Annotated in this window: 59 protein-coding genes, 1 tRNA gene and 2 pseudogenes; 9 read left to right on the top strand and 53 right to left on the bottom strand. The window is 32.5% G+C overall.

Features of this window, described 5'->3' with window-relative positions; translation table 11 throughout:
* Positions 1-62 precede the first annotated feature (62 nt).
* The 6 genes from eno to KA867_RS01035 all read right to left on the bottom strand — a co-directional run bounded on the left by eno (position 63) and on the right by KA867_RS01035 (position 7300).
* Positions 63-1367 (bottom strand): surface-displayed alpha-enolase, encoded by a 1305-nt coding sequence (gene eno, locus KA867_RS01060; RefSeq protein WP_210136776.1) that lies wholly within the window; start codon positions 1365-1367, stop codon positions 63-65.
* Positions 1368-1559: 192 nt separating this feature from the next.
* Complete coding sequence (gene gpmI, locus KA867_RS01055; RefSeq protein WP_210136775.1) at positions 1560-3077, bottom strand: 2,3-bisphosphoglycerate-independent phosphoglycerate mutase; 1518 nt, start codon at positions 3075-3077, stop codon at positions 1560-1562.
* Between the two features lies 1 nt (position 3078).
* Entirely contained in the window at positions 3079-3840 is a 762-nt protein-coding gene (gene tpiA, locus KA867_RS01050) for a triose-phosphate isomerase (protein WP_210136774.1), read from the bottom strand.
* 64 nt (positions 3841-3904) lie between these two features.
* Positions 3905-5095 carry a phosphoglycerate kinase gene (locus KA867_RS01045; protein ID WP_210136773.1) on the bottom strand — a complete coding sequence of 397 codons (1191 nt, stop codon included), beginning with the start codon at positions 5093-5095 and terminating at the stop codon, positions 3905-3907.
* A 129-nt stretch (positions 5096-5224) separates the two neighbouring features.
* Positions 5225-6232, bottom strand: a complete 1008-nt coding sequence (gene gap, locus KA867_RS01040) for a type I glyceraldehyde-3-phosphate dehydrogenase (protein WP_210136772.1) — start codon at positions 6230-6232, stop codon at positions 5225-5227.
* Between the two features lie 39 nt (positions 6233-6271).
* Positions 6272-7300, bottom strand: a complete 1029-nt coding sequence (locus KA867_RS01035) for a sugar-binding transcriptional regulator (RefSeq protein WP_210136771.1) — start codon at positions 7298-7300, stop codon at positions 6272-6274.
* A 351-nt stretch (positions 7301-7651) separates the two neighbouring features.
* On the opposite strand from KA867_RS01035, the gene KA867_RS01030 reads away from it, so the two are divergent.
* Positions 7652-7879 (top strand): hypothetical protein, encoded by a 228-nt coding sequence (locus tag KA867_RS01030; protein ID WP_210136770.1) that lies wholly within the window; start codon positions 7652-7654, stop codon positions 7877-7879.
* A gap of 154 nt (positions 7880-8033) precedes the next feature.
* Here KA867_RS01030 and KA867_RS01025 read toward each other — a convergent pair whose 3' ends face one another.
* The gene (locus KA867_RS01025) at positions 8034-8681 is read right to left on the bottom strand and encodes a DUF4887 domain-containing protein (RefSeq protein ID WP_040030212.1); all 648 of its coding nucleotides are present in this window, start codon (positions 8679-8681) and stop codon (positions 8034-8036) included.
* 276 nt (positions 8682-8957) lie between these two features.
* On the opposite strand from KA867_RS01025, the gene KA867_RS01020 reads away from it, so the two are divergent.
* The 3 genes from KA867_RS01020 to KA867_RS01010 all read left to right on the top strand — a co-directional run bounded on the left by KA867_RS01020 (position 8958) and on the right by KA867_RS01010 (position 10612).
* Positions 8958-9146 carry a hypothetical protein gene (locus tag KA867_RS01020; protein WP_210136769.1) on the top strand — a complete coding sequence of 63 codons (189 nt, stop codon included), beginning with the start codon at positions 8958-8960 and terminating at the stop codon, positions 9144-9146.
* A 363-nt stretch (positions 9147-9509) separates the two neighbouring features.
* The gene (locus KA867_RS01015) at positions 9510-10406 is read left to right on the top strand and encodes a TIGR01777 family oxidoreductase (RefSeq protein WP_210136768.1); all 897 of its coding nucleotides are present in this window, start codon (positions 9510-9512) and stop codon (positions 10404-10406) included.
* 17 nt (positions 10407-10423) lie between these two features.
* Positions 10424-10612, top strand: coding sequence for a hypothetical protein (locus KA867_RS01010; RefSeq protein ID WP_210136767.1), 189 nt, complete (start codon positions 10424-10426; stop codon positions 10610-10612).
* A 141-nt stretch (positions 10613-10753) separates the two neighbouring features.
* Here the strand turns inward: KA867_RS01010 and clpP are convergent, their stop codons facing one another.
* Positions 10754-11338 (bottom strand): ATP-dependent Clp endopeptidase proteolytic subunit ClpP, encoded by a 585-nt coding sequence (gene clpP, locus KA867_RS01005; protein WP_019469455.1) that lies wholly within the window; start codon positions 11336-11338, stop codon positions 10754-10756.
* A gap of 150 nt (positions 11339-11488) precedes the next feature.
* Here clpP and KA867_RS01000 point away from each other — a divergent pair.
* Positions 11489-11560, top strand: a tRNA-Arg gene (locus KA867_RS01000).
* Between the two features lie 146 nt (positions 11561-11706).
* Here the strand turns inward: KA867_RS01000 and KA867_RS00995 are convergent.
* The 23 genes from KA867_RS00995 to KA867_RS00885 form a co-directional block, all read right to left on the bottom strand.
* The gene (locus KA867_RS00995) at positions 11707-11913 is read right to left on the bottom strand and encodes a hypothetical protein (protein ID WP_210136766.1); all 207 of its coding nucleotides are present in this window, start codon (positions 11911-11913) and stop codon (positions 11707-11709) included.
* A 152-nt stretch (positions 11914-12065) separates the two neighbouring features.
* Positions 12066-12416, bottom strand: coding sequence for a hypothetical protein (locus KA867_RS00990; RefSeq protein WP_107523574.1), 351 nt, complete (start codon positions 12414-12416; stop codon positions 12066-12068).
* Positions 12417-13645: 1229 nt separating this feature from the next.
* Positions 13646-13825 carry a hypothetical protein gene (locus KA867_RS00985; protein WP_071562172.1) on the bottom strand — a complete coding sequence of 60 codons (180 nt, stop codon included), beginning with the start codon at positions 13823-13825 and terminating at the stop codon, positions 13646-13648.
* A gap of 127 nt (positions 13826-13952) precedes the next feature.
* Positions 13953-14285 (bottom strand): DUF1722 domain-containing protein, encoded by a 333-nt coding sequence (locus tag KA867_RS00980; protein WP_081357272.1) that lies wholly within the window; start codon positions 14283-14285, stop codon positions 13953-13955.
* Positions 14286-14366: 81 nt separating this feature from the next.
* Positions 14367-14558, bottom strand: coding sequence for a hypothetical protein (locus tag KA867_RS00975; protein WP_107523577.1), 192 nt, complete (start codon positions 14556-14558; stop codon positions 14367-14369).
* 398 nt (positions 14559-14956) lie between these two features.
* Entirely contained in the window at positions 14957-15304 is a 348-nt protein-coding gene (locus KA867_RS00970) for a hypothetical protein (RefSeq protein ID WP_210136765.1), read from the bottom strand.
* Positions 15297-15491: a hypothetical protein gene (locus KA867_RS13355; protein WP_226953594.1), complete on the bottom strand. Its 195-nt coding sequence runs from the start codon at positions 15489-15491 to the stop codon at positions 15297-15299. Before KA867_RS13355 ends, KA867_RS00970 begins: the two co-directional genes overlap by 8 nt.
* Before the next feature lie 128 nt (positions 15492-15619).
* On the bottom strand, positions 15620-16156 hold the full coding sequence (locus KA867_RS00960) for a spore coat protein (RefSeq protein ID WP_192945720.1): 537 nt from the start codon (positions 16154-16156) through the stop codon (positions 15620-15622).
* Between the two features lie 52 nt (positions 16157-16208).
* Complete coding sequence (locus tag KA867_RS00955; RefSeq protein WP_040030197.1) at positions 16209-16715, bottom strand: phage terminase small subunit P27 family; 507 nt, start codon at positions 16713-16715, stop codon at positions 16209-16211.
* Positions 16716-17048: 333 nt separating this feature from the next.
* Positions 17049-17336, bottom strand: coding sequence for a hypothetical protein (locus KA867_RS00950; RefSeq protein WP_245355883.1), 288 nt, complete (start codon positions 17334-17336; stop codon positions 17049-17051).
* Positions 17337-19037: 1701 nt separating this feature from the next.
* Positions 19038-19493, bottom strand: coding sequence for a hypothetical protein (locus KA867_RS00945; RefSeq protein WP_040030199.1), 456 nt, complete (start codon positions 19491-19493; stop codon positions 19038-19040).
* Positions 19494-19505: 12 nt separating this feature from the next.
* Positions 19506-20144, bottom strand: coding sequence for an HAD family hydrolase (locus KA867_RS00940; protein WP_210136764.1), 639 nt, complete (start codon positions 20142-20144; stop codon positions 19506-19508).
* Positions 20104-20313 (bottom strand): hypothetical protein, encoded by a 210-nt coding sequence (locus KA867_RS00935; protein ID WP_019469467.1) that lies wholly within the window; start codon positions 20311-20313, stop codon positions 20104-20106. Before KA867_RS00935 ends, KA867_RS00940 begins: the two co-directional genes overlap by 41 nt.
* A gap of 12 nt (positions 20314-20325) precedes the next feature.
* Positions 20326-20784 carry a hypothetical protein gene (locus KA867_RS00930; RefSeq protein ID WP_245355892.1) on the bottom strand — a complete coding sequence of 153 codons (459 nt, stop codon included), beginning with the start codon at positions 20782-20784 and terminating at the stop codon, positions 20326-20328.
* A 454-nt stretch (positions 20785-21238) separates the two neighbouring features.
* Positions 21239-22966 carry a DUF927 domain-containing protein gene (locus tag KA867_RS00925; RefSeq protein WP_210136762.1) on the bottom strand — a complete coding sequence of 576 codons (1728 nt, stop codon included), beginning with the start codon at positions 22964-22966 and terminating at the stop codon, positions 21239-21241.
* 13 nt (positions 22967-22979) lie between these two features.
* The gene (locus KA867_RS00920) at positions 22980-23864 is read right to left on the bottom strand and encodes a primase C-terminal domain-containing protein (RefSeq protein ID WP_210136761.1); all 885 of its coding nucleotides are present in this window, start codon (positions 23862-23864) and stop codon (positions 22980-22982) included.
* A gap of 131 nt (positions 23865-23995) precedes the next feature.
* The gene (locus tag KA867_RS00915) at positions 23996-24223 is read right to left on the bottom strand and encodes a hypothetical protein (protein WP_236588533.1); all 228 of its coding nucleotides are present in this window, start codon (positions 24221-24223) and stop codon (positions 23996-23998) included.
* Positions 24223-24432 carry a TscA family type II toxin-antitoxin system antitoxin gene (locus KA867_RS00910; protein WP_129314795.1) on the bottom strand — a complete coding sequence of 70 codons (210 nt, stop codon included), beginning with the start codon at positions 24430-24432 and terminating at the stop codon, positions 24223-24225. Before KA867_RS00910 ends, KA867_RS00915 begins: the two co-directional genes overlap by 1 nt.
* Entirely contained in the window at positions 24432-24665 is a 234-nt protein-coding gene (locus KA867_RS00905) for a hypothetical protein (protein WP_129314796.1), read from the bottom strand. The genes KA867_RS00910 and KA867_RS00905 overlap by 1 nt, the downstream gene beginning before the upstream one ends.
* Position 24666: 1 nt before the next feature.
* Complete coding sequence (locus KA867_RS00900) at positions 24667-24849, bottom strand: hypothetical protein (RefSeq protein ID WP_103211348.1); 183 nt, start codon at positions 24847-24849, stop codon at positions 24667-24669.
* A gap of 9 nt (positions 24850-24858) precedes the next feature.
* Positions 24859-25119, bottom strand: a complete 261-nt coding sequence (locus KA867_RS00895) for a DUF771 domain-containing protein (protein ID WP_103211349.1) — start codon at positions 25117-25119, stop codon at positions 24859-24861.
* 16 nt (positions 25120-25135) lie between these two features.
* Positions 25136-25759, bottom strand: a complete 624-nt coding sequence (locus tag KA867_RS00890; protein WP_129314798.1) for a BRO-N domain-containing protein — start codon at positions 25757-25759, stop codon at positions 25136-25138.
* A 1-nt stretch (position 25760) separates the two neighbouring features.
* Positions 25761-25970, bottom strand: a complete 210-nt coding sequence (locus tag KA867_RS00885) for a helix-turn-helix domain-containing protein (RefSeq protein WP_103211351.1) — start codon at positions 25968-25970, stop codon at positions 25761-25763.
* Between the two features lie 145 nt (positions 25971-26115).
* On the opposite strand from KA867_RS00885, the gene KA867_RS00880 reads away from it, so the two are divergent.
* Both KA867_RS00880 and KA867_RS00875 read left to right on the top strand, forming a co-directional pair.
* A complete protein-coding gene (locus tag KA867_RS00880) occupies positions 26116-26769 on the top strand; it encodes a helix-turn-helix domain-containing protein (protein ID WP_103211352.1) in 654 nt (217 codons plus the stop codon).
* The gene (locus KA867_RS00875) at positions 26756-27805 is read left to right on the top strand and encodes a tyrosine-type recombinase/integrase (protein ID WP_210136760.1); all 1050 of its coding nucleotides are present in this window, start codon (positions 26756-26758) and stop codon (positions 27803-27805) included. Before KA867_RS00880 ends, KA867_RS00875 begins: the two co-directional genes overlap by 14 nt.
* Positions 27806-28197: 392 nt before the next feature.
* Here KA867_RS00875 and KA867_RS00870 read toward each other — a convergent pair whose 3' ends face one another.
* The 20 genes and pseudogenes from KA867_RS00870 to fakB1 form a co-directional block, all read right to left on the bottom strand.
* Positions 28198-29043, bottom strand: coding sequence for a YitT family protein (locus tag KA867_RS00870; protein WP_210136759.1), 846 nt, complete (start codon positions 29041-29043; stop codon positions 28198-28200).
* A 340-nt stretch (positions 29044-29383) separates the two neighbouring features.
* A complete protein-coding gene (whiA, locus tag KA867_RS00865) occupies positions 29384-30328 on the bottom strand; it encodes a DNA-binding protein WhiA (RefSeq protein ID WP_210136758.1) in 945 nt (314 codons plus the stop codon).
* 52 nt (positions 30329-30380) lie between these two features.
* Complete coding sequence (locus tag KA867_RS00860) at positions 30381-31367, bottom strand: gluconeogenesis factor YvcK family protein (protein WP_210136757.1); 987 nt, start codon at positions 31365-31367, stop codon at positions 30381-30383.
* Complete coding sequence (rapZ, locus tag KA867_RS00855) at positions 31354-32280, bottom strand: RNase adapter RapZ (protein WP_210136756.1); 927 nt, start codon at positions 32278-32280, stop codon at positions 31354-31356. The genes KA867_RS00860 and rapZ overlap by 14 nt, the downstream gene beginning before the upstream one ends.
* Positions 32281-32772: 492 nt before the next feature.
* Positions 32773-33717, bottom strand: a complete 945-nt coding sequence (gene trxB / locus KA867_RS00850; RefSeq protein ID WP_210136755.1) for a thioredoxin-disulfide reductase — start codon at positions 33715-33717, stop codon at positions 32773-32775.
* A gap of 65 nt (positions 33718-33782) precedes the next feature.
* Positions 33783-35231 (bottom strand): tetratricopeptide repeat protein, encoded by a 1449-nt coding sequence (locus KA867_RS00845; protein WP_210136754.1) that lies wholly within the window; start codon positions 35229-35231, stop codon positions 33783-33785.
* A gap of 23 nt (positions 35232-35254) precedes the next feature.
* Positions 35255-35731 carry an acyltransferase gene (locus tag KA867_RS00840; RefSeq protein WP_210136753.1) on the bottom strand — a complete coding sequence of 159 codons (477 nt, stop codon included), beginning with the start codon at positions 35729-35731 and terminating at the stop codon, positions 35255-35257.
* Positions 35732-35740: 9 nt separating this feature from the next.
* Positions 35741-36577 carry a prolipoprotein diacylglyceryl transferase gene (lgt, locus tag KA867_RS00835; protein WP_210136752.1) on the bottom strand — a complete coding sequence of 279 codons (837 nt, stop codon included), beginning with the start codon at positions 36575-36577 and terminating at the stop codon, positions 35741-35743.
* Complete coding sequence (gene hprK / locus KA867_RS00830; RefSeq protein ID WP_107383675.1) at positions 36574-37512, bottom strand: HPr(Ser) kinase/phosphatase; 939 nt, start codon at positions 37510-37512, stop codon at positions 36574-36576. Before hprK ends, lgt begins: the two co-directional genes overlap by 4 nt.
* Before the next feature lie 338 nt (positions 37513-37850).
* Positions 37851-40688: an excinuclease ABC subunit UvrA gene (gene uvrA / locus KA867_RS00825; RefSeq protein ID WP_210136751.1), complete on the bottom strand. Its 2838-nt coding sequence runs from the start codon at positions 40686-40688 to the stop codon at positions 37851-37853.
* Between the two features lie 5 nt (positions 40689-40693).
* The gene (gene uvrB / locus KA867_RS00820) at positions 40694-42679 is read right to left on the bottom strand and encodes an excinuclease ABC subunit UvrB (RefSeq protein ID WP_210136869.1); all 1986 of its coding nucleotides are present in this window, start codon (positions 42677-42679) and stop codon (positions 40694-40696) included.
* A 308-nt stretch (positions 42680-42987) separates the two neighbouring features.
* On the bottom strand, positions 42988-43218 hold the full coding sequence (locus KA867_RS00815) for a CsbA family protein (RefSeq protein ID WP_019469490.1): 231 nt from the start codon (positions 43216-43218) through the stop codon (positions 42988-42990).
* A gap of 5 nt (positions 43219-43223) precedes the next feature.
* Complete coding sequence (locus tag KA867_RS00810) at positions 43224-43865, bottom strand: YfbR-like 5'-deoxynucleotidase (RefSeq protein ID WP_019469491.1); 642 nt, start codon at positions 43863-43865, stop codon at positions 43224-43226.
* A 355-nt stretch (positions 43866-44220) separates the two neighbouring features.
* Positions 44221-45177 (bottom strand): COG3942 and LysM peptidoglycan-binding domain-containing protein, encoded by a 957-nt coding sequence (locus KA867_RS00805; RefSeq protein WP_210136750.1) that lies wholly within the window; start codon positions 45175-45177, stop codon positions 44221-44223.
* Between the two features lie 413 nt (positions 45178-45590).
* Positions 45591-46716 (bottom strand): peptide chain release factor 2 gene (gene prfB, locus KA867_RS00800; RefSeq protein ID WP_210136749.1). Its coding sequence is split into 2 segments (ribosomal slippage): positions 45591-46643 and positions 46645-46716, totalling 1125 coding nucleotides; the frame shifts between segments, so codons are not numbered across the junction.
* Positions 46717-46949: 233 nt separating this feature from the next.
* Positions 46950-49481, bottom strand: a complete 2532-nt coding sequence (gene secA / locus KA867_RS00795) for a preprotein translocase subunit SecA (RefSeq protein WP_210136748.1) — start codon at positions 49479-49481, stop codon at positions 46950-46952.
* A gap of 289 nt (positions 49482-49770) precedes the next feature.
* Positions 49771-50337: a ribosome hibernation-promoting factor, HPF/YfiA family gene (gene hpf, locus KA867_RS00790; protein ID WP_210136747.1), complete on the bottom strand. Its 567-nt coding sequence runs from the start codon at positions 50335-50337 to the stop codon at positions 49771-49773.
* 66 nt (positions 50338-50403) lie between these two features.
* The gene (locus tag KA867_RS00785) at positions 50404-50928 is read right to left on the bottom strand and encodes a ComF family protein (RefSeq protein ID WP_245355881.1); all 525 of its coding nucleotides are present in this window, start codon (positions 50926-50928) and stop codon (positions 50404-50406) included.
* 146 nt (positions 50929-51074) lie between these two features.
* Positions 51075-52343: pseudogene (locus KA867_RS00780) on the bottom strand (DEAD/DEAH box helicase family protein).
* Positions 52344-52599: 256 nt separating this feature from the next.
* Positions 52600-53463 carry a fatty acid kinase binding subunit FakB1 gene (gene fakB1, locus KA867_RS00775; RefSeq protein ID WP_040030220.1) on the bottom strand — a complete coding sequence of 288 codons (864 nt, stop codon included), beginning with the start codon at positions 53461-53463 and terminating at the stop codon, positions 52600-52602.
* Between the two features lie 138 nt (positions 53464-53601).
* On the opposite strand from fakB1, the gene KA867_RS00770 reads away from it, so the two are divergent.
* Positions 53602-54243, top strand: a complete 642-nt coding sequence (locus KA867_RS00770; protein WP_210136746.1) for a YigZ family protein — start codon at positions 53602-53604, stop codon at positions 54241-54243.
* A 227-nt stretch (positions 54244-54470) separates the two neighbouring features.
* Here the strand turns inward: KA867_RS00770 and KA867_RS00765 are convergent, their stop codons facing one another.
* Positions 54471-55529, bottom strand: a complete 1059-nt coding sequence (locus KA867_RS00765) for a glycosyltransferase family 4 protein (RefSeq protein ID WP_019469500.1) — start codon at positions 55527-55529, stop codon at positions 54471-54473.
* 400 nt (positions 55530-55929) lie between these two features.
* Here KA867_RS00765 and gdpS point away from each other — a divergent pair, with 400 nt between their 5' ends.
* Complete coding sequence (gdpS, locus tag KA867_RS00760) at positions 55930-57000, top strand: GGDEF domain-containing protein GdpS (RefSeq protein ID WP_210136745.1); 1071 nt, start codon at positions 55930-55932, stop codon at positions 56998-57000.
* A gap of 79 nt (positions 57001-57079) precedes the next feature.
* On the opposite strand, the pseudogene KA867_RS13550 reads toward gdpS, so the two are convergent.
* Positions 57080-57276: pseudogene (locus tag KA867_RS13550) on the bottom strand (IS5/IS1182 family transposase); the annotation flags it as partial.
* Positions 57277-57671: the final 395 nt, after the last annotated feature.

Below are 57671 nucleotides of genomic sequence, written 5' to 3'. Positions count from 1 at the left end.
AAAAAACACGCAAACCCATTGGGCTTACGTGTTAGCGCGTGAACTCTTTTTCTAGATAAATATTATTTATCTAAGTTGTAGAAAGATTTAATACCTTCGAATTTGCCTGTTTCAAACAATTCATCTTCGATACGTAATAATTGATTGTATTTAGCAATACGGTCAGTTCTAGATAATGAACCAGTTTTAATTTGGCCTGCATTTGTAGCAACTGCAATATCAGCGATAGTTGTATCTTCTGTTTCACCAGAACGGTGTGATACTACTGCTGTATATCCAGCTTTTTGAGCCATTTCAATAGCATCAAATGTTTCAGTTAATGTACCAATTTGGTTAACTTTAATTAAGATTGAGTTACCGATACCTTTTTCGATACCTTCTGATAATTTAACAGTGTTTGTAACGAATAAATCGTCACCAACTAATTGAACACGGTCACCGATACGGTCAGTTAATACTTTCCAACCGTCCCAGTCATTTTCATCCATGCCATCTTCAATAGAAATGATTGGATATTTATTTACTAATTCTTCTAAATAGTCAACTTGTTGTTCTGCTGTAAGTTTTGAACCATTTTCACCTTCAAATTTAGCGTAGTTATAAACGCCATCTTCGAAGAATTCAGATGAAGCACAGTCAAAGCCTAAGAATACATCTTTACCAGGTTCTAGACCTACTGCTTTAATCGCTTCTAAAATTGTTTCAACAGCATCTTCTGTACCTTCAAATTTAGGAGCGAAACCACCTTCGTCACCTACTGCTGTTTCTAAACCACGGTTTTTAAGGATTGATTTTAAGTTGTGGAAAATTTCTGCTCCCCAACGTAATGATTCTTTAAATGTTTCTGCACCAACTGGTAGAATCATGAACTCTTGGAATGCGATTGGCGCATCAGAGTGAGAACCACCATTTACAATATTCATCATTGGAACTGGTAATTGTTTACCGTTGAAACCACCTAAATATTTATAAAGTGGTTGACCTAATAAATCAGCTGCTGCACGTGCTACTGCAATAGAAACACCAAGAATAGCATTTGCACCTAATTTACCTTTATTTTCAGTTCCATCTAATTGAATCATCATTTTATCAATTGAAACTTGTTCTAATACTGAAAATTCACCTTCAATTAATTCAGGTGCAATAATTTCATTTACATTTTCAACAGCTTTCGTTACACCTTTACCTAAATAACGTGTTTTGTCTCCGTCACGTAATTCTACTGCTTCGTGCTCACCAGTAGAAGCACCTGATGGTACAAGTGTGCGTCCAAATGCACCACTTTCAGTTAATACTTCTACTTCCACTGTTGGGTTGCCACGTGAGTCAAGGACTTCGCGAGCGTAAACATCTGTAATAATTGGCATGTTTGTAATCTCCTTTATAATAAGTAGTTTAGAAATATTAAATTTCATCTTCATTATAGCTATAAATGCTATAAATACAAATAATTTAATTACTTCAATTTGATTATGCGTGTCATCAGTCTTTTAAGCAAATTTTAAACTGTGACACGCTTTTATGTTGCTGATTTTAGTCCATATATTGTTTCTATCAAATTAATGTTTGATGAGTGATTCACCAGTCATGTCTTCAGGTTGTTTGACTTGTAACAAATCTAACAATGTAGGTGCTAAATCACCTAGTCGACCTGTTTCACGTAAAGTTGCGTCTTCTTTAGTAACAATCACTGGTACAGGATTAGTCGTATGTGTCGTCATCGGTTGCTCATCATCAGTCAATACCATATCTGAGTTACCATGGTCAGCTGTAATAATAGCATGACCACCCATATCAACAATTTTATCTACGACTTCACCTAAACATTCATCAACCGCTTCAATTGCTTTAATCGTAGGTTCAAGCATACCGCTGTGACCTACCATATCAGGGTTGGCAAAGTTTAGTAAGATTAAGTCTAAATCACCTTTATTTAACTCTTCAATGAGTGCGTCTTTGACTTCATAAGCACTCATTTCTGGTTTAAGATCATAAGTCGCAACTTTAGGTGAGTCAATCAATCTACGACGTTCGCCTTCAAATTCATCATTGCGGCCACCACTCATAAAATAAGTGACATGTGGGAATTTTTCAGTTTCCGCTATACGTAACTGTTTCAAGCCATTATCTTGTGCAACTTCACCAATTGTATTAGTTAAGTCAACTTTTTCAAAAACAATTTTTGCATCAACATTATCATTATATTTTGTAAATGTAGCGTAGAATAAATCATTTACTTGATCCACTTTAAAGCCTTCAAATGCTTTATCTGTAAAGATTTCAGACAGTTGACCAGCTCTATCAGGACGGAAGTTATAGAAAATGACTGCATCTCCATCATTTACACCATTATTTTGATCTTTGATGATAAATGGTTCAACAAATTCATCAGTTAAGTCTTTAGCGTAGTTTGCTTCAACACCAGCTTTAGCTGATTCAAATGTTTCTCCACCAAAGTTACGAATTGCGTTATAAGCTTTTTCTTCTCTATCCCAGCGTTTATCACGGTCCATTGCGTAATAACGACCTGAAACAGATGCGAATTGGCCAATGCCTAGTTCTTTAAACTTAGCTTCTGTATCTTCGATATATTTAAGCGCAGATTTTTGATCTACATCACGTCCATCTAAAAACGCATGTACATAAACTTTGTCAACGCCTTGCTTTTTGGCTAATTCTAATAAAGCAAATAGATGTTTGTAATGGCTGTGCACACCACCATCTGATAATAAACCAAAAATATGAAGTGCTGAGTCATTACCTTTTACATGTTGAATGGCTTGATTCAATACATCATTTTCAAAGAAATCGCCGTCTTCAATAGATTTATTGATACGCGTTAAACTTTGATAAACAATGCGTCCAGCACCAATGTTCATATGTCCAACTTCTGAATTACCCATTTGACCTTCAGGAAGTCCAACATCCAAGCCACTTGCTTCGATTTGGGTTGTTGGATACTGATTATAATAACGATCAAAATTAGGTTTATTAGCTAGTTTTACAGCATTACCATGCTCACTTTCTCTATTTGCAAAACCATCTAAAATAATTAATGCAGTTGGTTGTTTAGCCATATTATTTTGCACCTTCTAACAATTGTACAAAATCATCCACTTTAAGTGATGCGCCACCTACTAATGCGCCATCAATGTCTGATTCTGCCATGTATTCTTTTATGTTGTTAGGTTTAACACTACCGCCATATTGAATACGTGTTGCATCGGCAACTGCTTGTCCAGATAAATCTGTGATTGTTTGTCTTACAAATGCACACATTTCATTGGCATCTTTTGCAGTTGATGATTTACCAGTACCGATTGCCCAAATTGGTTCATATGCGATAACAACTTGTTTCAATTGTGCTTCTGATAAGCCTTCTACAGCTTTTTTCACTTGGTTGCCAACAACTTCATTAGCTTTGCCACTTTCACGTTCTTCGTCTGTTTCACCAACACAAATAATTGGTGTCATACCGTGATTGAATACAGCATGTGCTTTTTTGTTGATATCTTCATCTGTTTCATGGAAGATTTCACGACGTTCTGAGTGTCCAATAACAACATATTTCACACCTAAATCAGCTAATGCTACTGGTGATGTTTCACCTGTAAATGCACCGTTATCTTCATAAAAGGCATTTTGTGCGCCAATTTGTAAGCCTTGTGCTTTACCTTCATTAACTGCTGTTACTAAAGCATCTAATTGAATTGTTGGAGCACAAATGACTGATTCTACCTCTTTAGTATCTGGTAATGCTGGTAATTCGTTAATAAAATCTTTAGCCTCTTGAACCGTTTTGTTCATTTTCCAGTTACCCGCAATAATTGGTTTTCTCATTATATACACTCCTATTAGTAAATTATGATTATTGTTTAATCAAGTTTTGCTCGTAAATTAGCGATTATTTATTAGCAATCGCAACTACACCTGGCAGTTCTTTACCTTCAAGATATTCTAATGACGCACCGCCACCAGTTGAAATGTGACTAAAGTCATCTGCATATCCTAATGAAATCGCAGCTGCAGCTGAGTCACCACCACCGATGATTGTGTTTGCATCTTTCATCTCAGCAATTGCTTCACAAACACCAATTGTACCTTTTGCAAAATTACTGAATTCAAATACGCCCATAGGTCCATTCCATACTACAGTATGTGCACCTTGTAATTTTTCTTTGAATAATTCCACAGTTTTTGGACCAACATCCATTGCTTCTTGATCTGCAGGTATATCATCTACAGAAACTTCTGTAATCTTCGCATCATTAGAAAATTCTTTTGCAACTTTACAATCTACAGGTAATACGATTTGATCTCCTGCTTTTTCTAACAATTCTTTTGCAAAGTCTACTTTATCTTCTTCTAATAAAGATAAGCCAATCTCTTTACCTTGAGCTTTGAAGAATGTGTATGACATACCGCCACCAATAAGCACTTTATCTGCAATTTTCAATAAGTTAGTGATTACACCAATTTTATCTGAAACTTTAGCACCACCAAGAATTGCAACAACAGGTTTAGCCGGGTTTTCTACAACGCCACCGATATATCTAATTTCTTTTTCCATTAGATAACCTGCTACAGTTTCTAAGTGTGCTGCAATACCTACGTTTGACGCGTGTTTACGGTGTGCCGTTCCAAATGCATCATTTACGAAGACATCACCTAATGATGCCCAGTATTTACCTAATTCAGGGTCATTTTTAGACTCTTTTTTACCTTCTAAATCTTCAAAACGTGTATTTTCAACTAATAACACATCACCTTCATTTAAGGCTTTGATAGATTGTTCTAATTGTGTTCCACGTGTTTCAGGAACAAATGCCACGTCTTTATTTAATTTTTCAGCTAATGCATTAGCTACAGGTTTTAAAGTTAATTCTGCTTTATCACTTTCTTCTTTAACTTTTCCTAAGTGAGAGAATAAAACGACTTTACCACCTTGCTCTATAATATATTTTATAGTTGGTAAAGCTTGAACGATACGGTTGTCATCCGTAATTTCACCGTCTTTCATAGGTACGTTAAAATCTGCACGTACAAGTACAGTTTTACCTTTTAACTCTATATCAGATACAATTTTTTTTGTCATGTAATCTTCCTCCTTTAGATGGATGAATAAAGTAAAATAAGCGGAGAAGCGTTGAGCTCCCCGCTTACTCCTAAGCTTATTGATTCAATTTCACAACGCTATACTTGTTAAGCTAAAGTGAACATCAAATTATTTAGCGTGACTTGCTAAATATTCTAATGTACGTACTAATTGTGAAGTGTATGACATTTCGTTATCATACCAAGCTGCTACTTTAACTAATTGACGATCTCCAACAGTCATAACACGTGTTTGAGTTGCATCAAATAATGAACCGTATGTCATTCCGATTACGTCAGAAGAAACGATTTCGTCTTCAGTATAACCGAATGATTCGTTAGATGCATTTTTCATTGCGTTATTTACGTCTTCGATACTTACATTTTTATCTAATACTACTGTTAATTCAGTTAATGAACCAGTTGCAACTGGTACACGTTGTGCTCCACCGTCTAATTTACCATCAATTTCAGGAATTACTAGGCCGATAGCTTTAGCAGCACCTGTTGAGTTAGGGATAATGTTTTCAGCAGCTGCACGCGCACGACGTTTGTCACCTTTTCTGTGTGGCGCATCTTGTGTACTTTGGTCACCAGTATATGCGTGAATTGTAGTCATGAAACCTTCGATTAAACCGAATTCATCATTTAAAACTTTAGCAACTGGTGCTAATGAGTTAGTAGTACATGAAGCACCTGAAACAACATCTTCTGAACCATCTAAAGTATCGTGGTTAGTGTTGTATACGATTGTTTTTAAGTCACCTTTAGCTGGTGCTGAAATTAATACTTTTTTAGCGCCTGCATTGATGTGTGCTTCTGCTTTTTCTTTATCTGTGAATAAACCAGTACATTCTAATACGACATCGATATCTAAGTCTCCCCAAGGTAATTTACTTGGATTTGGCTCAGAAAATGATTTTACTTCTAATCCGTTAACGCGGAAACCATTTTCTTCAACTTCAACTTCTCCTGTGAAGCGACCTTGTGTAGTGTCATATTTTAATAAATGAGCTAACATTTCATCATCTGTTAAGTCGTTTACTGCTACTACGTCGATTCCTTCTACATCTTGAATTCTTCTAAATGCTAAACGACCAATTCTACCAAAACCATTAATTGCTACTTTAACTGCCATTATAATGGCCTCCTTTAAAATGATATTTAAAAAGTGGAATCACTTTTTATTACTATTATTTGCGATAATACTTGCTGCGCCTTCATCTGTGATTAATACAGTGTTTTTAGGTGCAATCGAAAGATAAGCTTTAATTGCCTCTCCTTTTGATTTACCCCCAGCAACGGCAAAGATAAACTTTTTCGATACAAGGTCTTCTAATTGAAGTCCAATCGTTTTTACTTTGTGAACGATTTGCCCTTGTTCATCGAAATAATATCCAAATGCTTCTCCCGAGGCATTGTGATGTTGAAGTTTTTCAATAACTTCACTAGGTGATTGACGTCTTCGCGCCATCTTCAGCGCATCACCAATGCCGTGGATTGTAATATTCGCTTCTCTAATCTTCTCTAAGGTGTGTATCACTGACGGTTCTAACATAAGTGTGTTATAGGTTGTTTCACTGACATTATCTGGCACATAAAGTGTTGTATAATCTCCATCTGTTTGCTGCGCCATACTAGCAGCAATCGTATTGGCTTGATATACAACATTTTCACCAAGTCCACCTCGAGCGGGTACAAAAAATACGTCGTAAGGTTGGCGATGCATAGATTCACTTACGTATGCCATCGTCGAGCCACCTGTAACTGCCACTGTTGCGTGATCATATAAAACATCTTCAACTAGCTGTCCCGCTTGTTTAGACAACTCAATTTTAACCGTTTTATCAGTGTCTGAATCACCTGGAATGACATAAACATCTTTAATGTCATATTTTTCTTTGATAATTTGAGCAAGGTGATGATCATCCGAGTAAACGTTAAAATAGCTGTTTAATTGGCGTACTGTCGTTTCACCAGCTTCAGTGATTTCCATACCTGTAGGTTTAACTTTGATAAGCGCTTGCTTCTTTAAAACGTCTGTTTCAGAACGCAATACTCTTTCTGTTAAATCCATATATTCACTTAAACTACGTCTACCGACGGGTTGGTACTGAGCGATAGTAGTGAGTATTGAAAAACGACGATACATCTTTTCAACAATTTCTGGAACTAACTTTTGTTGAATTTTTATCAAGTCTTTCACTACTATCCTCCTCCGTTTCTATATACAAGGGTCAAGTTCTAACCATAGATTGACTTTTTCCGTCCCTACTGGGACAAAAAAATATAACCTCTTATATTTGCAATAATACTACTATACATTTAAAAAAGCAAGAGAAATACTTTTGTCTTAAATAAAATAAATTCTAAACTTTTATAATTCCTTTCTCTATAAAATTACTATACCCGATTCTATATTTTACTAATCATTTACCCATTAATTTTTTAATGATATTTTTTTAATCACTTCATCAACATGCGTTTCATTGAATCAATCATTATTTATGCTTAAAATAAATATACATTTAAAAAGTATTTATCAGGAGGAATATACATGTCTAACAATAAACAACCAGAAGTTATAGACCCAGAAGATCAGAGATATAAAGATGACGATTATTTTAAACAATCAAAAGCAAGTTCTCACAATAACCCATATCAATCTTTTAATTATAACAAACACATTGGCTGTCATTTGGGACCTTTTGGTTGTTTAGGTGGCTGCTTATCCATCATATTGCTATTGTCATTCATTTCATATTTAGTAAGTATGCTATTTTAAGCTTTCTTTTTCTTTATCTTATCTGATTCGTATTTTCGTATTATAAATAATTCACGATATTTTATTTCAGAGTTTAAGTTCCATTAATCATTACAAAAAACACGCACTGTCATATGACAGCACGTGTTCTAAGCATATATTTTTCTAATTCTATTTAATCTTCATCAGATGATTGCGAACTTTTTTCTGAATTTGAATTATTGTTTTGTGTTGAACGTTGTTGGGTATTTTGTTGCGTACTTCGTTGTTGTGTAGAAGGCTCATCGGTCTTCTCTTCTGTCGAAGGCTCAGATGTGCGCTCTTCAGTTGATGGTTCACTCGTCTTTTCTTCGGTTGTTTTTTCCTCTGTGGATGGTTCAGTTGTTTTTTCTTCTGTCGAGCGTTCTTCAGTAGTACGTTCTTCTTTTGTTTTTTCAGGCGAATCTTTTTCTTCCGTAGTTCTTCGTTCTTGTGTTCTAGGCTGCTGTGTTTGTTGTGTTTGTTGTGTCTGTTGCGTTTGTTGCGTTTGAGGAACTTGTTGAGTTTGCTGTGTCTGTTGTGTTTGTTGTGTTTCTTCAGTTGACTTTTCTTTTTTCTTGTCTTTTTGTTCCTTTGTTTTTTCTTTCTTTTTGTCTTTTTCTTCTTGTTTTTGGTCTGCCAAACGTTCATTGGCCTTATTTGAATGATCTACGAATGCAAAAATTGCAAAAACTAATCCACCTATAAGTAGTAGCACAATTAATCCACTGATAAGTTTTGCAAAACCACTCATTTTTTTATTATCTTTATCATCAAAATTATTATTTTGATTATGCTTAGGCATATGCTCCCCTCACTTCAATTTATATCAAATCATCATTTTCAAATGGCATTTAACTTCATGTTAGAACTATATTTTACACTATTTCTTTGATTAAACAACCATATTAACCACATTTTAATGTAGTTGTTACTTTGTCTTCCAAACTATAGTAAAATAATCATATACAACATTTTTATTTTTAACTTCATAGTAATCTAATTTCAATGATTGTTTCAACACTTTCACTTAAATTTTTCTACTATTGTCAGTAATATCATAACAGGATGTGACTAGATTTTGAAAAAGTACGACTTATTTAACGAAACAGATCAATCACAACAAAAACTTAAAGGTTTACGACATATGATGACCGAAAATGACAATGATGAATTAAACGTTCCAATCAAAACACGCCATAAACTTTTTATACTCGTTCTTTTTTTACTTTTACTCGCTTTTGGCATTATTGCCTTATTTATTTTATAATATGTAGTACTTCAATTGCCTTTTTAAAACGACATCAAAATTATTTCTTATTATTCAAAAATATATAATTAAAAGGTATAAAAATTAGGCCTACACGATAATCGTATAGACCTCTACTAAAGGGAGTCAAAATTTTACCTTCGCTAGTATATTATGGGGTATACTCGAAATAATTAAGAGATGATTAATTAATATCGAAGGTACCTTTATTATAACGACATCTGATTTTATTTTAAATACATCTTAGGTCTAGTAAATGACATATTTTTGAACAAAATTCGAATAAATTTTGTCATACTAAGCATGAGATTTTTACTTTTAAAGCCTGCACGATTCAATACTACAATTCTATGAGGTGATACTATGAAACACTATCTAATTACGGGCGGTACTGGTCTAGTAGGTACGCAGCTAATCGAGGCAATACAACAAAGTGATTCAAAAATCACGATATTAACAAGACAAAAACACGCTACATCACATCCTAAAATCACATATGTAAATTGGTCAGAACCAAATTGGGAAAACCAAATTCCAGATATTGATATTGTCATCAATTTGGCCGGTGCTAGCTTAAATAACAGATGGACTTCCTCACATAAACAAAACATTATGCTAAGTCGATTACAATCAACTCAGGCATTATACGACCTTTTCAAAAACAGAAAGCAAAAACCATCTGTATTCTTTAACGCTAGCGCTGTAGGTTATTATAAACCTGATTTAACACGTACATATACTGAGTTGTATCAAACATTACCATTCGACTTTTTATCTGAAGTAATATATCAGTGGGAACGATTAGCACGTCAATTTGAATCCTTTGGAACACGTGTTATTATTGGTAGATTTGGAATGGTATTATCAAATAAAGGTGGTGCATTACCATTAATGAAATTACCTTATGAATTAAATGTCGGCGGTAAAATTGGTAGTGGTAGACAATGGTATTCTTGGATTCATATTGAAGATCTAACAAGAGCGATACTCTATACCATCAATAATGATAAAGCGCACGGCGTATTTAATTTCACATCACCTATCGCAGAACATCAAAATATGTTTGGTTATACCATTGCAAGAGAGGTACATCGTCCACATTATACGTGGGTGCCATCATTTGCGCTCAGACTTGTCTTAGGAGAAATGTCTACAGTAGTACTTGATACTCAAAAAGTTTTACCTAATAAATTACAAGCACTAGATTTTGAATTTAAATATCCTAACCTAAAACTTGCACTAGAAAATTTAGTTCATTAAGAAAGGTACCATTAAAAATGAAACGAGATAGTTTTAGCCATACCTTATTATTCATTGCAGGCTTGCTCCTCATCACCAGTGGTATTTCAGCATTTGAAAAACCTGCAATAATGATCTTTATTTCAATAACTTTATTAATCATTGGTTTGTTAACCTTAGCTATTTCAATTTTATTAATTTATAAAAAAGCAAAATCTATTAAATAAACACAATTTATAGTTTCAATATATATAAAAAACAAGTCACGCATGCCAACTATTTCCTTATGCATCATACATTTGGAAATAGTCATACATTGTCGTGACTTGTTTTATAATCTGTTTATCCTAATTTACTTATGCAAAATATTATGATTCTGGCACCATAACTTCATCGATTAATCCGTATTCTTTAGCTTCTTCTGCTGATAAGAAATTATCACGGTCAGTATCTTTTTCAATTTTTTCAATTGATTGACCAGTACGTTCAGCTAAAATTTTGTTTAATTTAGCACGTGTTTTTAGAATATGGTTAGCGGCAATTTCAATTTCAGTTGCTTGACCTTGTGCACCGCCTAATGGTTGGTGAATCATTACTTCAGCATTAGGTAATGCAAAACGTTTACCTTTTGCACCTGCTGAAAGTAAGAATGACCCCATTGATGCTGCCATACCGATACAAATTGTCTGTACATCTGGTTTAATGTGTTGGATTGTATCGTAAATAGCAAATCCAGCAGTTACACTACCACCCGGTGAGTTAATGTAAAGATAGATATCTTTTTCAGCATCTTGTGCCTGTAAAAATAATAATTGTGATACGATAGAGTTTGCTACATTATCGTCAATTTGTGAACCTAACATAATAATACGGTCTTTTAATAAACGTGAGTAAATATCATAAGCACGTTCCCCACGGTTTGTAGTTTCAATTACTGTAGGTATTAAATTCATTAATATTGCCTCCTTATTTCTAACTGATAAATTTATTTTAACCTAAAAGTCAAATATGGTCAAAAAATAACGCTTAGAATTTCCTTAAACTGTATAAATTATTGTTGACCAACACTTATAAGATTTGTACACTAATATTATTGTTATTTACCCCTCGTAGTGTAATGGATAACACATAAGATTCCGGTTCTTAGAATAGGGGTTCGATTCCCTTCGAGGGGATTAGTAAGTCATTTTCTCATTTTCACTCGATATCGCTAGTTGTCAAAAAGCTTGTGGTGTCGGCATTTTTTATATTTTATAGTGTCATTCGTTTTGATACGTTTTGAATTTCGCGTCCCCATTTAGTCCCCATTTTCATTTTAAGTCTAATATCTATTTCCAAAACCAGTAGCTTCTCCGACTATATCTCTAGTCTTTCCTTTTTTTACCTGTGGACCGAGGTCCACACCTTGTTTTTTTACCGCCATTCTATCTTTAGATTTTTTGGCTTCTATTCTTTCTAGCTGTTGTGCATAATCCATTCGTTCAGAATAAGTGAACTCTTTACGTTCTTCATTTTCACTTATATACAATCAGACTTTTTTGTCCGTTTGCTGTCGTCTTTTTTTTGGATAACAGTACGTGGTCATTTTTGACCGTGTACATTGCTTGCTCTTTTTTTGAGAAACCAAACCTCATACTCATTTTTGAGTAATAGCACATAAACTTTTTGTGTGTGTACTTTTTACACACTCATTTTTGAGTACATACTTTTGGTTAAACATTTTTGTACGACCAATGTTACTGATTTTTTTACTTTCTTAGCTCTTTTTAATGTTGTTTCAGAAACGCCTGCTAATTTAGCCAATTCAGCGTTTTCTTTTACTGGTGTCTTGACTTTTTTACCGATAGGTTCAACTGGGCTTTTCGGTTTGTTTTGTTTCAAATTTGCTAATCTATTTTCTTTTGATTTCTCTTGCAATTCTTCTATTAAATCTTTGGTATTAAGAACAACATTTAACTTTTGATTTTTATTTAAAGTTCTTCTTTTAACAGCAGTGTCTCTTACGAATTTAAGTGCTTCGCTCTTTGTCATATCTTCCTTTATAGCTGATATTTCGTTTTGATTTAATTCCTGTAACGCCCTAACTCTGTAACGCTTTTTTATTACTTTTATCAAACCGTTTTAAAGCTAAACTTTCATCAATTTTCCAAACGTTTTCTACATACTCACGAAAAATGTACCGTCATTTAATTCTATTATAAAAAACAAATCTCATTCATTTACAATTCATCCTATATAAGTATTGTATATATAATTATCCATCTTATAACTTCTTAATACAACACAAATCTTCTCTCAGAACGCAAAATACATCCCTACCTTTTATAAGATAGAGAAGTATGGGATTTACAAACTTATTATTACATTTATTACCATTTTTATATTGCTAAACATATATTCATATATATAGAAACATAAACAATATTAAAACTAGAGTTTTCATTAGTACATGCACTTTTTTGAGCTGTTACTCAATTTTAATTAATAGTGTAATAAAGAACAGGTAAAAAAATCACCGAGTCTACAAATCTGGGGGGGCAAATTGGATTTTGGCCTGCCCTAATGATTCATTCACTCCTTATGGGTTAGCATTTTACGCCCTCTCTATTTTACAAGTATTGCTATAGTTATTACCAGTTGGATAATCTAAATCACTCAGATATGAGTAAATTTTTTACAGACTCTTCAATTTAGAGTTCTCTAATATATTCAAATCCAAATGTATAACATCACGCTTAAAATTTGCTCAAAGTTATCAAATAACCTTAATGTATAGTTTTAACATTTGGTCTGCGTTGCATCAACTAATTAAAATACATATATTAGGGGATATTTAATGCGTCAATTTTGTCTAACTCGAAAATTATTTTTGTTAATAGAATCCCTAAGTAAAATGACAATCAACGAACATGTAATGATAAATTTAGTTACTAACGCTCACCAACAGGTGAATGTTTTTATTTTGCTTGACCAAACTATGAGGAAATGATAATTTTTAAATAGACATACAATTCACATTCCTTTATTATTATTATTAAAACACACAAGTAAGAAAAGACAGGCTTTGTGCTTGTCTTTTCTTATTAAATTGCATAATTTAAAATAATGTGTCAAATTGTAAAAATGGCCATTAAACATATAATTATAATTAACATACTATAGATTATAAGGTCTTTCTGATCTGGATTTTTTCTTGTAATAATATAATCAAATCAGTCAACACACTTAACAAATTTATATGAAATAAGCCTATAGGTTTTTTATTTATTTAAAAATTCATTTAGTGTAGAGTTATCACTTTCTTTTTCAATAAGATTCTCTATATTTTCATTGTCATTTTCTTTTGAACTTATAAATCCATCATCTATTAAACTTTCGATTCTATTTTCTACTTCTTTTGAGTTCCAACCTATTTTGTTGATTTCTTTTTTGTAATCCATATATAATCTCCTTGGTTATTTATTTGTAATATAATCAAATGTATAACATAAATAGCAATAAAGATATTAAATTAATTTAAATATTAAAAAGTAGATCAAAGTTATAATAACTACCTATAAATTATACTCACCTATTTAGATTTGGATCACTTATAATAGAGGACTGTTTTAAATAAGAAACTTCATATAAATCTGCTAACCTCTTAATAAAATCAATTAAATTTCTTTCATTTATTAATTGATTTTCAAAATCTGTTTTTAATTTTATAAATTTCTGTTTTTCTTGTTCGGTGCTTATCTTTTTGAAATACCCCCACATATGACAAAAGGCATTAATTATTGAACCTTTAGATGGTTTCTTACTTAATGCGTATTGAATTTTTTGCTGAACTAATTCGATTTCAGCATCGTTATTCATCAAATATCTAATGTCATTATAAGTATTGTGATCATGCCACAAAACTTCATATTTATATCTACTCCATAGTTTTTCTTTTTGAAGTCGTTTATTGATTTTAAATACCTACTTTCAATATTTAATTTAATAAAAAGGAATTCTTTTACTGGCTTCAATAATATCTTTAGTAAAGAAAAATTGTTTCCCTTGTCCAGTATATGCTGGATTAAGTATCAAATTTGCTTTAGCATTATATAACCATTCGGGATTTATTCCTGAATTCAAAATATCTTGAAACTCTTGAAACTCTTTATTCCAGTCTAAATTGGGTTTCATTTATAATCACCTCGTAAATATAATAGAACTCTAGTTCGTATATGTAAATAAAAAAAGACAGACTAGACCGTCTGCCTTATAAATTAAGAGTTATAATGCTAAAAACTGATAAATACATTTTAACATGACATTGAACTATCAAGCAAATAACCATCCCATAACATACTTGGGCAATTGTTATATGTAAAAATTAATAATTATAAAATAATATATATAGCTGTATGTAAGTTTACTATAGCATTAAATATCAGAATAAGCCTATTTTATACTCACTCCAATGTGATTAAAAGAAAAAATTTAGTTGTATAATAACCAAAGAAAAAAGACGACTTTAAAAGTCGTCTAGTGCGTATTCGTTAGAAAGTGATAAGTGATTCCATTACCTATTATATACAATTTTAGTTATATTGCAAATATTCAATCATTTTAACTATTAACTTGTCTAACATCTGCTTAACTCTCTGCTCACCTACTTTGAATATACGAGCCATATCTTTGTAAGTTTTCCCCTCTACCATCAGTAAAAACAAATTAAACTCTTTGAATGTTCCTACTGTTTCGGCGGCCAATTCTAGCTCGTTTAAAAATATCGCATCTTCTGTATCCATTTGATCTATACGCTTATGGCCAACTTCAGCACCTAACTCAAAGAAATCATCTGTTTCAATGGGTTTATCTTCATAATCATCGTTAATATGCTCGTGACAACTCAATATAAACTGTTTAATCGTTTTTTTATCATACATAGCCAATTTCACTCGACAATCGGTCTAATATAGACGTTCTAGCACGCAACAATGCCCTTTGTTTAATACCGATGATGTCGCAAATAACGTCATCTGATAAGTTTTCCTTGTCCCACCACGTCAACTTGATAACTTGTTGCTTTAATAAAGAAGAATTATTATATACAGCAGTTATACCTTTAACCACATCACATATATTTCGGTACTGAAGGTCATTGACGTTATGAGGTCTGTTGATGTACCAGTCACAAAGTCTGTGATAGTTCAACATATACTTGGATAACATTTTATAGTTCACATCTTGATGCTCAATAATCATATGGCAAGCACCTCACGTTCATTTTGCAGGCTTTTACGTTTTGTTTCGATATAGTCATTATAAATCACTTTATTGGCTTGTATGTGCTTCTCACGGCGTTGTGAACGGTTTTTATGATGGACTTGATATAAATCTTTTTGCAGTTTCTCAATCGTTTTGTGTGGCTTATATGAGCCATTTGACTGCATGTATCGAATGATATCCTTTTGTTCATACGAAGGATAGTGTTTGATTAGTTTTTTAACCAAATTCAGTCGTTTATTTGATTGTTTTTTATATCTATCCAGCTCGTCTTTTTTCTCAACAATCCAACATACTAACTTTTCTAAAGGATATGAAGTTGTGACTACACCCATCACATCATCACATGTCATGTGTGATGTATTAAGGCTATACATACATTCGATTTGTTCTTCAATGGTTTGTATTTTACGATTAATAAACACGGGGTTATAAGCAGTTAATAGCTCGTATTCGGTTATCTTTTCTGCAGGATAATATCTTAATACTTGCTTATATGATTTTAGAAGCATTGTATAACCTCATTTCTTTAATTATTAGCATTTATCACATTTTTATAAACTATTAATCATCTTTGCCTATGCCAAACTCTTCATATACTGATTTAGGCTTCTTACCTGTCACAAAATCACCTACGGGATCATACTCATTTTTTGTCTTAGGTTCCATAATCTTGAGACGTGCCTCAACAGTTAAGCCTAATTTGGGACAAATGGCGTTCATTGTATTCACGCTATCCCTTTGTATTGTGTAATGAGGTGAGAGTTTACTTCCACGTTCAGTCACAACCACCATACCTTCTTCTTGAATTTTGAGTGTGGCATTTTTGTAGTTACTATATGTTTGGCAATAAGTAGCAAGCAGACCTTTGTCTAAATCTTTTATAGGTAATTCATTAATAAGTGGAAGCACTCTATACCATTCTTGAATAGCATCATCGTCTAAAAAATCGGGTGGCTCTTTTGATAAAGGTGTAAGCTCATTCATAGCTTTCTCAGTCGCATTTCTTTGTTCTTGTACATCTTTGGTACGATAAGCTTTTTGTTGTGATAATAGTTTTCTCTGTGACATTTATATCATCTCCTATAAATATTATGTATTTTTTAAGCGAGCGCTCGCTCGTATTCTTTAGTAATAAAGTCAGCGCTGTCTTATTGTCGGAAAATCTCGACGCTAATTCTAAAGAATTCATACACAAATGCGACCACGTGGTCGTTTTTTAGTTGGTCACCGTCCAACTGTTGGACTTCGTTGTAATTTTGAACGGAATTATAAATATTCTTTTTCATAACTTCTTTTTGTAATGACTTTGGTGCATTTAAGAAATTGTCTTTTTGAGCGTTGTCTAGATTTGTAGACAACTCATTTAAATTAATATAGTAATAAATTTTAAACTTATTTAAGTTATTGTTTACGTGCAATTGATTCAGAACGTTGTGCTTGTTCAAGTTGGGATTCGAGTTGAGTTTTTTCTTCGTCGCGTTGTTTGAGTTGTTTTTTGTATTCTTCTAATTCTCTAGTTGTTGCTTCATCGTTTGACTTGTTACCGTTGTTTGTTTCAATACCATTTTCAATAACGTGATTGCGTTGTTCTTCAGGCATAGTCGCTAATTGATGCGTTTTATGCTGTCCATATGAACGGAGCGCTCCGTTATAATTTTCTCCAAATTCATTTGCAGAGCTTTTACTCAAACCAATTTTTTAACCCAATTTCTGAATTCTCCATGAACAAGGTCATTTTCTTTCACATGTTTCAATCTACGTCCAATCTCGAATATCGATTGACCTGCAATGTTTTGGTAACTAACACTCACAATTATTTGCTTATGTTGTATATTGCGCCTATCCACGAAAAGATGAAAGAGAAATAATACAAAGCTTAATATTACAAGCATTAATAGAGACGTAGTTATTTCATCAAAAACTAGGCTCTGTGAGAAGCTCTATATTGCATTGAATGAATGGTTACATGGATTACAGGTCATTACGTGCCGTAAATCGCTTAAATTAGACTTTTTCGTTAGTAATTATTGTGAAAAATTACACAATTTTACCTTTTAATATCAAGTTGCGGTTACAGAAAAGACGGGCTCGTTTAATTCATTTTTAAAAAGGATGGGCGCAAATTCAACGCCTCCCTTTAAATTCAGAAATTATTTTTTCGAATTTCATTTTATTTTTTATAATCTCCAGTATTATTTTCACTGCCCGATTAAATTATCTATCCCATTAAAATTTTTCATACCATCTAATTCACACTTGCCTTATTTAAGTATATTTATCACTTAAAACTTCGCTTTTAATCAATCTATTTAAGTAGCTTTCACGCACTATATAACAGCTTGTAACACTTAATATATAATCATCTATATATGCACTGTATCGCTCTCTAAATGGCTACAAACACCATTGTATATAAGCAAACCATTCACGCTTAGTCATAACGATTAGTAACTCGTTTGTGCTTCTCATATTGTTGTTACTTATCATCTAATATAATAATAATTAATATTTATTTTTATTATTTCAGAATCTTAATTTAATTTTCGATTTACTTTTTAAATTTATTCACACAAACATTTTTGTAATTCAAATCTCAATTTACTTTTGTCTTTAACATTTGCTTTTGATTTGATGAATGAACTTCAAAATTGAACTTCACAAATGAATTGAATCAACAATAGAAATCATTTATATTCTGAACACAATCAACAATGAAACTAAACAAAAGAACATCAACAAACAATTAATGTTAGTTAAATAAGAACAAATGATTTAAGTTAATTGATTGAATCATTTTAAATTATAATTTGTTTCTTCTCTTTTATTATCAATGAACAATCACAACAAACAAATGAAACTCTTTACACAATGAGTTTGATTACTTAATGTAATGACCTTATAAACTCTGTGTTCAATAGTCTGATCTTTAACATAGGTTGCTTATTCACTGTATCCTTTATTGTGCAGTCCTCTAAACTATCCACCTTAATAAGCAGTGTGCTTTAATACACAGTGTCTTTAATGCTTGGGCACTTTATAACAGATGGCGCTTTATTATCTATGCTCATTATTTGCCTGCACCTTTAATACTTGGGTCTTATAACTGCATGTGCTTTTATATACTATGTTGAAGTATCTGCTACACATTGAATGCGTTCCACATATATCATTGTGATTAATTTCACATATATACTTTAAGAAAAGACCACCACCAATTAATAGTGATGGCCTAAACCAACGTACAGAAGAACTAGGAACTAATGAAAATAACAAGGAGTTAAATGCCCAATGGCTAATTTAGACTTTAATACTGAGCGCTCAACATTAAAGATTTAGTATATCTTTAATATCTATATTATACCATGAACGCCGTCATAATGCTACTTTATATTATCTAGTATTAATAGAAATTGCTTTTATTTTACCAATCTTTTCAATGAGCTTATTCATCGATGTCACTTCATCTGTATAGATTTGTACACTCTTAACTTTGTTATGCTGCACTAACTTTATAAATTCTTGCATAATTGGTTTGTCATCCACTTCTATAGACAGTCCATACAGTCCTTTATTAACTACCACTGTTAAATTGCCGCGATGTATCGATGCTAGGATATTACTATCTTTATTGTTGTCTAACATTACGCATAGCTTGTCATTGTCTTTTAATGCTTGAAATACATTATTATCTAACTCATATGGTTTAAATGTCTGATAGTTAGGATCTACTGTTTTGGTCGTTCCCATTTCTACAGGTTTATCAGTTGTAAGTGCTTGTACTGTAATTCGATTCTTTTGCTTATTATATTTAACGTTATTATCTGATTGTTTGATTGTTGTTAGCATATACTCACATCCTTACCATTGTTTCTTGCCATAATGATATTTTTGGAACTCATCACGAGAAACGGTATCTAATGCTTTCTCCAGTTGCCATGCATAGCCTCTAGGAGTCGTTTGTTCGTCGTACTTGTTGCCATCACCTAAATTGATTTCATGGTCTAGCATTTGGCCTTTATACTGGTTGTGAATGTTACCAGGATTATTTTTCTCTTGCTTAACATAACGTTCACGAGATATACGACGACCAGCCTCATTTTTATTCTCAATCATTTTACGATACACTTTCACAACATCTTGCAGTTTATCCTGCATCTCTTTCGCTAGTTTTTGATGTTCATCCTTAAATCCTGTCATTTCTTTGTTGTATGCCTTATAGAACTGGTCAAATTCTTCTTCAGTTACTTTATAATCTGATGAGTTAAGTTGTTCGTCGACTTCGATTAATTCTTGTTCTAAATCTGATTGTAGACTTTTTAATTTTGTTGCTTCTGCAAATTCATCATTATTTTGATAATGTGTAATTTTACTATTAAGCTGTTTAATACGATTTGTTAGCTGATGGTATTTCTGTTTAATCTCTTTTGCCTTAACACCCTTATCATAAATTTGATTATCAAAGATATTGATTGTATTGTCTTGTACTGTTTTTACCATAATTAAATGCCTTCTTTCGTTTTTGATTTATTATGCGTTTTATTGCACTAAAGTCTTTCTTATTTCTAGCATATTGCCTTACCAGTGAATCAATATACCTAACAGATACATTGTTCACATGGGTAGGTAAACGCGCTAGAATCTGATGTGCTATCCGTTTATGATTCATGGAAACACTCCCTTAACTTATTTTCTGTGTATTACCTTTTATATGGTGTGTCGGCATGACATAGTGACTATTTCTATCAATTTCTAACATACGCTTACCATCTCTATATTTTTGCCAATACTTAGCATCTGCAGTGAGTTTTTTAATTTCACCTAGTAAATAATTAATCGCTAAATGATCACCACGTAAATATATTGTCATATGCCCTACACTGTTATAGTTGAGTTTCAAATTATATCCTCTTAACCACAAGAAGATTGATTCAGTGTTTAACCTTGATTGCAGCGTTGCCTGTCCTAAACCCGACAAACACCAATCACATGTTATGAAATCAATTTCTAAATAGTGATACTTGCCCTGTGTTTTATAGATGTGACAAATGGGTTTGTTAGCAATTTCTAAATTCTTAATATCATTAAAGTTGAGTTTCTTATTATTTAATTTGAATGGATCAGTTGGTATTGAATGCATTAACACAGTTTATGAGTCCTCCTGTTTTGAAATATGTTTAATAAGTTAATTCTATAATCACACGGTGTGTATTGTTTTTAGTTACTAATGTTCCATATCTGTTGCCACTATTGTATAGGTATCTCATTTTCTTATTCTCCTTTTTGTCCTTCACTTTAAAATGTTACTACTTGGTTACTACTTTTTTAATAGAGTTACTACTTTCTGACATTCCATAAATCCTGCCATATCAATGTTTTAGTTTATAAGTTACTACTGTTACTAGTGTTACTACTTTTTTTAAGGGGGTGTTCTTACAAGAAAGAGAGGGTTTGTATTAATTTATATATAACCTCCTATTTTGAAAGTAGTAACAGTAGTAACATTTATATTGAAATCAATTATAGACGCTGTCATATCAATGCTTATAGATGTTACTACTTTTGATAAATTAGTAGTAACAAGGTAGTAACTACTAGTAACTTTGTTCTTCTTTCTTAAAGTCAAATCCTAATTCGTTAATGATCTCAGTTTTGATGGCATAACCTTTTTGTTGTTCTCCATTAAATCTTATATTTTTTTGTTTACCATAATTATTTGTTTCAAGATATCCTCTTTCATCCCATTGTTTAACAGTGGAATTAAATTCAGCACCTAGCATTTCTTTTATAGTTGGTGTCATAATAAGAATAAAATCATATCTATAAATTGCCATAAGTTCTGTATTATCATGATAATGGTGCTTATTGTATGCAATACGCCCACGGTTCGCATTTAATTTCTCAAGCAATTCTTCTAATAATTGTTTTGGTTTATCAATATTTTTATTATTTTTCATCATGCTTGTGTGTGCTTTATTCACGTTGATATATGGGTCGTGCTCAAAGCCTTCAATATCATTTAATATCTCACCTGTAATTTGTAGTAGTGCAAAACTACGTGCGATACGATCCATTACTTCATTACCGTTAGCCTGTTTCATAAAATATTTAACAGCACTTTCAAACGATGATTTATATTTATTTTTGTCTAATCTATATTGTTTGATGAATAGCTTACCTAATAAACCATGATTATTTTCCATTGCTTTTGCTATATCACCAAATTCAGTTTTTTCTGTATTAGGAAACGGGTCATCTTGTAAAGTAATTACACGACCTGCCACACCTGCTTTATCGGGCGCTATATCTGGTATAGCAACTTCTCCACTTGAAAGCATGATATTGTTCCACGGCTCTAAATAATCGATAGAGCGGTCTGAATTACCACGCCCCTTAGATTGACCACCAGAAAATTGGTATACGATGTTTGGTATTCTAAACGGATTATCTGCTTTACGGGTATCATCTTTAATTAAAGGGAATGAATTTAAAAATGAAGCCATACGTTCAACACTTACATTAGTGGCATTCCATTCAGTAACTAATTTTCGATTCCCCCATATACTTGCACATATCTTTAAAGTAAATGTTTTACCACTTGATGTACGGCCTGATATCTCACTAACAAATGGGTCTACATCGAAATCTTTGAGCAATACAGAACCTAATGAGCTATAGAACATCATCATAACCATTGGATTATCCTTAATTGGATTGAATACACCTTTGATATAATCATCAATATTACCTTTTGTTTCAAACGCATCAATCAATGCTTGATACCCCTTATCAGCATTAAATATTTTGTACTGATTATCTTGTTGATCTTCTGCATATGGTGAAATGAAATGACCATTAATATTGCCTAACCGTGTAGCCACATCATAATCTGGTATTTTATTAAAGCGTCTGTAAAAACTTAGATATTGAACAAGATTACTTGCTTCATTTTGAGTAACTTCCAAACCTTTACTGGCAAGTTCCACTAAATATTTTCCTTGCGTAATATCTCTTGCTAATACTGGCAATTTATATTTACGTTTAGCATCTTCAAACTCTAATTCATAATAAAATTCACCAGTTTCAACGTTTTTATATCTTTCAGTTATATAAGGTGGTGTACTGGTAAGATAAATGTGAACTATATCTATAACTTCACCCTTTGTATTCTTTTTCTCTTTTTCCAAATACAACCATTTACCTTTAATTAAATAGGGTTCTGGAATGGTTGGTTTATCTTTATTAATTTCTTGGAATTTTTCAAGACTGTTCATCGTTTCAAATACATCTTCTTGTGTTACTTCCATTTCCTCTACTGTCATATACCGTCCCCCTCTAGTTGCTCATATGCTTTTTGAGTATAGAATTAAATGTTTTGTTTATTTCACTATCTTCCATAGGTGGATTGCATGATTTGCCCCATGCTGTCACAAGTCCATATGCAAGGTGTGCATCTACATATCTGCGTAATAAGTATCCACTTATAGAAGCTAACGATTGATTGCGTTCACCTTCACCAACCCCAAATGCTAGATCAGCCCAGTATGATGAATCACGTTTTTTATATTGGCTTGAGTAATTAATAGTAATTGGTTTATTTTTTTGGCTATCGATATTTCTCGACAACTCATTTAAATCACCTATAGTGATTGCAGGTGCATCATTATATTTAAAAATATATGGTATATTCTTATCTGGCTTTACAGGTAATGCCATAGCTCTTGATGGTTGATAACTACCTTCATCAATCTTATAACCTATTTTCTGCGCTAATGCTTGCGTATACTTCCTATAATCATCTGCACTCACAGGCTCACTTATAGGCACCATAAGGCGAATACGTGGTTTTTCTAAAGTATGGTTATAGGTTGTATGGAATGTCCAAGAATAGCCCTCTAATTGCTTACAAATAGCACTGTATAACCCTTTGAAATCAGTAATATCATCATAATCAAGTGCTAGTGTATTTCTGTTTATAATGTTTTCGTCATTACGGTACTTTTGAATGAGTTTGCCGTCTTTTTCCATGTCTTTTACATCTCCATAAACGACTAAACCACGTTTATATTTATCATCGTTATTCATTGGCGTTTGTATTCTATTAAGCCATTCCGACCACATTACATCGTTAGATTGAACAAATGAATCGGAATATAAATTTTTGTACTCAATAATTTTTAATTTAAAATCATGCTGCAATTTTATTTGTTCAAAGCCCATTTATTTTGCCCCTCCTACTGTAAAAACAAGGCATGAAATGGTATAATTAATATATAAATAAGCCGTTCCATGCTTGTTTTTGTTAATATTCCAAATTGCATTAGGCGTTATCAGATTCTGTCGTCAAACATTCATCTGATGACGCTTTTTTCTATGTGCAATTTCATTTCATTCTCTTTTCTTTGTGCTTCTATTAATCTTTCATACATAACTTCAATAGCTTTTTGTTTTTTATTATTTTTTAGTAACTCAATTGCCTCATCGTATGTTTTTGCTTCAAATGAATGTGCTGTATATAAAACTACATCTTTCACACGATTCACTTTTTTATGGTCATATTTCTTTTTAAATAATTTCATTATTTGATTTCCTCCAATTCAAAGTTATTATTTAGTTCTTGTACTGCCCATTTCATGATTTCTTCCAAATGTTGTTCTCTATTGATTTCGTACGTAGTTTCTTTGCCATTTTCATAAACTGTATGTTCATATGAGTCTTCCGTTTGCATAGCACTCATTTTTAATTGATAAGATACTAAGTTTAAAATTTCTAATTGTGTTTGATTCATTATTTTACTCCCTCTCTAATTTGTTTCATTTGCATCTTTAAATCGTTTAGATCAATTAATAATTTGTTATTTAAATTGAATAGTAGTTCTCCCAAATCTTCACTAATTTCTTCATCAATTGGTTTTGAATTGCAGTAATCGACTAACCATTTCATTAGTTCATTTGCATAGTCACTTTGACCTAAAATATGATGCATTTTTTCTGTTTGTACGATATATTCATCTTTTGTCATATTATTTCTCTCCTATTTTATATTTACGTCTGATTCTTCTATCTTCCAAACTATCTTTTATCACAATTGATATAAGTGATAGTGGTGTATATAATGCCAGCGCATTAAAGATGTCATCTGTGTATATTCCTACTGCTGCTGACACTGAAGCACTTGCGGTAATTAATGCTATAAAGGTTTTCATTCTATCCTCCTAAGAATTATATATTTCGTTAAAATTTTTCTTGATGTAATCTTTCATTGGTTCTGCTAAAAACTTGTAATGATCTGCTTGTGATTTAGGCTCATGTACATACCTTTCAATATCCTTTTTAAATTTTGGATTTAGCAATAGTTTTTTCATAATTGAATTCCTTGATAATTGCATGTGTGACTGTAAATCTTTGAATGACCACACAAGCTTAGGTTCATTGATAATTACAATACCTTCACTTTCTTGTAGTTGTTCTTGCATTATTTTCACCTCCTTATTAAGCAGTAGCTTGTGTATTTAAGTATTTATTGTAAATGGTTTTACTGACTGAAATATCTAAACCAAATTTGTTAATAGAAGTCATTAAATCGACTGTGTCATCTAAAATTTGTTGACGAATAATTAACATATCCTCACTCATTTGTTCTTTTTTCAAAGCTTTATCATAACCAAACAATGTTGAAACACATTTATTAACTACAGTTTGACATTTCATATAACTAATCTTATTGGGATTAGATAAACCTTTTTGCAAAACGTCCATAGCTTTTCGTTGATGCTGCTTATCCATTAAATCAAATACTTCATGTTGCTTTAATCCGATTGATTGTCTTAACTCTTTAATAACTTGCTTAACCCATTTCTTAAACTCATCAGCTTCATCACGTCTACTATTCCAAATAGCTTCGTAAATGCCTACTTCTGAAATAATTACAGCTTTTTGCTTACCTTTAAGGGTGTCCACATTATGGACAGCCTTTTCACTCTCATCTAATAATCTAGTCATATGTGGTGTGTGTGAATACCCTAATGCTTTAGCAACATCACTTGCTATTGCCCAATACTCTCCGTCTTTTTCGATAAAACGAATTTCTTTGTCGTCAAAAATTTGTTTAATCATGTTACGCCTCCTTTATTTTAAAAAAATCATCAAAGTTTATTCCCAAACTATCTGTAATGAGTTTTGCAGTTTTAGGACTAACTTTTTTATCTTTAAATAAGATAGTTAAAGTAGCAGGAGAAACTCCTATTAAAGATGCAAAACTATTTTTCGTGTTGCCACTCATTACGATTTGCTTATTTAATTCTTTAGGGGCTTTGACTTCAATCATTTACGTTCACCTCATTTCTAGAGATAAATTTTTATCTCTTTTAACTTAATTTAACTCTACTATATTTATCAATTTATGTCTAGTGGTAATTTTCTATTTCTTTAAAAAGTTTTTAATGTTACTATTCATATAGAGGTGATTGAAAATGATTGAAAAAGAATTAAGCTCTAAAATAGGCGAAGAGTTAAAGAAGGCTAGAAAAAAATATAAAGTGTCTGCCCAAAAAATTGGTGACGTGTTAGGATATTCTCAAAGCCATATTAGTGGCATTGAAAATGGCACAAAAATTATTCCAAACAAAAGATTTATCACTAACTATTTGAAATTTATTACCAATTCCAATTTTTCTGAAATGAATTTTTATATTAATAATATAAACGAAATAGCAAATGGTGAAATCCAACTTGCCACTTATTTAGATGATAGTACGTCATTAATGAATGCGTTAGTTAATGATTACGAAGATGATACTTCACAAATTAATTCTTTAAAATATGAAAAACGAAATGGAGAAAGCGATAAAGAGCATTTTGATTTTCCAATAAATGATATAATGTTTCATTTAACAGATTCAGAAAATCCAAAATACTTTAACAAAATTAAATTGAGTATAAGCGACAAAGAACATATAAATAAATACATCGAAGATTATATTGTTTTAAAATATAAAATTCATTTATCACAATTGAACGACTTGTATAATAAACATAAAATTAACGAAAAATCATATAATCAAGAATATTATCAAATTGATAGAATTTTAAAGTCTATTAAAGGGGATAACTATGGCAAGCTTTGAAAAGCGAGGTAAAACATGGAGATATTCAATCTCATATGTAGATGATGAAGGCAATCGCAAAAAAGTTCAAAAAGGTGGTTATCGTACTAAACAAGAAGCTAAACGAATTGCAGAAGATTTAGAATATAAAATGAGAAATGGTTATGCCGTTAGTAATGATATAACATTTGCAGATTACTTTTATCAATGGTATGAAGTTAATAAACTACCACACGTATCAGAATCAACTAAAAGACATTATGAATCTGCATACAAGCATATTAAAGACCATTTTAGACACAAGTTATTAAAAGATATTAAACGTACTGAATACCAAAAGTTTCTCAATGAGTACGGTTTAACGCATAGTTATGAAACGATTAGAAAGTTAAATAGTTATATACGTAATGCATTCGATGATGCTATACATGAAGGTTATGTTATTAAAAACCCTACATACAAAGCAGAATTACACGCATCTATTCCAGCCAAAACAGAAGAAATGAAGTTTATTAATGAATCAGAATTCAAAAAACTTAAACATTATTTTGAACAAAAAAATACCACCTCATCACTTGTGCTATTAGTAGCACTTGCAACAGGTGGTAGATTTTCAGAAATTGCTAAATTGAAACGTGAAGATCTGGATATTAAAAATAATAAAATTCATTTAAGAGGTACCAAAACCGAAACATCAGACAGAATAATAAGTATTGATACAGTAACTATGAAACGTATTCAATCATTTATTGATTCACGACCTACTAATATCAGTGGTTACATCTTTACTGTTGATGGTAAAACAATAACAAATGCTGCTGTAAACAAAGTACTGAGAAAAGCATGTGATAATCTAAATATAAAAGAGATAACTATTCACTCGCTAAGACACAGTTTCTGTTCTATACTCATACATCATGGCTTTTCAATACTATATATATCAAAACATTTAGGGCATTCCAATCCAGCCACGACACAATCGATTTACTCCCACTTACTTCAAGAAACTTATGAGCGTGAAGATGAAAAAGCAATGAAATTACTAGAAACTATTTAAGCCACTTAATTATAAATATTAGGTGGTTTTTTACTATAATTTATTTTTCAGTCCCCAAATAGTCCCCACAAAGTAAAGAAAAAGCTTATATAACAACGTTTAATAACTTTATAATATGCCCTTCGAGGGGATAATTTGAATGTTCTTCGTTATAAGACATTACCTTAAATAGTGATTTATTGGGCTTTCATTGACTTTTGTTTTCGGTCGTTGAAAGTCCTTTTTATATTTCTATGCCACGTAAAATATAAGGCAACGATTCAGAGGATTAAAAAAATCTCTGTTATTTATAACGTTTAAATGGCTTAACTATTGTGATTTAAGCATATAAAGTTTCGTAAAAATGATTTTATGGTTATTTTTAAGCATTTAACCACTTAAATATATCACTATTATTTCACATTGATAAACGTGCTGCCTAAAACATCTCTCACATCGTGAATAACTAAAAAGGCATTTTCATCTACTTCATTGACTAATTTTTTAACTCTTGTCACCTGAGACTGAGGTACAACAACATATAACATCGTCGTTTCAGTTTTAGCATAACCGCCTTTTCCGTTTAATAATGTCGAGCCCCGACCGGTAAAGGAATTAATTTTGTCACTGATAATTTCATTCTTGCTGGAAATGACCGTAACCCCTTTTTTAGGATTAAAGCCTTCAATGATAAATGAAGTCGCTCTTTCTGTAATGAATAACATGATGATCGTAAATAACACATTTTTTAATGGTAATACCATTAAGAAAGATAAGACGACAATACCATCTAAAATAAAAATACCTTGTGATGTTTTCATTTCTGAATACTTACTTATGATTTTAGCAATTACAGATGTGCCTCCAAGAGTACTCCCTGTAGAGATTACTAGTCCAGCACCGATTCCTATAATTGCACCACCAAATACAGAGTTGATAACAAAATCATCTATACCTAAATTTATATTTTCAGTTACTCTTAAAAAGAATGAGAGTGCCGTGTTTGAGATGACGGTATAAACAGCGATTGTTTTGCTCAAATACTTCCAACCGACAAAAACAACGATTGTATTAATAATTAAAGAAGACCAAGCTGGTGAGAATCCTAAAGTATACTTCAAGGCTAGTGCGATACCGACTGTACCACCATCACCTAAATTCGAGCCTAGTAAAAAGCAATTTACACCTATAGCATTGATAAACGTTCCAATTATACACAAGATGATGCTTTTATAATGATTTTTTATTAATGATGACATTTATTCACTCCCATTCTGTTTGATTTAAACTAAATTATAATTATGTCATATGTTAGATGCATTCATTCCATGCCTAAATAATTGACTTAGCTATTCCTGAACTTAGATTTCAATAGCAGCACATTTAAGTGTCAAAACTTAATTTAGTATTAATAAGGCATTGTAAGCGCCTTGAAAATACAACCCTATTAAAAAAGACACCTCTTAGGAGGCGTCATCTATAAATCTAATTAGAATATTATAATATCAAAACGTAGTTTTTTTCAATAACATTTTAATATATTTTTAAATTTAGTCTTATCATTTGTAATAAATGCCACATTCTTTTAAGAAGAACTAGTTAAAGTTCGATTGTTTCACCGCTTCGAATTTTGTCAGCCATTTGGTTTAATTTTCTTAAACGATGATTGACACCAGACTTTGAAATTGTACCTGAAGACATCATTTCGCCTAATTCTTTCAAGGAAATATCTTGATGTTCTATGCGTAATTTCGCTATTTCACGTAATCGGTCAGGTAAGTTATCTAACCCAATTTCTTGGTCTATTAATTGAATACTTTCAACTTGCTTCATCGCTGCACTAACGGTTTTATTTAAATTAGCTGTTTCACAATTAACCAGTCTATTTACAGAATTCCTCATGTCTCTGACAATACGCACATCTTCAAATTTAAGCAACGCTTGATAACCACCGATTAAACTCAAGAAATCAGAAATTTTTTCAGCTTCTTTTAAATAAGCAATGCTTCCTTTTTTACGTTCTAGATGTTTCGCATTGAGTTCATATTCATTCATTAAATTCGTAATGCCTTCTGAATGATCTTCATACAATGAAAATATTTCTAAATGATAGGAAGATGTTTCAGGATTATTCACTGATCCACCTGCTAGAAAAGCGCCACGTAGATAACTTCTTTTCATTTCATCTTCATGAATCATCGTTTCATCTATTTCATGCGTAAAGATACCATTTTTCAAAATACCTAATTCATCTAAAATTTCTTTGGCACGTACTTTAATTCTGCAAATATAAATATTGTTCTTTTTTAATTTCATTTTTTTTCTTACAAGTAGCTCTACTTCAACATTAAACACTTTTTTTATTAAGGAATATATACGTCTTGCTGTCGTAGCATTTTCAGTTTGAACATTAATCACAAATTGTTGGTTGGAAAGACTGAGTGCACCGTTCATTCGTATGAGTGCACTGAGCTCTGCTTTTGCATTTGTTTCATCTACTTCTATTCTCGTAAGTTCATTTTTCATTTCTGATGCAAAGCTCATACATCTTCAGTCCCTTCTTATCTAAGTTTAATACTTAGTTTGTTTTACAATTTTATTTATCTCGGTTAAATTCAATCGTTTCTGTTTCTCTCATAGCAATCTCGTAAATCATTTTAGACAAAACCTCTGTATTATGTCTAACATAATTTTCTTGTGATACTTCTACCAGATTTTCGTGTGTAAAAACTTTTATCTTTTGTGCTTCCATATCTTTCATGTTGCATTTAACTGGATCTGCGCCATCTTCTTTATAACGACGTAAAACATCGGCGTTGAACGTCTGAGTACTACATATAGCATAGTTTATACAATGACACCCCATGTGATTATGTATTGCATCAACATGATCTAAGGCAGTGTAATGATTTGTCTCTCCAGGTTGTGTCATAACATTTGATACATATAACTTTGGCGCATCACATTTTAATAATGAATCCGCAATACCTTTAACACATAGATTAGAAATTACGCTTGTATATAACGAACCAGGTCCTAAAACGATTAAGTCCGCATCTTCTATCGCTTCAACAGCTTCTTCCATGGGCTCTACATTTTCTGGTTCTAAAAATACTCGTTCTATCTTTTTATTTTTTTTAGGAATTTTTGATTCGCCATAAACAATTTCACCGTCTTCCATCACTGCATTTAAGCGTACACTGGAATTTGTAGATGGTATCACTCGACCTCTTATATTTAAAATTTTACTTAACTCTTTTACCGCATGTCCAAAATCATCATTCATATTCGTTAATGCAGCTATTAACAAGTTGCCTAAAGAATGACCTTCAACTTGATTTTCTTTAAAACGATATTGGAACAATCTTTCAATTGTTGATTCTGAATCGCTAAGTGCTGAAATAACATTTCGTATGTCACCAGGTGCAGGAATATCCATTTCATTTCTGATTTTCCCCGTACTACCTCCATCATCAGCAACTGTGACAATGGTCGTAATATCTATTGGAAAGTCTTTTAACCCACGTGCTAAAACAGATAAACCTGTACCACCACCAATAAGTACAAGTTTAATTCTTTTCATTTTTTTGCTTCACGCCACTTTCAATTTGAGCATCTCTATGATGCACATATACATTATAGTCAAAATTTTCGTTGAGCTCAGCACCAATACGTTTAGCTAAAGCTACAGAACGATGTTGGCCTCCGGTACAACCAATTGCAATCACAAGTTGTGATTTACCTTCTTTTTTATATCCTGGAATCATAAATTTTAATAAATCCATCAATTTCTCATAAAAAATATTTGTTGTTTTCCATTTCATAACGTAATTATATACCGCTTCATCTTCTCCAGTTAAAGGTCTGAGTTCATCCACATAATGAGGGTTAGGTAAAAACCTCACATCAAACACTAAATCCGCATCCATCTGAATTCCATGTTTAAAACCAAAACTAGTTACATTTATATTAAATGTTTGATAATTACTTTGATTAAAGTAATCTCCGATTCGCTTACGAAGCTCTTTGGGTTTCATAAATGATGTATCAATCGTGTAGTTTGCTAAACTTTGTATCTCAGAGAGTAAAGTGCGTTCTTCTTCAATAGCTTCAATTAACGAACGTTGACCTTGTTCATTTAATGGATGCGCACGTCGTGTCTCCTTATAACGCGAGATCAACTTTTCATTGGATGCTTCTAAGAACATCATATCAACGATAATGTCTGAGTTACTTTTGATTTGATCGATTTCTTTAATCAATGATTTGAAAAGTTCTTTCCCTCTTAAATCAATGGCAATGGCTACCTTTTGCAACGAAGGATTTCCTTGACCCATTAATTCTACAAACTTCGGCAACAGTATCGGAGGTAAATTGTCTACACAAAAATAACCGATATCTTCTAAACTTTGTATGACAACGGACTTACCTGCGCCAGACAAACCCGTCACAACTAATAATTCACTTTTAGTCACTTCTTTTTCTTCTCGCTGCATTACTTTACACCATCCAAAGATTATTTTTAGACATTCCATTTATTGTTCTGGAATTTTTTATATCAATCTACGCAATCATTTTAACTTAGTCAGTTTATGACCACTATGCTATCACATTATATTTTACATGAAAAACGACTTTGGTAGTAGTTTTATCACTTAATTGACCCTAAATACTATCGTACACTGACATAGATGAAATAAATTTGTATCCATAAATGTAATTGAACCTTTATCCTTTTTCGATTAGCATAATTTATAATAAATTAGCGTCTGTGCGATTTATTTAGTATATAGCTCTTGAAATATATATTAGGTTTATACCTCACACAAGTGATTCATTGAGCTAACACTGTACATTTACACTTAAAATAAGATTATGTAAAAAAGCTAGAATGCTGAACCTACATGATTAATGTAAGGTCGATACATTCTAGCCTGTCTGAATCTCGTTATTATTCAATTAAACTCTATAAATAATATATTTTAATCTTATGCTTCTATAACATCTTTTAATTCTTCAATATATGAAATTGCACTTTGTGCTGCGATACTGCCGTCACCTGTTGCAGTTACGATTTGGCGTAGACCTTTTGCACGTACGTCGCCAGCAGCATAAACGCCTGGGATTTTCGTACTCATATCTTCATTAGTGACAATATAGCCTACTTCATTTGTAATGCCTAAATTTTCAAATGGTGCTGTTAATGGTTTCATACCAATGTATACGAAAACACCGTCAGCATCGAAAGTTTGTTCAGCGCCATCTTTTGTTGATTCTAAAGTAACTGAACCAACTTTACCATCTTTTTCGTTGATTGTTTTAAGTGTATGACTCCAAATAAAGTCGATTTTATCATTTTTAAATGCACGATCCTGTAAGATTTTTTGTGCACGTAGTTCATCTCTACGGTGAACGATTGTTACACTGTCAGCGAATTTTGTAAGGAATGTACCTTCCTCAACTGCAGAATCTCCACCACCGATAACAAATAAATTTTTGTTTTTGAAGAATGCACCATCACATACTGCACAATAACTCACACCGCGACCACCTAATTCTTGTTCACCGGGCACACCAATTTTTTTATATTCAGCACCCGTAGATATAATCACAGCTCGCGCGGTAATCTCACTGTTACCAAGATTTATGACTTTATATTGACCTTTGTCTTCAATTGATTTGATATCACCATATTGATATTTTGCGCCAAATTTCTTAGCATGTTCAAACATTTTAGTTGATAAATCTGGGCCAGTAATCATTTCAAAACCTGGGAAGTTTTCAACCTCTTCTGTATTTGCCATTTGTCCACCTGGCATACCACGTTCAATCATTACAGTACTTAAGTTTGCACGTGATGCATACACGGCAGCAGTCATACCAGCTGGCCCTGCACCTACAATCGCAACATCAAAATCCACTTGTTCAGCCATTTAAATTGCCTCCTGTTTATTAATTCATTATACGCATTATATATGATTTCTTGCATTTCATAAAATTATATGCTTACCAAATAGTCTATTGTTTTATTTAAACGATAAGCCGTTATATCAAACCATTCTAATACTTGTTGTTTGGTAATCTTAGTATCCATACTCCGATAATACATATAAACAAAAGCAGCAACATAATCATCTACATTAGTTAAATCTGCTTGTTCTGCTATAATCGCCTCTGCTTTATCAATCCATACAATAAATAATTCTGAGTTATTTTTCAAGTATTCAATATTATACAACATTAACATGCCTCTATGAATAAAATCTAACTTATTTAACTGTAAACCTTGAATGAGATAAGTTAAATATAATTTTTCATAATCATTCATATCTTCTAAAACAGCCCATATGTCTTGTGTCAGTAAGACTTCACGACCTTTTAATTGATTTAATAAGAAAATCCCGTATAACCTACGATGACTATCTTCACTCAATAATAGTGGCAATACTTGTTGGTTGAAATACGCCTTGCTTTGCTCAATTACCCAAGGCGCATAACCTACATCAACCTTTGATATTTCTTGTAACTTAGACCAAAAATATTTGCTGTCTTCGAGATGATTGAGATGATAATTGTTGTGGCTCAAAGCATTATACATTTGTATAGAGAGAAATTTCCCTTTTCTATAAAGTGGTTGCAGCAATTTTTGAGAAGCTTCATATCGCTTTAAATAACAAAGTACGATACCTAACTTGAAGGATTCATCATCATTCATAGGTACAACTTTACTTAAAATATTCAAATAACGTTGATACTTTTCTTTTTCATTGGTGTTATATAACAATAAAGTGTAATGACAAAGTGCATGTACATCAGTATTGTCCTCATTAAGCAAGCGTTCAAACATTTCTTTAGCAGTATCATATTCATTGAGGTATAGATAACACATGGCTAATAAATTTCTAACTACTCGATGATCTTGAATCGCTTCATTTTGATTTAAAACAAAGTTTCTTGCTTCGGGCAGTCTGCCTTGTGAAAATAAATATTGAAAAATGAGTTGAACCGCAAATAATTGGCATTCAACCTCAATCTTTTCTTCGGAGTTATAAGTAACCTCAAACATTTCTTCTAATTCTTCCTGGTAGTCGTCATCATCTGCTAAAATGACATAATTCATGCCGAATAAAAAAGCTTTATTTGCTTCATTGAGCGTAATATTTAATTGACTGAGTTGATAGTAACTATCCACTACCGATTCTTGTTTAGCGATCATTTCATAAAAAATATGTTCTGCTCTATTGTTATAACCAAGATGTGCGAGACATTCTGATAATTTTACTTTAATTTCAAAAACATCAATTTCTTGGGGTGACATTTCAAGCACTTTTTCATAGTATTCTGCTGCCTTTTTATAATCTTGCTGTTGATATTTTTGATCAGCTAATTTTGTATAAAAAGGACTATCAAGTTTCATTGAAATAATTTTATTGCTGTTTTGCGCCATCCATGTTCACCTCCTGTATTTAGTCATTTTTTCAGTTGCATTGGATTTCCATATGCTAACGTGTGATTCGGGATGTCCCTGGATACAATAGTACCTGCGCCAACCTTCACATAATCTCCTATTTTTACACCAGGCAAAATTGTTACATTAGCTCCGATTAACGTATGATTTCCAATATATACATGCCCTGTTCGAAATTCATCTACTAAAAACTCATGCGTTAAAATAGTTGTGTTATAACCTATGATACAGTTTTTACCAACCGTTATATACTCAGGATGCAGTAAATCAGGTACAACTTTAAAAGCAAATGCAGTATGTGCACCTATATTCATATTTAATAAATTACGATACATCCAATGTTTTAATTTCACATTAGGTAAGTAGCGACAAACTTCTATAATCACTGTTTGTTTAAACATTTTGACACGGCTTATGTAGCGATACATATGCCATAATGGATTTTTACCATTAACTTTTAGCTTTTTTAAGTCACGCATTATATTCTATCACTTCACCTTTTGCTTTGACCATGTTAAAGGGCCAACATCTTTATATCTTGGTGCATTATATCTCACTCTTCTAATTATCATAAGGACAATGCCTGCAACAATAAGTACGACAGACATGAGTTGCGCAACACGTATATCACTCGTGAGCATCAAACTATCTGTACGTAAACCTTCTACAAAGAATCTACCTATAGAATACCAGATAAGATATAGTGCAAAAGTATCACCTATACGTAAGTGTTTTCTCAATGAAATTAATATTACAAATCCTAGAATATCCCATATAGATTCGTATAAAAACGTTGGGTGATAGTATTGACCATCAATATACATATTGTTAATAATAAAGTCCGGAATATGCATATTTTCTAAAAATGATTTAGTCACAGGACCACCATGGGCTTCATGATTCATAAAGTTCCCCCATCTGCCAATACCTTGTCCTAAAATCAAACTCGGTGCAATCACATCACCAATTTGAAATGGATTGATATTTTTTTGTCTACATACAATGATACCTGTGATAAAACCGCCAATCAGACCACCATGGATCGCAATCCCTCCATACCAAATCATAGGTATTTCTATTGGATGTTGTGCATAATAAGGCCACTGGAAAATAACAAAATAAATTCTAGCTACGATAAAACCAAAAATTGCACTCCAAAAGATGATATCAATCAATATATCTTTATCAAAACCTATGCGTTTAACACTTTCCTGAGCAATAAAATAACCTAATAGTATACCCACGGCGATGATAATGCCATACCAATGAACAGATATTGGACCAAGCTCAAATGCAATTGGATCAATGTAATTCAATATCATCATTTATTCTCCTTATTGTTGCTACCATTACGCATAATTTCAGCATTTAAGCGATCATTGAATTCTTCTGCAGTATTAATCCCCATGATATTAAGTCGATAGTTCATCGCTGCAACTTCAATGATAACTGCTACGTTACGACCTGGTCTAACTGGTATTGTCTTTTTAGTAATCTCAGTGTCTAAGATGCGCAATGTTTCTTCATTCAAACCAACGCGATCATACAATTTATCTTTATGCCAATTTTCTAAATGAATATTTAAACGTAAACGCTTTTCGGTCAAAATAGAACCTGCACCAAAGAGTGTCATTACATTTATAATACCTAAACCTCTAATTTCTAATAAATGTTCTATTAATTTAGGTGGTCTACCAATCAGTTCATCTTTACTAATTTCTCTAATCTCTACATTGTCATCCGCGACAAGTCTGTGACCACGTTTAATTAGTTCAAGTGCAGTTTCACTTTTACCGATACCTGAGTCTCCTGTTATAAGTACACCAACACCATACACATCTACCAGTACACCATGCAACGAAGTAGTACGTGCAAGTTCATGTTCTAAGAAAGTCGTTAAACGACTCATTAATTGTGTTGTTGCAATTGTTGACGTAATGAGTGGTGTATCAAATTCTTTCGCTGATGCTACAAGCTCTTCCGGTGGCTCTAAATCTCTTGTCACTATAATTGCTGGTGTTTCTGGTCGACATAATTTTTTCATGCGTCCTTTGCGCTCTTCATCCGGTAGTAAATTATAAAATGATAATTCTGTTGTTCCTAACAATTGAATGCGGTCAGAGGCATAGTGCGAAAAATATCCAGCCATTTCTAACCCTGGTCTTGATATATCTGTATTTTTTATTTGTTTATTTAAGCCCGACTCCCCAGCTATAAGCTCAAGGTTAAAGCGTTCAATTAAACTCTTTGTTGTTAACATAGGTTCACCTCTATTAATATTTCTCCTGAAATTTCATATGTCATTATCATATCAAAAAGGACTGATAATCTATATAAAAAAGTACAGAAGTCTAAAATAAATCCTATCGTTTTTATCATACCCTATATTATTTTTGAATAAAATTACTAAAATGGTTAGTAATCCCATTTATTTTAAATGATTACATCGTTACAATCCAGCAAGGTTGGATAAGCTTGACTAGGATAAAATGCTTGATATCAAAAAACTACTCCATACATTCTAGACACATCAACATGCCTTCTTGTATGGAGTAGCTAATATTTTATATATTTTTTCAGAGATTGGTCAATAAACTATTATGCTTGAACTGTATCTCTTTCTAATACTGGTTTTAAATATTGTCCAGTGTAGCTTTCTTTCACTTTTGCAATATCCTCTGGTGTACCTGTCGCAACGATAGTACCACCACCGTCTCCGCCTTCTGGGCCTAAATCAATAATATAATCAGCCATTTTAATAACGTCTAAATTGTGTTCAATGATGACAACTGTGTCACCATTATCAACCAATTTATTTAACACTTTTAATAATCGGCTAATATCATCAACATGCAAACCAGTCGTTGGCTCATCTAATATATATATTGAACGACCAGTAGAGCGTTTATGCAATTCTGAAGCAAGTTTAACACGTTGTGCTTCACCACCAGATAATGTCGTAGCCGGTTGTCCTAAAGTAACATAACCTAAACCAACATCTACTAAAGTTTTCAATTTCCGATGTATTTTAGGGACATTTTCAAAAAAGTTTGTTGCTTCTTCGGCAGTCATTGCCAAGATATCCGCAGTGTTTTTACCTTTGTATGTTACTTCTAGTGTTTCACGGTTGTATCTCGAACCGCCACAAACTTCACAAGGTACATAGACATCTGGTAAAAAATGCATTTCTATTTTAATGATACCGTCACCTTTACATGCTTCACAGCGACCACCTTTAACATTAAAACTAAAGCGACCTTTAGAATAACCTCTGACTTTCGCTTCGTTTGTTTGAGCAAAGATATCTCGTATGTTATCAAAAACACCTGTATACGTTGCTGGATTAGAACGCGGCGTTCTACCAATTGGCGATTGATCAATATCGATAATACGATCAAGTTGATCTATACCGTTAATTTCATCATAATCACCTGGTTTAACTTTAGATTTATTTATCTCTTTGGCTAATGATTTATAAAGTACTTCATTGACTAATGTACTCTTACCGGAACCAGACACACCCGTAACGACATTCATCGTTGAAAGCGGAAAGTCTACATTAATATCTTTCAAATTATTGCTGCGTGCGCCTTTGACACTAATCTTTCTATCCGTAACTTCACGACGAGATTCTGGCACTTGAATTTTCTTCTTACCACTCAAATATTGACCAGTTAAAGACTTTGTATTTGCCATAACTTGTTTTGGCGTACCACTCGCAACAATTTCACCGCCGTGGTCTCCAGCACCTGGTCCTACATCTACTAAGTAATCTGCGGCACGCATTGTATCATCGTCATGTTCAACAACGATTAAAGTGTTACCTAAATCTCGCATTTCTTTTAAAGTGCTAATTAGCCGATCATTATCACGCTGATGTAATCCAATAGAAGGCTCATCTAAAACATATAAAACACCAGATAGTCTTGAACCAATCTGAGTTGCTAAACGTATACGTTGTGCCTCACCACCTGACAATGAACCAGAAGCACGATTGAGTGTTAAATACTCTAATCCTACATTATATAAAAATTCTAATCTAGAATTAATCTCTTTTAAAATTTGATTAGCAATTTTTCTGTCTTGCTCTGATAATGTGATATGTTCATAGTTATACAGTGCATCTTTAATAGAGTGCTCTACCACTTCACCGATATTTTTCCCGTCCACATACACAGACAAAGCTTCGCGACTTAAACGTTTGCCATGACATGTTTCACAAGTAAGTTCTGTCATGTATTTACTCATCATTTCTCTTACGAGTTCTGATGGCGAATCATGATAACGTCTATTGATATTATTTATAACACCTTCAAACGCCATCGTACGTTTTCTTGTTTGTCCGTTGCGCTGCTTGAATGTAAATTCAATTTCTTTATCTTTGGAACCATAAAGAATAATATCTTTTTGGCGTTCTGTTAATTTTTTGAATGGTTTATCCATATTTATTTTATATACTTCACAGACACGATTTAATAGTGTTGGATAAAAGTCTGAACTTGAAGATTCCCAAGCAACAATTGCACCTTCATTCAATGATTTATCCTTATCAGGAACAACTAAGTCTAAATCTACCATTAGTTTTTGTCCTAAACCATCACAAGTTGGACATGCTCCAAATGGGCTGTTAAAGCTAAACATGCGTGGTTCTAATTCTCCGATTGAAAATCCACATATAGGGCAAGCATGATTTTCGGAAAATTTTAGTTCATCGCCATCAATGATATCTACGATTATATTACCTTCTGCTAGTTGTAATGCCGTTTCTATAGAATCAGCTAGACGTGTTTCAATACCTTCTTTGATTACAAGTCGGTCTACAACAACTTCTATCGTATGGTTTTTATTTTTATCTAAATTTGGCACTTCATTTACATCCGTAATTTCGCCATCAACACGCACACGTACGTATCCTTTTTTACTAATGTCATCAATTAACTTTTCATGCGCACCTTTTCTATGACTTACTAAAGGTGCCAGTAATTGAATCTTACTGCGCGCTTCAAGTTGCAAAACCTGATCGACCATTTGTTGTACAGTTTGAGATTCAATTTCTATACCATGATTTGGGCAATATGGCTTTCCAATACGTGCATATAATAGACGAATGTAATCATAGATTTCAGTAACAGTAGCAACCGTAGATCTTGGATTTTTACTCGTTGTTTTTTGGTCTATTGAAATCGCAGGAGATAAACCTTCAATAGTATCAACATCTGGCTTATCCATTTGTCCTAGAAATTGTCTTGCATAAGCACTTAATGATTCTACATATCTACGTTGCCCTTCTGCATAAATCGTATCAAAAGCTAATGAAGATTTGCCTGAGCCAGATAACCCCGTCATTACTATAAGTTCATTTTTAGGTATTTCAATATCAACATCTTTTAAATTGTGGGCACGTGCCCCTTTAACTACAATGGATGGTTGCTTCATTTTCGTCACCCTTCTGCTTTTAATTCAAACAACATATCTCTGAGTTCAGTTGCCTTTTCAAAGTCTAAATCTTTAGCTGCTTGTTTCATTTCTTTTTCTATATTACTAATGGTTTTTTCGCGCTCTTTTTTCGTCATTTTTTTAGGTACTTCCGTACGTTGCGCTTCGTTTGTTTCGTCTGTTTCAACAGTAGCACTGATAACATCGTGAATTTTTTTATTAATTGTGGTAGGTGTAATATTATATTTTTCATTATATGCTTGTTGAATCGATCTACGACGCTCTGTTTCATTTAGTGCATAACGCATTGAATCTGTGATTTTATCTCCATACATAATAACTTCACCGCCACTATTACGTGCTGCACGACCTACTGTTTGGACAAGTGATCTTTGCGAACGTAAGAAGCCTTCTTTATCTGCATCTAATATGACAACAAGAGATACTTCTGGTATATCAATACCCTCTCTTAACAAGTTAATACCAACAATCACGTCATAGGTACCCACACGTAAATCTCGAATAATTTCAATACGTTCTAAAGTTTTAATTTCAGAATGTAAATAATTCACATTAATACCTGCTTCTTTCAAATACGTGGTCAAGTCTTCACTCATCTTTTTAGTCAATGTAGTTACTAATACACGTTCATTTCGATTAATACGTTCTTGTATTTCACTGAGCAAGTCATCAATTTGATTTTCTGTTGGTCTAACTTCTATCTTAGGATCTAATAATCCTGTTGGACGAATAATTTGTTCCACCATTTCATCTGTATGTTCTAATTCATAAGGTCCTGGTGTTGCAGACACATACACGAGTTGTTTTGTTTTTTCTTCAAATTCTTCAAATTTTAACGGTCTATTGTCTAAAGCACTTGGTAACCTAAAACCATGATCAACAAGTACTTGTTTACGCGCACGGTCACCGTTATACATACCTCTGATTTGTGGTAATGTCACATGCGATTCATCAATCATCACAAGCCAATCATCTCCAAAATAATCGAGCAATGTATAAGGTGTTGAACCCATAGGTCTTAGTGTTAAATGTACAGAATAATTTTCGATACCTGAACAAAATCCCATTTCTCTCATCATTTCCAAATCATAATTCGTTCTTTGTTCTAGGCGTTGAGCTTCAAGCAATTTATTTTCCGAACGCAACTCTGACAAACGTTCTTCAAGTTCATTTTCAATACGTTGGATAGCAGATTTCATTTTTTCTTCTCGGGTAACGAAGTGGGAAGCTGGGAAAATTGCAAAGTGATCGCGCTCTCTTAACACTTCTCCAGTTAAATAATTAACTTCACGAATTCTATCAATTTCATCCCCGAAAAATTCAACACGAATGCACATTTCTTCACGAGAAGCTGGGAAGATTTCTACAACATCGCCTCTAACACGAAACGTACCGCGTCTAAAATCAATATCATTTCTTATATATTGCACATCTACCAATTTTTTAAGTAACTCACTTCTGTCCATTTCCATACCTACACGAACACTGACAACCAAATCACGATATTCTTCTGGATTACCTAAACCATAGATACAGCTCACACTAGCAATAATAATGACGTCATCTCGTTCAAATAATGCGCTTGTCGCAGAGTGACGTAATTGGTCAATTTCGTCATTTATTGACGCATCTTTTTCAATAAAAGTGTCAGTTGATGGTACATAGGCCTCTGGCTGATAATAATCGTAGTAACTGACGAAGTATTCGACTCTATTCTCAGGAAAGAATTCTTTAAATTCACTATATAATTGACCCGCTAACGTTTTATTATGGGCGATAATTAAAGTTGGCTTACCAACTTGTTGAATCACATTACTCATTGTAAATGTCTTACCAGTACCTGTAGCTCCGAGTAATGTCTGATGTCTCTTCCCTGCATTCACACCATCTACAATTTGTCGAATCGCTTCTGGTTGGTCCCCTTTAGGGTCAAAATCCGATTGTAATTTAAATGGGTAGTGTTCCATAATGACACATGCCTCCTATTATATTTCTATCTGCTCGAACGTGATTTAAACATCTCATTTAACACGTGACTTATTTTAGTTACTATAACTATATTTTATATGCGTATGTTATTAACAGTTTATATTTTAACAGATTTATAACCTTTAACACAAACATTTGTTCGTAAATTAGTGTTTCACTAAATAAAAACAAACACAGTACATGACCATGTTTGTTTGCGTTAATAAGTTTTTATTCTGATAATAATGAAGTTAAATAATTATATACTTTTTATCATGTTGTATCAATTAAGTTGCTTAACACTTATTACCTAATCATCTTCTTTTTTATGGAGTTCTAATTGGTCAATAATTAAGTAACCTGCTAATAATGAAGCAACATCTATAAATATAATCCATTCATCATGAAAAAAACCTTTTTCAATTGAAGTTCCTATTAAAATCAAAGTTAAAATAGTACCTACCCATTTACTTCTTGTCAGTACACTAAACAATACGACAAGTATGCAGGGAAAAAAAGATGCTAGTATATACCAGATCATTCATGTCACCCGTTCCTATTATTTAAAATAGACATCGTTGTTTCTCGCAATTCCGATTTTGGTATAAATCTTTCTGTAAGCATTTCAGGAATAATATTTTCTATAAAATCTTGCACTGAATTCAAATGGTCAAATTGCATAATTGTTTCTAATGACATTTCGTATATTTCAAAAAATAGTGGCTCAGGATTACGTTTTTGAATTTCGCCAAATGTTTCATATAACAAATCAATTTTGTCAGCAACAGATAAAATTTGACCTTCTAGTGAATCATCTTTTCCTTCTTGCAGTCGCTCTCGATATATGGATTGATATTGTTCTGGTATTTCTTCGTTGATAAAATGATCTACCATTTCTTCTTCTACTTGTGAGAATAATTTTTTTAATTCTCCACTCGCATATTTGACTGGTGTTTTAATATCTCCTGTAAAAATTTCGGCGAAATCATGGTTTAAGGCTTTTTCGTATAAGCTTTTCCAATCTACTTTATTGCCGTGATATTCTTCTACTGTACCTAAATATTGAGCAATTTTAGTCACTTTAAAAGAATGTGCAGCAACATTATGCTCAAAATATTTAAATTTCCCAGGCAATCGTATTAATTTTTCTAAGTCTGATAAACGTTTAAAATATTGATGTACTCCCATGATAGCGCCTCCTCATTTATTTAATGATTGATTATACTTGATTTTATAATATCATTCCACATGTAAAATGTCTTTTTAATGCCGTTAAATATCATCAAATCGTTCTATTTTCAAAATATAACCTATTTATTTGTCTTTCAAGTTTTATTCATTTTACATCATTTCAAAAAATGATGTGTCCATTACAAATTTTATTGAAAAGTACTGAACATAAAAAATGATATCTCTGACATATAATGACTACACTAATGACCATTATGTTAATAAGCCCGAGACATTATTTATGTCCCGGGCTATTAATTTAAATATATTTGTACAATTACTAGTGAAATTTCTAAGTATAAGTTTTAACTTCTTAATGAATATAGTTATATTGTCCCGAATTATAAATGGTTCTATAAGATTTTTGTCCAACACCTCGCCAGTTCATTTCCGAAACCAAAATGGATCCGTCACTGTTTTGACGTTCTACAATGCCTACATGACCATAATTTCCAGCGTTACTTTGTAAAATAGCGCCTACTTCAGGTGTAGAATTAACAACATAACCATTTTGACGTGCAGCTGAGGCCCAGTTATTCGCATTGCCCCAAAGCGCTCCTACAGATTTACCTAATTGTTGACGTCTATCAAAAGCGTAGTATGTACACTGACCCCAACCATAATAATTCTGCCCGCCGGATGCAAAGTGTTTCTGTTCTTGAGCTGCGTAGTATTTCGTTTGATATCCATTTTTATAAATATTGTCAACGTTTGATGTAGTATCGCGTTCATCAATACTATCATTTGACCAAGATTGCTGCTTTACTGGTAAAGAACGGTTAGCTAATTTTGTGATCGTATTATTGTTTTTAGTTGTTACACCTACTGTGAATTGATCACTATTAGACGTACTTTCTAAGTCATTTTGTGCGTATGTGCTTTGAAATTGGTTATTTAAATGTGATGAACCTCTTTCAGAAACAGCTATAAGCTGTCCTGGATGAATGGTCTCTGTAATATATGGATTCAATTGATAAAGTTCATTTAAACTTATTTGATGTTTATTCGCAATACCCTGTAGTGTGTCGCCTTCTTTCACTTCTACAATATCTTTGTCAGGGAGTATTAGTGTTTGCCCTGATTTAACCGACTGTACAAACTCCATATGATTTAATGATTGTATTGTATTAGTCGTTGTTGCGAATGCTTGCGCTATATTTGATAAATCAGTATCTTCTTTCACTGTATATACTTGATCCGCTGACGCTAGACCATTCACCCCAAAAAACAGTGCTGCAGAAGTTAGAGAAAAAGTTAAGCCTTTCTTCATTATGTGTTTCAATCCTTTGCTGTCTAAATTTATTCGATATTTAATCAAGCATAATATAGCATATCCGCTTAATACTTTTAGCATTGTTATCGTTTTGTAATGCAAAAGGTAATTATTAACTGAACACCTCATTAGCCCTTAATCATGCTAATCTTACCTTTATCACAATAATTTCAATCATAGTAGCACATCGATTAAATTCAACTGTAATATTTTAATTTGCATTTTACATATTAAAAAGTTGTTTTATTAAAAAATCACTAATAAAAATCAAGCAGTCGTTTGAAGTGAATAGCTCGTCCTACTTACTATATTATCCTATAAAAAATATGAGTGAGCTAGAAAACAATTAGTTATCAATTAGTTCCCAGCTCACTCATAAAGTTAGTATAATATTAACATCTATTTAAGTATTAATCTTTTGTTGAATGATTTAGATTCATTTGATTACGTAGATACGCTTCGATAAATGGTCCTAAATCACCATCCATAACTGCATCTACTTTACCTGTCTCTTCGTTTGTTCTGTGATCTTTAACCATCGCATATGGATGGAATACATAAGATCTTATTTGGCTTCCCCATCCAATTTCTTTTTGTTCACCGCGGATTTCTGCCATTTCTTGTTCTTGTTCTTCTATTTTTAATTGATAGAGTTTAGACTTCAAAGTTTTCATTGCAGCTTCTCTGTTTTTGATTTGTGAACGTTCATTTTGGTTATTTACCACAATACCTGTTGGATGGTGGGTAATTCTAATAGCTGATTCTGTTTTATTGATATGTTGACCACCTGCACCTGAAGCTCTAAATGTATCAACGGTAATATCATCAGAATTTATCTCCACTTCTATTTCAGTGTTATTAAACTGTGGTATGACATCACAAGAAGCAAAAGATGTATGTCGACGACCAGATGAATCAAATGGTGAAATACGTACAAGTCGATGTACACCTTTCTCAGCTTTTAAATAACCATATGCATTATGACCTTTCACAATCATTGTCACGCTTTTAACGCCCGCTTCATCCCCAGGCAAATAGTCTGCGATTTCAACTTTAAATCCTTTTTGTTCACAGTAACGTTGATACATTCTCAACAGCATATTTGTCCAATCTTGAGATTCTGTACCACCTGCACCAGGGTGCAATTCAATAATTGCATCATTCGCGTCATAAGGTCCATCTAACAATAATTGTAACTCAAATTGGTTTAGCTCGTTTTGAAAATGAAGCACACTTGCTTCTAATTCATCTTTCATCAATGTATCGTCTTCTTCTAACAATAATTCTCGTGTTGTTTCCATATCTTCAATGTTTGCTTCTAAATCTCTGTAGGCATTAACAACCGATTTTAAAGCATTATTCTTATCTATAATTTCTTGAGCTTTATCTTGATCATCCCAAAATGAAGGATCTGTCATCATTTCTTCATATTCTTGTATGTTTGTCTCTTTTTCTTCTAAGTCAAAGAGACCCCCTAAGTTGTTCTAACTTTTCTTTATAAGTATCTAAATTACGCTTAATTTCAGATAATTCCATTGTGCATCTCTCCTAATTTTTACGAATGAAATATATTTGATAAATCAATTACTACATTATCATACATATGATACAAAATATAAACTTCCAATTTCAACTTAAGCACTAGCCACTATGCTTAAATTATTAAAAAAACATCTTTCACAGTTAAACGCCACAATTTAACTGCAAAAGATGTTTGATATACAAAAAATAATAAATCCTATCTCACACGTTTATCATTTTAGATAAGTTTAAGCGCCATGACAGTTTTTATATTTCTTACCGCTGCCACAAGGACATGGGTCATTTCTACCTATGTGTTCATCTTTGACATAAGGCTCTGCTTTCGCTTTTTCCTTTCCATCTTCTGCTGACACATGCTCAGCTTTACCAAAATCAGTTGTTTTATCACGTTCTACATCATCTTCTACTGAAATTACTGACTTGAGAATATATTTACTCACATCTTCTTCAATGTTTTGCATCATCGTATCAAATAATTGGTGACCTTCATTTTGATAGTCACGTAATGGATTTTGTTGACCATATGAACGTAGATGAATACCTTGACGTAGTTGATCCATAGTATCAATATGGTCTGTCCAATGTGTGTCAATGGAACGGAGTAAAATCATTCGCTCAAATTCATCAAACTGAGTACCGATTTTTTCTTTTTGATCTTTTAAGGCTATTTCTATTTTTGACCATACAACTTCAAATATATCGTCATTATCTTTTCCATTAATATCTTCTACTTTTAATTCGCCTTCATTCAAGAAAACATCTTCCACATAATTGATGAATGGCTCATAGTCAGGTTCGTCATCTTCTTCATTTACATAATAATGAATACTTCTTTCTAACGTAGAGCGTAGCATTGCATTGATTAATTCGCCACTTTCGTCACTGTCAATAATATCATTACGTTCACTATAGATAATTTCACGTTGCTTACGCAGTACATCATCATACTCAAGCACACGTTTACGAGCATCAAAGTTATTACCTTCAACACGTTTTTGCGCTGATTCAACAGCACGTGAAACCATTTTAGATTCGATTGGCGTCGAATCATCCATGCCCAATCGATTCATCATATTTTGTAAACGTTCCGAACCAAAGCGCACCATTAGCTCATCTTGTAGGGATAAATAGAAACGGCTATCACCTTTATCTCCTTGACGACCTGAACGACCACGTAATTGGTCATCTATACGACGTGATTCATGACGTTCAGTACCAATTACTGCTAAGCCACCAATTTCTTCAACACCATCGCCTAATTTGATGTCCGTACCACGACCAGCCATGTTGGTAGCAATTGTCACTGCACCACGTTGGCCAGCACTTGCGATAATGTCTGCTTCACGTTCGTGATTTTTCGCATTTAAAACATCATGACGTACACCATGTTTTTTTAATAAATTAGAAATATATTCACTTGTTTCAACAGCAACAGTCCCTAATAAGACTGGTTGCCCTTGTTTATGCTTTTGAATGACATCTTCTACAACTGCATCAAATTTACCCTTTTGACTGATATAAATTAAATCAGGTTTATCAATACGTTGTACTGGTCTGTTGGTAGGAATTTGTGTAACTGTCATATTGTAAATATTTCTAAATTCTTCTTCTTCTGTTTTTGCAGTACCTGTCATACCAGATAACTTATTATACATTCTAAAATAGTTTTGGAATGTGATTGAAGCCATCGTTTTTGATTCGTTTTGAATTTTCACACCTTCTTTAGCTTCAATTGCTTGGTGTAAACCTTCTGAAAAACGACGTCCAGGCATTGTACGTCCTGTAAATTGGTCAACAATCAATACTTCACCGTTATTCACCATATAATCTACATCTCTTTGTAAAGTAACATGTGCACGTAACGCAGTATTGATATGACTGATAATATCAACATTTTTCACATCATAAAGGTTGTCAATTTTAAACATACGTTCTGCTTTGTCAATACCCTGCTCAGTTAATTGGACTGCTTTTGTTTTTTCATCATAGTTATAATCATCTTCGCTTTTAAGTATTTTAGCAAAAACATTTGCTTGAGTATAAAGTGAAGTTGATTTCTCTGCTTCACCTGAAATAATCAATGGCGTACGTGCCTCATCAATTAAGATTGAGTCTACCTCATCAATAATCGCAAAATTAAGTGGTCGCATCACGCGTTCTTCGGCATAATTCACCATATTATCACGTAAATAATCAAATCCTAATTCGTTGTTGGTACTATAAGTAATATCACATGCGTAAGCTTCTCTTTTCTCTGCAGTCGTTTTACTATTTAAGTTCAAACCAACACTCAATCCAAGAAATTCGTATAATTCAGCCATTTCTTCACTCTGTATGCTAGATAAATATTCATTGACAGTAATAACATGTACACCGCGTCCTGTTAACGCATTTAAATAAACTGGCATTGTCGCCGTTAATGTTTTACCTTCACCAGTTCTCATTTCAGAAATATCGCCACCGTGAATCGCTATACCACCCATAACTTGTACTTTATAAGGAATCATGTTAAACACACGTTTGGATCCTTCTCTAACTAAAGCAAATGCTTCTGGTAAAATATCATCTAAAATTTTATTTTGTTTTTTAATATCTTCTTCTTCTTGAACTTGCGCTTGAAATTTTTTCGTTTTTTCTTTAATTTCTTCATCAGTTAATATCGACATATCCTCTTCTAGTGCAAGGACTTTGTCGGCTAATTTACCAAGGCGTTTTATTTCTCTTTTATTGCCATCTGCAATTTTTGATAAAAAACCCATTCTGTTCGCTCCTTTAGCTTTATAACTCATTATAACTCTTCGTTTACAACAATTTATAATATCATTTATAAGCTTAAATTTACACTTATTACGTTTATCGTACTACCTGCCTATATTTTACTTACATGTTTTGGAACACATATTGAAACACTGGCTCAATAAAAATATACACAACATATATGTTCACTTTCAAATTATTACATAATAACATAGCAAAAAATGAGCGTCCATGATTTCACTCAATCATGGACGCTACTACTTTTATAAATATGATACTAATGCAATTGAATTATTCAGTTGTTTCAATTAGTCCATATTTGCCATCTTTTCTTTTATAGACAATACTTGTGCCATCTGTTTCGCGATCTGTAAAAATGAAGAAATCATGGCCCAATAAATCCATTTGCAATACTGCTTCTTCAGAATCCATAGGTTTTAAGCTGAAATTTTTTGAACGAATAATCTCAATTTCACTATCATTGTCATCATTTTGAATTTTTTCTGCTTCTTGTTCCTCTGGTAATGATGCAAATGCTTCTTGTTCGTCATTCTTTCTATTTTTACGGTTTACACGCGTTTTATATTTTCTAACTTGTCTTTCCAATTTGCTATTAATTAAATCAATACCAGCGTATAAATCGTCATGACGTTCTTCCGCTCTAAGCGTAACATTTTTCAATGGAATAGTTACTTCTATTTTAGTTGCTGAGTTTTGGTACGTTTTAACTTTAACGTGTGCAGTCGCATTTGGCACATTGTTAAAATAACGTTCTAATTTACCAATTTTCTCCTCAATATAGTTGCGAATCGCATCAGTAATAGTGAGGTTCTCTCCGTGAATTTCAAATCTGATCATAGTAATCGACTCCTTTAAAACCTCTATATTGGTAATAGTGCTTATATCTATAATACCACGAATAACTTACCGTGCAAACGTAAACACATCGAGTTTTCTGATTTTTCTATCAAATAACAACTGTCCTGCATTATGAACCGTTATACCTGTAGTATATATGTCATCTATCAACAAAATACTTTTTTCTTTTAAATCTACACATTGTGTTATTTCAAAAGGATTCGGTCGTTGCATACGTTTTTGTTTATTTAATTCTGATTGCTTCATACATGAGTGTGTCGCTAGCAGACAATGATATTTAACATTTTTTAAATCTAATACGAATTGTATAGGATTAAATGTTCTTTCCCTATCTCTATATAAAGGAGACGGTATAGGAATAATGTAATCATATTTGCAATGAGGCAATTTAATTCTTTCTGCAATTATTTCTGCTATTGCGACATCTCTTTTAAATTTATATTGTTGAAGCATTTCTTTTACAATACCATCGTATCGGTAAAAACAATACAATTGATTCATTAATTTATATTTCGAAGATAATTCGGTACAATCTGAGCATAATTTTTCTGTTTCATTAAGTAACTTCATACATTTTGGGCAGCGCTTCGTCGCATTTAATTTCATTAAATCCCATTGATGATTACAACTATGACACAGTTTTGAAGCTTTTTTATAAAAGGTAAATGCATTTAACGGTTCTGAATAATCAGTGTGACAATATAAACATATCGCTGTCAGTCTATCCACCCTCTTTTTTTTGCAAGTTTATTCATTTTCTTTATCTGATATTGAGCTTGAAGCATAGACATTGTGATGCCTTCATGCATACAAAATACGCTTCCTGTTGGTGCTTCCGCTTTTCTTCCAACTCTGCCTGATATTTGAATGATGGCACTCGTATCAAACTGGTGGCTATTTATGATCACAACATCGAGTTTTGCCATAGTAAAGCCTCTTTCTAAAATCGTAGTGGTAAAAACAATGGCGTGTTCGCCATTTCTCAAACGCTTTACTTTATCAAATCGAAACACATCATTACTGTAGACATATATTAAAGATGGTAAGGCATCTTTATATAATTGATACAATTGTTTCATTAAAATAATGTCGTTAAAAAAGACGAGCGTATATCGTTGTTGACTGACTTGATGTTGTAAAAATCGTAATAATCGATATTGCTTTTTATTGGGATTAATTCTCAGGAATTTAAATTGAGGTACTGGTAAAGGATGTCTATGAAAGCGTGCGGGTAATTGAATGATTTCTAAATTGCTGATTTGTCTAATTAATGATTTGGTAGGTGTAGCAGTCATTAATATATGACAGTGTTTTAATTTCGAGGCATGCTGTAATGCTTTTATCAGCGTTGGTTCTGTGGGTAGTGGAAAGGCATCAACTTCATCTACAATAATTACATCAAAATGTTGTTTGAAACGATAAAGTTGATGAACTGTGGCGATAATAAAATGACCATTGAACTGTTGCTGTGATGACTAATGCAATACATCTATTTCTTCTTCGCGGAATGCTGCTTTAATCCTCATGCTCACTTCTAAAACAACATCAACCCTTGGAGACACAATTGCGACATTATAACCTTGGTTCCTAGCAAATTTAATTCCTTCAAATATCAACTCAGTCTTACCTGCACCTGTGACAGCATGAAGTAATAGAGAATGGAAGCTTGCAATCGCTGATACAATTTTGTTGGATGCAAATTGCTGTTGCTCTGATAATTTGAATGATAATTGATAATGGCAAGGCGTCACTACATTATGACTTTCTATGATATAGACTTCGGTAATATTATCCATTCTCCCCATATTGATACAATTTCTACAGTAGACGATTGACTGATTTAATATCATAGATTGATATTTATAAAAATGCGTTGGTCGGTGCGAATGGCATTGCGAACACGTCCAGTAGCCGTTTTCTAATATAACACCTTTCGTCGTTTGTCTTATGCGTTCATCAGTTAATAAGGACTTAACATTAATCATTCTTCCATAATATTTAATCGTTTATTTCCTCCAAACTAAAAAGCGAGTCAAAAATTAAATTTCACTTTAATTTCAAAGACCCGCCATAAAATATTTGATTCATTTATTTATCGTACAGAAATTTAAACGCTAAACAACTCATTTGTCATCTTATCGTTGGCAATAATGACTGAATGAACAAGTTGTATTTATAACAAGTATTTCTCGCAAAACGCTACTTTACTTAACATGATAAAAGTATTTTCGAATCTATCATTTAGTCTGTACGTATGGATCTACCTGTGAAACCTAATCCCATACCCCCTGGGCCTAAATGCGCTGCGACTACAGGACCTAAATAAGAGCGATATAATTTATATTGTGGATAGTTCTTTTGTAATTCATTGTACATCCAGTCTGTATCTTCTTGAACGTCTCCACCAATCACTAATAAAGTAACCTCTTCATAATCTTTAACGATTTCAATCACTTTATTGATAATCTCTTTAAGTGCACGTTTTTTTGTACGTATTTTTTCATCAGGTAAAATCAAACCATCTTCGAATCTTAAGACTGGTTTCATTTTCAACATCGTACCAACCCACGCTTGAGCACCAGTAATACGACCACTTTTTTGCAAGTTTTTCAAATCGTCTACCATCAATCTCGCACCAGTGACTTCTCGCATTGCTTCAAGCTCTTTAATGATAGCCTGCGGTGTTTCATTTTGTTCAATAAATTCAATAGCTCGTAATACGAAACTCCCCATTGCCATCGCTGAAATTTTCGAATCAAAAGTATGAACATTAATACCTTCAACCATTTCACCCGCTTGTGTAGCTGTTTGATAGGTACCACTGATACCTGATGATAGGAAAACGCCTATGACATCTGTATAGCCTTCATCACGTAATTGTTCATATTTAGTTACAAATTCACCGATTGCCGGCTGACTTGTCGTAGGAATTGTTTTAGATGCTTTCATTCTTTCGTAGAATTCATCTGCTGAAATAGATGCATTTTCTTCAAAATTTTCACCGTTATCAAAAGTTACACTTAGTGGCGCAATATTTATATTATATTTATCAATTAATGTTTGAGATAGATAACTCGTCGAATCTGTTAATACAGCAATTTTCATCATAATCCTCCTCAATTATACTCACAACTATGATACATTATTTTATATTAAAAGAAAATTTATTTTTACATTAAACTTGAATTCAGAACCGTGTATAATAATAGGTATTGATTGAAACTATGACTGGAGTGTTTAAATATGGATGAATCAATCATAACAATAAAGCAAGAACATATGATAGAAAATGTAATTAGCAAATCGCGCTTTATTGCCCATATCAAACCTGTTGACTCTGAAGCAGAAGCTAAAGATTTTATCAACTTGGTAAAATCAGAACATCGGGAAGCAACACATAATTGTTCAGCCTATACGGTTGGAGCACAAATGAATATTCAAAAAGCAAATGATGATGGAGAACCAAGTGGAACTGCAGGCGTACCAATGCTAGAAATATTAAAAAAACTAGAAGTTCACAATGTTTGTGTCGTAGTTACGCGTTATTTCGGTGGTATAAAATTGGGTGGTGGCGGTTTAATAAGAGCATACAGTGGCGCTGTGAGAGATGTCATTTACGAAGTTGGTCGTGTTGCTTTACGCTCAGCAATACCAACTACAATCACGATTGATTATGATTTTACTGGTAAATTTGAATATGAATTAGCGCAAACATCTTTCTTCTTAAGAAACACAAACTACACAGACAAAGTGAGTTATCAAATAGATGTGGTAGAAGCGGAATATGATGATTTTGTTGCTTTTCTAAATAAAATTACTTCTGGTAACTATGATTTAGTTGAGCAAGAGATCATTCAGTTACCATTTGACATACCAACAACCTGAAGTATCACTATTTCAAGTTATTTATACGTACCATCTATCATAAATAATATCTATCCTTCTACAAAGATAAAGAAATGAAAAAACCTCACTGATATACATTAATATTTGAAATCAAAGTAAAATTTTAAAATGTAAGTATATCAGTCGTTGCTTTAATTTATTGCTGTTCATAAAAACAAAATTAGAACCTGAGATATGAATATCTCAGGTTCTAATTGGTAGTCTAACTATTCATCTTTTTTATGTCGCTCTTTATTTTCAATTAATTTTAAGAGTGGTCTATAATCATCATCTATTAATCCTGTAAATTCTACAATGAGTTCAATCGTAATGAGTATGAGTACAAGCATCATGAGTACGCCCCATGGTTGTGATAAATATAAAATAATACTTGAAAGACTAAATAACAATGCGATTGAATATATTAAAATTACTGTTTGACGATGTGAATAACCTAACTCTAGTAACTTATGATGTAGATGTGACTTGTCCGCTTGCATAATACGTTGGCCCTTTTTCACACGTCGTATCATAGCAAATAAAGTGTCTATAAACGGTACTGCTAAAATCACAATCGGGAAGAATAAAGACACAAACGTAATATTTTTAAAACCTAATAGTGAGAGAAAACCGACAATAAAACCAACAAGTAATGCGCCGCTATCTCCTAAAAATATTTTAGCAGGATGAAAATTAAAACATAAGAAACCTAATAACGCACCAATAAGCACACTACAGATCATAATTATAAATATATTTGCTTGTAGTATTGCGATAAAACCAATAGTCATCAATGCGATTGTTGCTACACCAGAGGCCAAACCATCCAAACCATCAATTAAGTTGATTGCATTGGTAATCGCAACAATCCAAATCACTGTAATGGGAATACCTAATATACCAAAATGTATTGTTGGTCCAATCGGTAAAGAGATGAAATCAATGGTTACACCATAATAAACGACAACCAATGCTGCAACCACTTGGCCTAATAATTTTACGATTGGCGTTAGATCATAGATATCATCTATCAACCCTACTAAGTAGATTAATACTGCCCCAATGACGAGTGGCTTCACCTCTGTTTCAATTGGATGTCCTAACCAAATCCCTAATAAAAAAGAAAGTAGTATCACGGTACCACCTAAGACAGAAGTTGGTTTTTTATGTACTTTCCTAAAATTAGGTTGATCGACAACACCCAATTTATGGGAAACCTTTATGACAATGGGAGTAAGTATTAAACTGACAATCATTGAAAAAATGATTAATAATAACGTATACATCAGTTCACCTTCATTATTTTAAGTCTTTATATTTTTGAATTTAAAATCTCTATAAATATTCCAAATATGAAATCATATTTGGAATGGATATACACATGTATGTTTTTAAAACATAATTAAATTTATATATTTCGAGTCATTCTATAAACGATTCAATTAAGTCTATAATACACGATGTACTTTTAGTAATACAAATAGTAATGTAATCATTAGTGAGATTCAACGCAGAAATTCACTTTATTTTTTATAGAATAAACAATTTATTTATTTTACAATCACTCAAATAAGTATTCTAACATGAATTTTAAACAAATGTTATTAATTTCTGAATATCAATGATGACAAAATGTAACTTTTCACTTACAATGACTAAGTGTTTATTTAAAGGAGCGTAAGAAAAATGTTTGAAGCGATTATTTACAATATTGCGGTTACTGTCGCAGGAATTTATTTATTCCACCGATTACAGTACTCTGAAAATAAAAATATGATATTTTCAAAAGAATACGTCACAATTTTAATGACCATTGTAGCATTATTATTATCTGTAAAGCCTGTCCCTATCTTCAATGAATATGTACTCTATTTATCTTTTGTGCCGATTTTATTTTTAGGTAGATATACAAATATGGTTTATACAGTTTTAGCGGCGTTTATCGTGTCCTTAGTTAATGTATTAATTGGCGATTATACGATTATAACTGCAATGATTTTAATTGTAATAGCCATCATTGTCGGAGCAATAGGACCATTTTTAAAACAAAATGACATCATCTCATTACAAATACTCAACCTAATTACGCTTGTCATATTTGTCATCTTGTCCTTTATCAGTCCATATTATGAATTTAAAGAAGTGTTATATATGATACCGTTATCGTTCATTTTAACAATCACTTCTTCGATTACATTCGTAGATATTTGGCATTTCTTCTCTTTAGTAAATCGCTATGAGAATGAAGATAGATTTGATTACTTGACGGGTCTAGGCAATGTTAAAGAATTCGATAGACATTTGAATGAAACAACACGTATTGCAGAAGAAAACGATGAAAGTTTAGGTTTGCTACTCATCGATATTGATGGATTTAAAGATGTTAATGATATGTATTCACATGATTCAGGTGATGCTGTATTACGACAAATCGCACAATTACTGAAAAACTATGTCCCAGAACAATTTAGCATTTACCGTAACGGTGGCGAAGAATTTTCTGTAGTATTATACGACTATACATTAGATCAATGCGTTAAATTAAGTGAAAGTATCCGTAAAGGCGTGGAACAATCTACTTTCCATTTACCAAATAAAGAAATGATTAAATTATCAGTTTCTATTGGTGTTGGATACTTAACTAAAGATGATTATAAATCACAACGTACTGTCTTTAAAGTCGCAGATGATATGTTGCATATGGCTAAAAATGAAGGACGTAATCAAGTCATGTTTAACCCTATTGTTAAATTATAACTAAATAAATTGAAGCCATTTCCAAGAGTCTAGAACATAAATATCTCTGACTAAAAAAATAAGCGTCAATTTCTATTGAGAAGATATAGAAATTGACGCTTTCTTTAGTTTTATGGCATTTTGTACCATCGAAAAAAAGACACTTATCATCAATGAGAGATTATTCAAGATATTGACTATGAAATTGAATAAAAGTGATGACAATAAAGCATCTGTTTTAGGGTTAACTCTATAGCGATTGATTGTTTTATATGAAGGTGTATGGTTTTGAGAGAGGCACCTCGTTAATTTAATTTAGTTGTGTTTATTAAATTATACGAAAGTGCCTTGTTTTTTTGAATATTAATATATATTGTACCGTTTTTGTAACGTGATGATGCCCAGGGTAATAGTATGTGTGAGAGACTACAGGCTCGAGCCATATCCCAAGGCAAGCATGCACAATCAAAATCGCATATTATTCTTATATCAAAAGGTCCAATTCTTTATTACTTATGATTTCAAGCTAATTCATGTTATTAGTTTTATAAAATAAAAACTTCCTCAATATATTAGAGGTAATGAATTGTTTCAAATGAGCCATTGCTTTTGTATCTTGATAAATATTCCAAACGATTTTGCATTGTGCGGACGCCCGGGGAAATAATATGAGCGAGAGACTACAGGCTCGA

The organism is Staphylococcus sp. GDH8C109P, from assembly GCF_017893405.1.
In the GTDB taxonomy this organism is placed as follows: domain Bacteria; phylum Bacillota; class Bacilli; order Staphylococcales; family Staphylococcaceae; genus Staphylococcus; species Staphylococcus cohnii.
Note: the sequence above shows the minus strand (reverse complement) of the source record. Positions and strands in the feature narration are given on the sequence as shown.

Coding starts and splice junctions, on each gene's coding strand:
- KA867_RS01030 (WP_210136770.1), top strand. CDS start 7,652: ATGTCTAACAATAAACAACCAGAAGTTATAGACCCAGAAGATCAGAGA.
- KA867_RS00975 (WP_107523577.1), bottom strand. CDS start 14,558: ATGAAACCCAATTTAGACTGGAATAAAGAGTTTCAAGAGTTTCAAGAT.
- KA867_RS00955 (WP_040030197.1), bottom strand. CDS start 16,715: ATGTCACAGAGAAAACTATTATCACAACAAAAAGCTTATCGTACCAAA.
- KA867_RS01045 (WP_210136773.1), bottom strand. CDS start 5,095: ATGACAAAAAAAATTGTATCTGATATAGAGTTAAAAGGTAAAACTGTA.
- KA867_RS00845 (WP_210136754.1), bottom strand. CDS start 35,231: ATGGCGCAAAACAGCAATAAAATTATTTCAATGAAACTTGATAGTCCT.
- whiA (WP_210136758.1), bottom strand. CDS start 30,328: ATGAGCTTTGCATCAGAAATGAAAAATGAACTTACGAGAATAGAAGTA.
- KA867_RS00875 (WP_210136760.1), top strand. CDS start 26,756: ATGGCAAGCTTTGAAAAGCGAGGTAAAACATGGAGATATTCAATCTCA.
- secA (WP_210136748.1), bottom strand. CDS start 49,481: ATGGGTTTTTTATCAAAAATTGCAGATGGCAATAAAAGAGAAATAAAA.
- KA867_RS01025 (WP_040030212.1), bottom strand. CDS start 8,681: ATGCCTAAGCATAATCAAAATAATAATTTTGATGATAAAGATAATAAA.
- KA867_RS00890 (WP_129314798.1), bottom strand. CDS start 25,759: ATGATTAAACAAATTTTTGACGACAAAGAAATTCGTTTTATCGAAAAA.
- rapZ (WP_210136756.1), bottom strand. CDS start 32,280: ATGCAGCGAGAAGAAAAAGAAGTGACTAAAAGTGAATTATTAGTTGTG.
- KA867_RS00920 (WP_210136761.1), bottom strand. CDS start 23,864: ATGGGCTTTGAACAAATAAAATTGCAGCATGATTTTAAATTAAAAATT.
- KA867_RS00905 (WP_129314796.1), bottom strand. CDS start 24,665: ATGACAAAAGATGAATATATCGTACAAACAGAAAAAATGCATCATATT.
- KA867_RS00885 (WP_103211351.1), bottom strand. CDS start 25,970: ATGATTGAAGTCAAAGCCCCTAAAGAATTAAATAAGCAAATCGTAATG.
- KA867_RS00960 (WP_192945720.1), bottom strand. CDS start 16,156: ATGCTTCTAAAATCATATAAGCAAGTATTAAGATATTATCCTGCAGAA.
- KA867_RS00935 (WP_019469467.1), bottom strand. CDS start 20,313: ATGAATCATAAACGGATAGCACATCAGATTCTAGCGCGTTTACCTACC.
- hpf (WP_210136747.1), bottom strand. CDS start 50,337: ATGATCAGATTTGAAATTCACGGAGAGAACCTCACTATTACTGATGCG.
- hprK (WP_107383675.1), bottom strand. CDS start 37,512: ATGTTAACAACAAAGAGTTTAATTGAACGCTTTAACCTTGAGCTTATA.
- KA867_RS00970 (WP_210136765.1), bottom strand. CDS start 15,304: ATGTATGATAAAAAAACGATTAAACAGTTTATATTGAGTTGTCACGAG.
- gap (WP_210136772.1), bottom strand. CDS start 6,232: ATGGCAGTTAAAGTAGCAATTAATGGTTTTGGTAGAATTGGTCGTTTA.
- KA867_RS00895 (WP_103211349.1), bottom strand. CDS start 25,119: ATGCAAGAACAACTACAAGAAAGTGAAGGTATTGTAATTATCAATGAA.
- KA867_RS00765 (WP_019469500.1), bottom strand. CDS start 55,529: ATGTATACGTTATTATTAATCATTTTTTCAATGATTGTCAGTTTAATA.
- KA867_RS00880 (WP_103211352.1), top strand. CDS start 26,116: ATGATTGAAAAAGAATTAAGCTCTAAAATAGGCGAAGAGTTAAAGAAG.
- gdpS (WP_210136745.1), top strand. CDS start 55,930: ATGTTTGAAGCGATTATTTACAATATTGCGGTTACTGTCGCAGGAATT.
- KA867_RS00915 (WP_236588533.1), bottom strand. CDS start 24,223: ATGAAATTATTTAAAAAGAAATATGACCATAAAAAAGTGAATCGTGTG.
- gpmI (WP_210136775.1), bottom strand. CDS start 3,077: ATGGCTAAACAACCAACTGCATTAATTATTTTAGATGGTTTTGCAAAT.
- KA867_RS01015 (WP_210136768.1), top strand. CDS start 9,510: ATGAAACACTATCTAATTACGGGCGGTACTGGTCTAGTAGGTACGCAG.
- fakB1 (WP_040030220.1), bottom strand. CDS start 53,463: ATGAAAATTGCTGTATTAACAGATTCGACGAGTTATCTATCTCAAACA.
- lgt (WP_210136752.1), bottom strand. CDS start 36,577: ATGATGATATTGAATTACATTGATCCAATTGCATTTGAGCTTGGTCCA.
- KA867_RS00805 (WP_210136750.1), bottom strand. CDS start 45,177: ATGAAGAAAGGCTTAACTTTTTCTCTAACTTCTGCAGCACTGTTTTTT.
- trxB (WP_210136755.1), bottom strand. CDS start 33,717: ATGGCTGAACAAGTGGATTTTGATGTTGCGATTGTAGGTGCAGGGCCA.
- clpP (WP_019469455.1), bottom strand. CDS start 11,338: ATGAATTTAATACCTACAGTAATTGAAACTACAAACCGTGGGGAACGT.
- KA867_RS00925 (WP_210136762.1), bottom strand. CDS start 22,966: ATGACAGTAGAGGAAATGGAAGTAACACAAGAAGATGTATTTGAAACG.
- KA867_RS00840 (WP_210136753.1), bottom strand. CDS start 35,731: ATGCGTGACTTAAAAAAGCTAAAAGTTAATGGTAAAAATCCATTATGG.
- tpiA (WP_210136774.1), bottom strand. CDS start 3,840: ATGAGAAAACCAATTATTGCGGGTAACTGGAAAATGAACAAAACGGTT.
- KA867_RS00990 (WP_107523574.1), bottom strand. CDS start 12,416: ATGACAAAGAGCGAAGCACTTAAATTCGTAAGAGACACTGCTGTTAAA.
- KA867_RS00945 (WP_040030199.1), bottom strand. CDS start 19,493: ATGCTAACAACAATCAAACAATCAGATAATAACGTTAAATATAATAAG.
- KA867_RS00860 (WP_210136757.1), bottom strand. CDS start 31,367: ATGAAAAGAATTAAACTTGTACTTATTGGTGGTGGTACAGGTTTATCT.
- KA867_RS00810 (WP_019469491.1), bottom strand. CDS start 43,865: ATGGGAGTACATCAATATTTTAAACGTTTATCAGACTTAGAAAAATTA.
- KA867_RS01010 (WP_210136767.1), top strand. CDS start 10,424: ATGAAACGAGATAGTTTTAGCCATACCTTATTATTCATTGCAGGCTTG.
- KA867_RS00900 (WP_103211348.1), bottom strand. CDS start 24,849: ATGAAAACCTTTATAGCATTAATTACCGCAAGTGCTTCAGTGTCAGCA.
- KA867_RS00985 (WP_071562172.1), bottom strand. CDS start 13,825: ATGGATTACAAAAAAGAAATCAACAAAATAGGTTGGAACTCAAAAGAA.
- KA867_RS00940 (WP_210136764.1), bottom strand. CDS start 20,144: ATGGTAAAAACAGTACAAGACAATACAATCAATATCTTTGATAATCAA.
- KA867_RS00785 (WP_245355881.1), bottom strand. CDS start 50,928: ATGAAGTTACTTAATGAAACAGAAAAATTATGCTCAGATTGTACCGAA.
- eno (WP_210136776.1), bottom strand. CDS start 1,367: ATGCCAATTATTACAGATGTTTACGCTCGCGAAGTCCTTGACTCACGT.
- KA867_RS00815 (WP_019469490.1), bottom strand. CDS start 43,218: ATGATCTGGTATATACTAGCATCTTTTTTTCCCTGCATACTTGTCGTA.
- KA867_RS00770 (WP_210136746.1), top strand. CDS start 53,602: ATGGATGAATCAATCATAACAATAAAGCAAGAACATATGATAGAAAAT.
- KA867_RS00870 (WP_210136759.1), bottom strand. CDS start 29,043: ATGTCATCATTAATAAAAAATCATTATAAAAGCATCATCTTGTGTATA.
- uvrA (WP_210136751.1), bottom strand. CDS start 40,688: ATGAAGCAACCATCCATTGTAGTTAAAGGGGCACGTGCCCACAATTTA.
- KA867_RS00930 (WP_245355892.1), bottom strand. CDS start 20,784: ATGCATTCAATACCAACTGATCCATTCAAATTAAATAATAAGAAACTC.
- KA867_RS00910 (WP_129314795.1), bottom strand. CDS start 24,432: ATGAATCAAACACAATTAGAAATTTTAAACTTAGTATCTTATCAATTA.